The sequence below is a fragment of the Litorivivens sp. genome (assembly GCF_041624475.1).
Lineage (GTDB): Bacteria > Pseudomonadota > Gammaproteobacteria > Pseudomonadales > Spongiibacteraceae > Litorivivens.
In genome coordinates, this window is sequence record NZ_JBFJUX010000011.1 from 1 (window position 1) to 57,671 (window position 57,671).

General features: G+C 56.5%; 49 protein-coding genes and 1 tRNA gene (1 of these 50 running past the window's edge). 28 read left to right on the forward strand and 22 right to left on the reverse strand.

Going from position 1 to position 57,671, the window contains the following annotated elements; all coding sequences use genetic code 11:
- Window positions 1–25 precede the first annotated feature (25 nt).
- Genes pheT through ABY734_RS11910 form a run of 3 tightly spaced genes read left to right on the forward strand, consistent with a single transcriptional unit; the run spans window position 26 to window position 3,043 of the window.
- Window positions 26–2,398: a phenylalanine--tRNA ligase subunit beta gene (gene pheT, locus ABY734_RS11900; protein WP_372779556.1), complete on the forward strand. Its 2,373-nt coding sequence runs from the start codon at window positions 26–28 to the stop codon at window positions 2,396–2,398.
- Between the two features lie 5 nt (window positions 2,399–2,403).
- Window positions 2,404–2,706 (forward strand): integration host factor subunit alpha, encoded by a 303-nt coding sequence (gene ihfA, locus ABY734_RS11905; protein ID WP_183409419.1) that lies wholly within the window; start codon window positions 2,404–2,406, stop codon window positions 2,704–2,706.
- Window positions 2,687–3,043, forward strand: a complete 357-nt coding sequence (locus ABY734_RS11910; protein WP_372779391.1) for a MerR family transcriptional regulator — start codon at window positions 2,687–2,689, stop codon at window positions 3,041–3,043. Before ihfA ends, ABY734_RS11910 begins: the two co-directional genes overlap by 20 nt.
- 36 nt (window positions 3,044–3,079) lie before the next feature.
- Here the strand turns inward: ABY734_RS11910 and ABY734_RS11915 are convergent, their stop codons facing one another.
- Both ABY734_RS11915 and ABY734_RS11920 read right to left on the reverse strand, forming a co-directional pair.
- Complete coding sequence (locus tag ABY734_RS11915; RefSeq protein WP_372779392.1) at window positions 3,080–3,826, reverse strand: slipin family protein; 747 nt, start codon at window positions 3,824–3,826, stop codon at window positions 3,080–3,082.
- 3 nt (window positions 3,827–3,829) lie between these two features.
- Complete coding sequence (locus ABY734_RS11920; RefSeq protein ID WP_372779394.1) at window positions 3,830–5,149, reverse strand: nodulation protein NfeD; 1,320 nt, start codon at window positions 5,147–5,149, stop codon at window positions 3,830–3,832.
- Window positions 5,150–5,284: 135 nt separating this feature from the next.
- Between ABY734_RS11920 and ABY734_RS11925 the strand changes: the two genes are divergently transcribed.
- From ABY734_RS11925 to ABY734_RS11975, 11 genes are all read left to right on the forward strand, one after another.
- Complete coding sequence (locus ABY734_RS11925; RefSeq protein ID WP_372779395.1) at window positions 5,285–6,163, forward strand: mechanosensitive ion channel domain-containing protein; 879 nt, start codon at window positions 5,285–5,287, stop codon at window positions 6,161–6,163.
- A gap of 89 nt (window positions 6,164–6,252) precedes the next feature.
- Window positions 6,253–6,329: transfer RNA gene (locus ABY734_RS11930), tRNA-Pro, on the forward strand.
- Between the two features lie 181 nt (window positions 6,330–6,510).
- Window positions 6,511–7,716, forward strand: a complete 1,206-nt coding sequence (locus tag ABY734_RS11935) for a tyrosine-type recombinase/integrase (protein WP_372779396.1) — start codon at window positions 6,511–6,513, stop codon at window positions 7,714–7,716.
- A 186-nt stretch (window positions 7,717–7,902) separates the two neighbouring features.
- A complete protein-coding gene (locus ABY734_RS11940; RefSeq protein WP_372779397.1) occupies window positions 7,903–8,142 on the forward strand; it encodes a helix-turn-helix transcriptional regulator in 240 nt (79 codons plus the stop codon).
- A 75-nt stretch (window positions 8,143–8,217) separates the two neighbouring features.
- Window positions 8,218–9,666 carry a hypothetical protein gene (locus tag ABY734_RS11945; protein ID WP_372779398.1) on the forward strand — a complete coding sequence of 483 codons (1,449 nt, stop codon included), beginning with the start codon at window positions 8,218–8,220 and terminating at the stop codon, window positions 9,664–9,666.
- Between the two features lie 848 nt (window positions 9,667–10,514).
- Complete coding sequence (locus tag ABY734_RS11950) at window positions 10,515–11,000, forward strand: JAB domain-containing protein (protein WP_372779400.1); 486 nt, start codon at window positions 10,515–10,517, stop codon at window positions 10,998–11,000.
- Window positions 11,001–11,527: 527 nt separating this feature from the next.
- Window positions 11,528–13,126: an N-6 DNA methylase gene (locus tag ABY734_RS11955; RefSeq protein WP_372779401.1), complete on the forward strand. Its 1,599-nt coding sequence runs from the start codon at window positions 11,528–11,530 to the stop codon at window positions 13,124–13,126.
- The gene (locus ABY734_RS11960) at window positions 13,116–14,555 is read left to right on the forward strand and encodes a restriction endonuclease subunit S (RefSeq protein ID WP_372779402.1); all 1,440 of its coding nucleotides are present in this window, start codon (window positions 13,116–13,118) and stop codon (window positions 14,553–14,555) included. The genes ABY734_RS11955 and ABY734_RS11960 overlap by 11 nt, the downstream gene beginning before the upstream one ends.
- Before the next feature lie 56 nt (window positions 14,556–14,611).
- Window positions 14,612–15,598, forward strand: a complete 987-nt coding sequence (rhuM, locus tag ABY734_RS11965) for a RhuM family protein (RefSeq protein ID WP_372779404.1) — start codon at window positions 14,612–14,614, stop codon at window positions 15,596–15,598.
- Window positions 15,599–15,644: 46 nt separating this feature from the next.
- Window positions 15,645–18,896: a type I restriction endonuclease subunit R gene (locus ABY734_RS11970; RefSeq protein ID WP_372779406.1), complete on the forward strand. Its 3,252-nt coding sequence runs from the start codon at window positions 15,645–15,647 to the stop codon at window positions 18,894–18,896.
- Window positions 18,897–19,034: 138 nt separating this feature from the next.
- On the forward strand, window positions 19,035–19,289 hold the full coding sequence (locus ABY734_RS11975; protein WP_372779407.1) for a hypothetical protein: 255 nt from the start codon (window positions 19,035–19,037) through the stop codon (window positions 19,287–19,289).
- Between the two features lie 44 nt (window positions 19,290–19,333).
- On the opposite strand, the gene ABY734_RS11980 is transcribed toward ABY734_RS11975, so the two are convergent.
- Window positions 19,334–20,344 (reverse strand): hypothetical protein, encoded by a 1,011-nt coding sequence (locus tag ABY734_RS11980; RefSeq protein WP_372779408.1) that lies wholly within the window; start codon window positions 20,342–20,344, stop codon window positions 19,334–19,336.
- Window positions 20,345–20,773: 429 nt separating this feature from the next.
- On the opposite strand from ABY734_RS11980, the gene ABY734_RS11985 reads away from it, so the two are divergent.
- From ABY734_RS11985 to ABY734_RS12010, 6 genes are all read left to right on the forward strand, one after another.
- Entirely contained in the window at window positions 20,774–22,636 is a 1,863-nt protein-coding gene (locus tag ABY734_RS11985) for an amidase family protein (protein ID WP_372779410.1), read from the forward strand.
- Window positions 22,637–22,757: 121 nt separating this feature from the next.
- Window positions 22,758–23,798, forward strand: a complete 1,041-nt coding sequence (locus tag ABY734_RS11990) for an LLM class F420-dependent oxidoreductase (protein ID WP_372779412.1) — start codon at window positions 22,758–22,760, stop codon at window positions 23,796–23,798.
- Between the two features lie 9 nt (window positions 23,799–23,807).
- The gene (locus ABY734_RS11995; RefSeq protein WP_372779413.1) at window positions 23,808–24,641 is read left to right on the forward strand and encodes an enoyl-CoA hydratase/isomerase family protein; all 834 of its coding nucleotides are present in this window, start codon (window positions 23,808–23,810) and stop codon (window positions 24,639–24,641) included.
- Window positions 24,638–25,627 (forward strand): LLM class flavin-dependent oxidoreductase, encoded by a 990-nt coding sequence (locus tag ABY734_RS12000; RefSeq protein ID WP_372779415.1) that lies wholly within the window; start codon window positions 24,638–24,640, stop codon window positions 25,625–25,627. Before ABY734_RS11995 ends, ABY734_RS12000 begins: the two co-directional genes overlap by 4 nt.
- A gap of 96 nt (window positions 25,628–25,723) precedes the next feature.
- Complete coding sequence (locus tag ABY734_RS12005) at window positions 25,724–26,488, forward strand: SDR family NAD(P)-dependent oxidoreductase (protein WP_372779417.1); 765 nt, start codon at window positions 25,724–25,726, stop codon at window positions 26,486–26,488.
- 120 nt (window positions 26,489–26,608) lie between these two features.
- Window positions 26,609–27,091, forward strand: a complete 483-nt coding sequence (locus tag ABY734_RS12010; protein ID WP_372779418.1) for a hypothetical protein — start codon at window positions 26,609–26,611, stop codon at window positions 27,089–27,091.
- Between the two features lie 153 nt (window positions 27,092–27,244).
- On the opposite strand, the gene ABY734_RS12015 is transcribed toward ABY734_RS12010, so the two are convergent.
- From ABY734_RS12015 to ABY734_RS12065, 11 genes are read right to left on the reverse strand one after another with little or no spacing between them, the layout of a single operon-like run.
- Window positions 27,245–29,038, reverse strand: a complete 1,794-nt coding sequence (locus tag ABY734_RS12015) for a pilus assembly protein TadG-related protein (RefSeq protein WP_372779419.1) — start codon at window positions 29,036–29,038, stop codon at window positions 27,245–27,247.
- 5 nt (window positions 29,039–29,043) lie between these two features.
- Window positions 29,044–29,319 carry a DUF3613 domain-containing protein gene (locus tag ABY734_RS12020; protein ID WP_372779420.1) on the reverse strand — a complete coding sequence of 92 codons (276 nt, stop codon included), beginning with the start codon at window positions 29,317–29,319 and terminating at the stop codon, window positions 29,044–29,046.
- Window positions 29,316–30,077 carry a tetratricopeptide repeat protein gene (locus ABY734_RS12025; protein WP_372779421.1) on the reverse strand — a complete coding sequence of 254 codons (762 nt, stop codon included), beginning with the start codon at window positions 30,075–30,077 and terminating at the stop codon, window positions 29,316–29,318. Before ABY734_RS12025 ends, ABY734_RS12020 begins: the two co-directional genes overlap by 4 nt.
- Window positions 30,078–30,080: 3 nt before the next feature.
- A complete protein-coding gene (locus ABY734_RS12030; RefSeq protein WP_372779422.1) occupies window positions 30,081–31,013 on the reverse strand; it encodes a type II secretion system F family protein in 933 nt (310 codons plus the stop codon).
- Window positions 31,014–31,020: 7 nt separating this feature from the next.
- Complete coding sequence (locus tag ABY734_RS12035) at window positions 31,021–31,893, reverse strand: type II secretion system F family protein (protein ID WP_372779423.1); 873 nt, start codon at window positions 31,891–31,893, stop codon at window positions 31,021–31,023.
- Complete coding sequence (locus ABY734_RS12040; protein WP_372779424.1) at window positions 31,890–33,128, reverse strand: CpaF family protein; 1,239 nt, start codon at window positions 33,126–33,128, stop codon at window positions 31,890–31,892. Before ABY734_RS12040 ends, ABY734_RS12035 begins: the two co-directional genes overlap by 4 nt.
- 36 nt (window positions 33,129–33,164) lie before the next feature.
- A complete protein-coding gene (locus ABY734_RS12045; protein ID WP_372779425.1) occupies window positions 33,165–34,481 on the reverse strand; it encodes a type II and III secretion system protein family protein in 1,317 nt (438 codons plus the stop codon).
- Entirely contained in the window at window positions 34,478–35,302 is an 825-nt protein-coding gene (cpaB, locus tag ABY734_RS12050; RefSeq protein WP_372779426.1) for a Flp pilus assembly protein CpaB, read from the reverse strand. Before cpaB ends, ABY734_RS12045 begins: the two co-directional genes overlap by 4 nt.
- A 28-nt stretch (window positions 35,303–35,330) precedes the next feature.
- Complete coding sequence (locus ABY734_RS12055; RefSeq protein WP_372779428.1) at window positions 35,331–35,807, reverse strand: TadE/TadG family type IV pilus assembly protein; 477 nt, start codon at window positions 35,805–35,807, stop codon at window positions 35,331–35,333.
- An 8-nt stretch (window positions 35,808–35,815) separates the two neighbouring features.
- Entirely contained in the window at window positions 35,816–36,307 is a 492-nt protein-coding gene (locus ABY734_RS12060; RefSeq protein ID WP_372779430.1) for a prepilin peptidase, read from the reverse strand.
- Window positions 36,308–36,338: 31 nt separating this feature from the next.
- Window positions 36,339–36,527: a Flp family type IVb pilin gene (locus ABY734_RS12065; RefSeq protein ID WP_372779432.1), complete on the reverse strand. Its 189-nt coding sequence runs from the start codon at window positions 36,525–36,527 to the stop codon at window positions 36,339–36,341.
- Window positions 36,528–36,686: 159 nt separating this feature from the next.
- Between ABY734_RS12065 and ABY734_RS12070 the strand changes: the two genes are divergently transcribed.
- Window positions 36,687–37,130 carry a regulatory protein RecX gene (locus ABY734_RS12070; protein WP_372779434.1) on the forward strand — a complete coding sequence of 148 codons (444 nt, stop codon included), beginning with the start codon at window positions 36,687–36,689 and terminating at the stop codon, window positions 37,128–37,130.
- Window positions 37,131–37,223: 93 nt separating this feature from the next.
- Entirely contained in the window at window positions 37,224–38,807 is a 1,584-nt protein-coding gene (locus ABY734_RS12075; protein ID WP_372779436.1) for an AMP-binding protein, read from the forward strand.
- 62 nt (window positions 38,808–38,869) lie between these two features.
- On the opposite strand, the gene ABY734_RS12080 is transcribed toward ABY734_RS12075, so the two are convergent.
- Window positions 38,870–40,234, reverse strand: a complete 1,365-nt coding sequence (locus ABY734_RS12080; RefSeq protein WP_372779438.1) for an ATP-binding protein — start codon at window positions 40,232–40,234, stop codon at window positions 38,870–38,872.
- A complete protein-coding gene (locus tag ABY734_RS12085; protein WP_372779439.1) occupies window positions 40,231–40,926 on the reverse strand; it encodes a response regulator transcription factor in 696 nt (231 codons plus the stop codon). Before ABY734_RS12085 ends, ABY734_RS12080 begins: the two co-directional genes overlap by 4 nt.
- 148 nt (window positions 40,927–41,074) lie before the next feature.
- Between ABY734_RS12085 and ABY734_RS12090 the strand changes: the two genes are divergently transcribed.
- Window positions 41,075–41,521 (forward strand): Spy/CpxP family protein refolding chaperone, encoded by a 447-nt coding sequence (locus ABY734_RS12090; protein WP_372779440.1) that lies wholly within the window; start codon window positions 41,075–41,077, stop codon window positions 41,519–41,521.
- Between the two features lie 33 nt (window positions 41,522–41,554).
- On the opposite strand, the gene ABY734_RS12095 is transcribed toward ABY734_RS12090, so the two are convergent.
- Both ABY734_RS12095 and ABY734_RS12100 read right to left on the reverse strand, forming a co-directional pair.
- Entirely contained in the window at window positions 41,555–44,491 is a 2,937-nt protein-coding gene (locus ABY734_RS12095) for an insulinase family protein (RefSeq protein WP_372779442.1), read from the reverse strand.
- A gap of 80 nt (window positions 44,492–44,571) precedes the next feature.
- Entirely contained in the window at window positions 44,572–45,294 is a 723-nt protein-coding gene (locus ABY734_RS12100) for a glutaminyl-peptide cyclotransferase (RefSeq protein WP_372779443.1), read from the reverse strand.
- Between the two features lie 245 nt (window positions 45,295–45,539).
- On the opposite strand from ABY734_RS12100, the gene ABY734_RS12105 reads away from it, so the two are divergent.
- A complete protein-coding gene (locus ABY734_RS12105) occupies window positions 45,540–45,893 on the forward strand; it encodes a TfoX/Sxy family protein (protein WP_372779445.1) in 354 nt (117 codons plus the stop codon).
- Window positions 45,894–45,927: 34 nt separating this feature from the next.
- Here the strand turns inward: ABY734_RS12105 and ABY734_RS12110 are convergent, their stop codons facing one another.
- The 4 genes from ABY734_RS12110 to mnmC form a co-directional block, all read right to left on the reverse strand.
- Window positions 45,928–49,086 carry an efflux RND transporter permease subunit gene (locus ABY734_RS12110; protein ID WP_372779446.1) on the reverse strand — a complete coding sequence of 1,053 codons (3,159 nt, stop codon included), beginning with the start codon at window positions 49,084–49,086 and terminating at the stop codon, window positions 45,928–45,930.
- Window positions 49,087–49,089: 3 nt separating this feature from the next.
- Window positions 49,090–50,268 carry an efflux RND transporter periplasmic adaptor subunit gene (locus tag ABY734_RS12115; RefSeq protein ID WP_372779448.1) on the reverse strand — a complete coding sequence of 393 codons (1,179 nt, stop codon included), beginning with the start codon at window positions 50,266–50,268 and terminating at the stop codon, window positions 49,090–49,092.
- 114 nt (window positions 50,269–50,382) lie between these two features.
- Complete coding sequence (locus ABY734_RS12120; RefSeq protein ID WP_372779450.1) at window positions 50,383–51,138, reverse strand: SDR family oxidoreductase; 756 nt, start codon at window positions 51,136–51,138, stop codon at window positions 50,383–50,385.
- A gap of 76 nt (window positions 51,139–51,214) precedes the next feature.
- On the reverse strand, window positions 51,215–53,242 hold the full coding sequence (mnmC, locus tag ABY734_RS12125) for a bifunctional tRNA (5-methylaminomethyl-2-thiouridine)(34)-methyltransferase MnmD/FAD-dependent 5-carboxymethylaminomethyl-2-thiouridine(34) oxidoreductase MnmC (protein ID WP_372779451.1): 2,028 nt from the start codon (window positions 53,240–53,242) through the stop codon (window positions 51,215–51,217).
- Between the two features lie 120 nt (window positions 53,243–53,362).
- Here mnmC and ABY734_RS12130 point away from each other — a divergent pair, with 120 nt between their 5' ends.
- The 4 genes in view from ABY734_RS12130 to ABY734_RS12145 are tightly spaced (each overlapping or abutting the next) and all read left to right on the forward strand, a layout consistent with a single transcriptional unit that may run on beyond the window.
- Window positions 53,363–54,961, forward strand: a complete 1,599-nt coding sequence (locus ABY734_RS12130; protein ID WP_372779452.1) for a peptide ABC transporter substrate-binding protein — start codon at window positions 53,363–53,365, stop codon at window positions 54,959–54,961.
- Window positions 54,961–55,905 carry an ABC transporter permease gene (locus ABY734_RS12135; protein WP_372779454.1) on the forward strand — a complete coding sequence of 315 codons (945 nt, stop codon included), beginning with the start codon at window positions 54,961–54,963 and terminating at the stop codon, window positions 55,903–55,905. Before ABY734_RS12130 ends, ABY734_RS12135 begins: the two co-directional genes overlap by 1 nt.
- Window positions 55,905–57,209 (forward strand): ABC transporter permease subunit, encoded by a 1,305-nt coding sequence (locus tag ABY734_RS12140; RefSeq protein ID WP_372779456.1) that lies wholly within the window; start codon window positions 55,905–55,907, stop codon window positions 57,207–57,209. The genes ABY734_RS12135 and ABY734_RS12140 overlap by 1 nt, the downstream gene beginning before the upstream one ends.
- A protein-coding gene (locus tag ABY734_RS12145; RefSeq protein ID WP_372779458.1) for an ABC transporter ATP-binding protein crosses the window boundary here: on the forward strand, window positions 57,206–57,671 show its 5' portion. It continues 491 nt past the right edge of the window; the window shows 466 of its 957 coding nt (coding positions 1–466); its start codon is at window positions 57,206–57,208; its stop codon lies off the right edge, out of view. The genes ABY734_RS12140 and ABY734_RS12145 overlap by 4 nt, the downstream gene beginning before the upstream one ends.

Sequence of the window (57,671 nt, forward strand, 5' to 3'; positions counted from 1 at the left end):
AGCGGGCACAGCGATTGGAATAGCGATGAAATTCAGCGAACAGTGGCTTCGAGAATGGGTAAATCCGGAGCTGAATACACAGCAACTGGCCGACCAGATCACGATGGCCGGCTTGGAAGTGGACGCGATTGAAGCGGTCGCCGGTGACTTCAGCGGCGTGATCGTCGGTGAAATTCTCGCCGCCGAGCAGCACCCGGATGCGGACAAGCTCCGGGTGTGCAAGGTCAGCGACGGCAAGGACGAGTACCAGGTAGTCTGCGGCGCTCCCAATGCGCGAGCTGGCATCAAGGTGCCCTTTGCGACCGTGGGCGCGGTGCTGCCGGGCAACTTCAAAATCAAAAAGGCCAAGCTGCGCGGCGTGGAATCCTTCGGCATGCTCTGCGGCCCCGACGAGCTGGAGCTGGGTGAATCCACTGGCGGTTTGATGGAGCTGGCACCCGAGACGCAGGTTGGTCAGGATCTGCGCGATGCGCTGGGCCTGAACGACAAGCTGATCGAGCTCGGGCTTACCCCCAATCGCTCAGACTGTCTCAGCCTGCGCGGTATCGCCCGCGATGTGGCGGTGCTGAATGAGTTGGACATCAATGAACCCGATTGTTCGCCTGTTGCAGCCGTTAACGACGAACAGCGCGAGATCACGATTGAAGCCGAAGAAGATTGCCCTCGCTACTGCGGTCGGGTGATTCGCAATATCGATATCAGTCAGCCATCGCCGCTGTGGCTGCAGGAAAAGCTGCGCCGAGCCGGGTTGCGCTCCATTGATGCGGTGGTGGATGTTACAAACTACATTCTGCTGGAGCTGGGGCAGCCTCTGCACGGCTTTGATCTGGCAAAACTGGATGGTGGCATTCATGTGCGGCTGGCCACGCAGGGCGAGAAAATCACTCTGCTCGATGGTCAGGAGTTGGAACTGCGCAGCGATTCCATGGTCATCGCCGATGATAAAAAGGCGCTGGCACTGGCCGGTATCATGGGCGGCAAGGAAAGCGCTGTCGGTGAAACCACCCGCGATATTTTCCTGGAATCAGCGTTTTTTGCGCCGGAAAAGCTCGCTGGCCGGGCTCGTTCCTATGGTTTACATACGGATTCTTCGCATCGTTTCGAGCGGGGAGTGGACTATGAACTGCCCAAGCAGGCCATTGAACGCGCTACCCGCCTGATTACTGAAATCGTAGGTGGTGAGCCGGGCCCGGTCGTTGAGCGAACCACCGCGCATTTGCCTGAGCCTCAACATATCAGCCTGCGCGAGGCGCGCATTGAAAAGATGCTGGCCATGCCGGTGCCCGCAGCGCGTGTAGAAAGTATTCTGAAAGGTCTCGGCCTTCAGGTGGAGAAAGCCGACGGCGGTTGGGCGGTTACAACACCCAGCTGGCGCTTTGATCTGGCGATAGAAGTGGATCTGCTGGAGGAGCTGGCCCGCATCGTCGGTTACAACAACCTGCCGGTGAAGCCGATCACCGATACCCTGGAAATTATCGCCAAGCCCGAAAGCCAGATTGGCGTGGGCGAAGTGCGTCGCCGGATGACCGCGCTGGGCTATCAGGAGGCTATCACCTACAGTTTTGTTGACCCCGTTTGGCAAAAGGCTCTGTTCCCGGGTGTTGAGACCGTTTCCCTGATCAATCCGATCTCGGCGGATCTCGCGGATATGCGCCTTAGCCACTGGCCGGGTCTGCTCAAAGCCGTTTCGCATAACCTGAATCGTCAGCAGGCGCGGGTGCGCCTGTTTGAAACCGGCCTGTGTTTTGTGCCGAACGCCGATGGCAGCCTGACTCAGGAAGCAACGCTGTCTGCTGTGCTGACTGGCGATCGTCTGCCGGAAAACTGGCATGGCAAAGGGGAGAGGGTGGATTTCTTCGATGCCAAGGGTGATTTGGAGTCAGTACTCAAGCTGGTAGCCGGGCGCGATTTTCGCTTTCAGGCGGGCGAGCATTCAGCGCTGCACCCCGGCCAAACTGCCGAAGTGGTGTTGGATGACCAAGTGGTTGGTTATGTCGGAGCTTTGCACCCCTCGCTGGCCCAGCAGTTCGACCTTGGGAAGGGGGTTTACCTGTTCGAGGTAAAACTGGCCGCCGTGACCGAGCGGCGTGTGCCAAGCTTCCAGACGCCGTCGCGCTACCCGGAGGTGCGCAGGGATCTGGCGCTGGTGATCGACCGCAAAATACCCGCCCAAAGCGTACTGGATGCGGCCAGAGCCGCCGCCGGCGAACATCTCGTCAACCTGAACCTGTTTGATATTTATGAGGGTGAAGGTATTGATCCACAACGAAAAAGTTTAGCGATCGGCTTGACGTATCGGGATTCTTCGCGCACTCTTAACGAAGAAGAAGTGAACGAATCCGTAGGTCACGTAATCCGCGCTCTGGAAGAGGGGTTTGGCGCGACACTGAGGAACTAAGAGTCATGGCAGCGCTTACCAAAGCCGAGATGGCAGAACATCTCTACGAACAGCTGGGCTTCAATAAACGTGAGGCCAAAGAACTGGTAGAGATGTTTTTCGAGCAGATCAGAAATTGTCTTGAGAATAACGAACAGGTCAAACTGTCCGGGTTCGGCAATTTTGATTTGCGCGACAAGAGCCAACGGCCGGGGCGCAACCCCAAGACCGGTGAAGAGATCCCTATTTCTGCGCGCCGGGTGGTTACTTTCCGCCCAGGACAAAAATTAAAAGCACGAGTAGAACAGTATGCTGGAACCGAGTCATAACGACGAATTGCCGGCCATCCCCGGCAAGCGGTACTTCACCATAGGCGAAGTCAGCGATCTGTGTCTGGTCAAGCCACATGTACTGCGTTACTGGGAGCAGGAGTTTCCCCAGCTCAAGCCGGTAAAGCGTCGGGGCAACCGCCGCTATTACCAGCGCCAGGACGTGATCATGATCCGTCAGATCCGCAGCCTGCTGTACGATCAAGGCTATACCATTGGCGGCGCCCGTCAGCGGCTGTCCGGCGATGAGGCCAAAGACGACGAAACCCAATACAAGCAACTGATTCGGCAGATGATTGTCGAATTGGAAGATCTGCTGAAAGAGCTCAAAGCCTGACTTGCTCCCTCTGGGAGGGGGTAAGGACGCTTCCCGCTACTTCCCAAGCTCGCTCCACTTATTCAACAAATCCACCGGCACCGGAAACACAATTGTCGAGTTTTTCTCTCCGGCTATCTCATTGAGAGTCTGCAGATAGCGCAGCTGAATGGCCTGGCTTTGGGTGGCCAGTATCTTGGCGGCTTCTGCCAGCTTTTCAGAGGCCTGCAATTCGCCTTCAGCATGAATCACCTTGGCGCGGCGTTCCCGTTCTGCCTCAGCCTGTTTGGCAATCGCGCGAATCATGTTTTCGTTGAGATCCACATGCTTGATCTCGACATTGGCCACCTTCACGCCCCAGGCATCGGTCTGGTCGTCCAAAATCTCCTGTACGTCGGCGTTGAGTTTGTCGCGCTGAGCGAGCATATCGTCCAATTCGTGCTGGCCTAGCACCGAGCGCAGGGTAGTCTGGGCCAGCTGGCTGGTCGCATCATAGTAGTTCTCAACCTGAATGATGGCCTTTTCCGCATCGACTACCCGGAAATAGACCACTGCATTTACCTGCACGGACACATTGTCCATGGAAATAACGTCCTGAGTGGGAACATCCATTACCAGCGTGCGCAAATCCACCCTGACCATTTGCTGGATAACGGGGATCACAATAATCAGCCCCGGCCCTTTGACCTTCTGAAAGCGGCCTAGCAAGAATATCACCCCGCGCTCGTACTCCCGCAGAACCCGAAACGCCGATAGTAGAAACAGGATGACAATGGCTATAAAAGCAACGGTAAAGTAGTTCATGGTTTAATTCTCCTTTTCAACCTCGAGTACCAGGCCTTCGGCGCGCACCACCCGTACGGTGTCGTTTACCGAGAGCGGCGTGTTACAGCGAACCTGCCACCATTCACCGTCTAGGCGAATCATCGGCCGGCCTTTGTGCAGGTGGTCAATGCGGGCGGTGGCGCCTGTGAGGGTCGATAAGCCGCTTACTGCGGGGCGGCGGTGTGTTTTTCGCAGCAGGTTGAGAATAACCAGCAACAGCAGCGCGCTGCCTATGGCAACCGCTATGATGACCGGCAATGCGATGTCGTAGCCGGGGACGTTGCTGTCCATCAACATGATAGAGCCCACCACAAAAGCGATGATGCCACCCAGCCCGAGGATTCCCACGCTGGGGCTTAAAGCTTCCGCCGCCAGCAGACCCAGCCCCAGTAACATCAGACCGAGTGCCGAATAACTGATGGGCAGCAGTTGCAAGGCGTAGGCGGCGAGCAGTAGGCAGATTCCACCGACAATTCCGCCCACGCCCACGCCGGGGTTGGAAAACTCGAAAATCAGGCCGTAAATGCCCAACATCAACAGCAGATAGGCGATGTTCGGATCGGTGATTACCTGCAGGAACTGATTGCGCCAGTCGGGTTCTACGACTTTTATCGTGGCGTTTTCGGTGGCGAGCTGGCGTTCGCCGCCGCTGGTGGCAACGGTCCGGCCATGCAATTGCTTGAGTAGATCAGCCGGGTTATCCGCTATCAGGTCGATTACCCCGGATTCCAATGCAGCCTGGGCGGTGAGTGTAGCGGCCTCTGTTACCGCCGACTCGGCCCATTCGGCGTTACGACCGCGCTCTTCCGCCAGGCCGCGGATATAGGCCACCGCATCGTTGAGCACTTTTCGCTGTTTGGCATCCGGTTTGGAGTCGCTGGATTTGTCGTCTTGCCCGCCGGGCGGCAGCGGTGTGGCACCGCCAAGCTGCACTGGCGTTGCGGCTCCGAGATTGGTGGCCGGTGCCATGGCGGCAATATGGCTGGCATAGAGAATATAGGTGCCCGCACTGGCGGCGCGGCTACCCTGAGGGGCAACAAAGCCCACGACTGGCACGCGTGATGCCATGATCTGCTTAATAATGTCGCGCATCGCGTGATCCAGGCCGCCAGGCGTGTTCATGCGAACAATTATCAGCTCCGCAGTGCCTGCCTCGGCCTGATTGCCTCGCTCGATCGCACGTACCACGTGATCCGCTACCGCGGGTCCGATTGCGCCATCGATATCAACCAGCCATACCTCGCCGGCCCGCCCTATGCCTGAAGCGGTGATCAGCAGTGCCAGAAGCATTGCTCTCATCATGGTTGAGTCTGCCCTCCATGCTGGAAGTGCCTATTCAGCTTGGCACTCGCGAGCCTGCTTGGCAAATTCACAGCATGGTAATTCCGGTGCTAATGTACAATGTCTACCGAATCGGTAATTGGCGGGAGATATCGGATGCTGGAGCAGGTGGAACTGACGCAGGAACAGGCCGTTCTACTGGCTCCATTTTTGCGTTTGCTGATCAGCACCTTTTTGCTGGTCGTCGCCATACTGATTCTGCGCGCGGTCAGCGCCCGTTTTATCCGCAAAAACGTGTCCACCGCCGATCTTCGAGCCAAGTGGCTGGTTCAGTCACGCAATGCCTTCATTCTCCTGTTGATGCTTGGGCTGGTGCTGATCTGGGGCGAAGAGCTCAGAACGCTCGCCCTGTCCGTGGTTGCCATCGCTGTTGCTCTGGTAGTGGCGACCAAGGAGCTGATCCTCTGTCTGATAGGCGCGATGCTCAGAGCGGGCAGCAGCGCCTTTGATATCGGTGACCGCATTCAGATCAAGGAATACCGCGGTGACGTCATTGACCACAACCCCCTTACCACCACCTTGCTGGAGGTAGGCCCTGGCAAGGTCTCCAATCAGCTGACCGGCCGGGTGCTGACGATACCCAATGCCCTGTTTGTAACAGACGCTGTGGTCAATGAAACCCCAAACGCCAAGTACCTGTTTCATGTGATCATTATTCCCTTTAAGCGGGATCACAACTGGCAAGGTGCCAGAGATGCAATGCTTCAGGCCGCCAAGCGCGAATGCGCCCCCTACGCCGAAGAAGCCCGTCGCTACCTCGTCCGCTTCAGCGCCCAGCGCGGGCTGGAGCCCCCGTCAGTAGAACCCCGCATCACCATCCAGGTGCCAGCCCCGGAAGAGATACACCTGATTATGCGTCTGCCGGTTCCCAGCAGCCGCCGGGTGAGCGTTGAGCAGGCTATCCTGAGCGACGTGATGGAGGGCAACTTTTCGGTGAAAAAAGAGCCTACCGCCAGCGCTCAGGTGGATGTGTAAAACGGTCGAAAATCAAACAGTAAGGCCAGTTTTTCACGTTTCCCTATTTAATTGCCAAAGGGTCTGCTGTATTATGCTCACCCTCAAATCGGGGCGTAGCGCAGTCTGGTAGCGCACCACACTGGGGGTGTGGTGGTCGTAGGTTCAAATCCTGCCGTCCCGACCAAATTCAAGTCCATCCAGTCTGATGGCATCTCTAAAGCCCTGTTATTCAGGGCTTTTTTGTTTATACTCCGTCCAATGGTGTCTACCCCATCTGATGTCATACCCCAACCTATGGGGGTATGAGTGGGGGTAGAACGCCCGGCTTTCCCATTGATACCCCCAGCGATGGAAGGACGGATGATATGCCCCTTACAGCAACCGCAGTAAAGCAATCCAAGCCCCGAGAGAAGGCCTATAAGCTCTTCGACGGAGGTGGCCTGTTTCTCCTGGTAAACCCTAACGGCAGGAAATACTGGCGTTACAAGTACCGGTTTCTCGGTAAAGAAAAGCTACTTGCGCTCGGTACCTTTCCAGCAGTGTCTCTTGCGGAAGCCAGAGGCAAGCACCTCAAGGCCAAAGAACTGTTGGCTGAAGATAAAGACCCAGCTGACGTTCGAAAGCTAGAACAGCTCACACGCCACATAGCAGCGGCAGATACCTTTGAGGCAATCGCCCGAGAGTGGTTCACGATCAGGATGGTCGACAAATCCCCAAGTCATAGGGATAGAACCCTGAGGCTGTTTGAGAATCACCTGTTCCCCGGCCTGCGGGGCCGCCCCATTTCCGCGATTACCGCACCGGAAATCTTGGCCATTCTGAGAAAGATAGATAACCAGGGTAAGGTTGAGACAGCGCACAGGGCCAAGCAGGCGGCCAGTCAAGTTTTCCGCTATGCCATTCAGACCGGGCGAGCGGAGCGAGATCCCTGCGCCGACCTCACAGGTGCATTAAGGTCCCCAAAGAAAACTCATATCGCGGCGATCACTGAGCCAGCTGAGGTCGGTAAGCTGATGGTAGCCATAGATGGTTTTCAGGGCACCGCGGTCGTTCATACGGCGCTAAAGCTCTCGGCGCTGATGTTCCTGCGCCCCGGCGAGATCAGACAGCTGGAATGGTCCGACGTTAATTGGGCGGAACGGCGTATAGAGATTCCCGCTGAGAGGATGAAAATGCGAGTCGCGCATATCGTCCCGCTGAGTACTCAAGCCGAAACTGCCCTAAAAGAACTCCATCGCCTTACCGGTAACGGACGCTACGTATTCCCAAGCCCACGAGGGGCGAGCCGTTGTCTGTCGGACAATGGTGTTCGCACTGCACTGAGAACTATGGGCTATGACAACCAAACCATGTCGCCCCATGGATTCAGGGCAATGGCGCGAACTCTTCTAGATGAAGTCTTGAGATACCGCATCGACTGGATCGAACATCAGCTAGCCCACCAAGTACGCGACCCCAACGGCCGGGCCTATAACCGCACCACCCACTTAGAGGGACGTGCGCAGATGATGCAGGGTTGGGCTGACTACCTCGACTCTCTCAAAGAACAAGCCCTAGCCAAATCCCCCTGAACTCCGGCGCCTTTCGTACGCAGATGTCTACTGCGTGCGGAGGGCTACCATACTGTCCGCAACTTTGCAGAGATTTAGTTTCACTCGAAAGGCCAAATTCTTCAGAAAAAAGACTTTCAGTTGTGCATTGTAGTCATTAGTCCCATCAGACGGTGTGGACATGAGTGAACTGCCGGAGAAATCAACATGGCTCACGCAAACCAATTGCCTTCTCAAATCCAGGCCAGCAAACGCCTACTGCGTATCCGGGATGTCATGCGCATCACCGGGCTTTCGCGCTCGTATATCTACGCCTTGGCGGCGCAAGGAAAGTTTCCGCAGAGCCTCGCTTTGGTGCCGGGTGGTACCAGTCGAGCGTGGTTGGAGTCCGAGGTAGAGGAGTGGTTGGACGAGAGGATCGCTGCGCGTGATCTCGGTGATGAATGAGTGGCTATACCCCGGTTGGCGGGCAGCTAAACCGGGGCTAGCAACAACTCAACGTAACCAGAGGACTTATGTTTTATGAGTGAATTAAAGCAAAATCACGTCACCATATTTTGTAAACCTTCTGTAGGCGACGAGATTGTGCCTATTGAAGTGGATGCCGGCTCTGACGGCAGCATTTTTGGCCTTCTGGAGCGTCGGCTAGAGCAGCAGGCTCAGGGCGGAAATACTCCGCTTTATATTCAGATCGGCTCAGGCGAGCAGATGTTTGTTGCACTATCAGTTGCTGATCTACAGGCGCTCTACTGTTTGCAGCCAAACGACATCGGGCTCATCGCTGTCGTAAATGAAGATGGGCTTGCTGAAGCGTTGAATGCCCTTGCCCTCAGATACCCTGACGGGCTATGGCTGTTTGGCCACCATGCCCGTAAAGAAGAGATACGTCAGGCGCGTTTGCAGTGCGCAGCTGAGCCTCTTTATCCGCCAACCTCCTATCCGACGTGGAGTCAGTATCTGGACGGGGAGGGCGATGAGGCGGTTTCAACGCGGATTGAAGAGACTATTGAGTCGAGACAGGTCCTCAGTAAATTTGCCGTGAAACGGGATCACATTCAGCATCTGGAAAACCAACGGTTTGTTTTTGACAATCTGCTTTATGAAGGGCAGATAACGGTGATCTGCGCTGAACCCAATGGGGGAAAGACCACGGTCATGAACTGGATCTGTAGTCAGGTAGACGAAGGCTACCAGATTACTTATCTGAATGAAGATTGCTCCGGCGCTGAGCTGAAGACCTACCAAGAGTATGCAGAAGTCAGAGGCTTCGAACTCTGTAATCTGGATATCCGTGGGGTGACCCCTGATCAATTCATGGGCAGCCTTGGGTCTCTCTCCAGTCTGAAAGGCCACGTATTTGTTCTCGATACTCTGAAGAAATTTGTCGATGTGATGAACAAGGCCAAGGTCAGCCAGTTCTACAGTCTTCTGCGAAGGCTGTGTAACAAAGGAGCGACTTTCGTCCTGCTGGCGCATACCACGAAGTACAAGGATGCGGAGGGACTGCCAAAATTTGATGGCGTAGGAGACGTCATGAATGACTGTGACACGCTTATCTACTTCCTGCCCGTCAAACACGAGGATGGCTCGATGACGGTCTCGACCTTGCCCGCTAAAACCAGGGGGATTATGGAACCCCTGACCTTCACAATCGATAAGTTCCGGGAGGTCTCGCTGACCGACTATGTCGATACGCGGGAACACCGCCGCCGACAGGTCGATCATGAAGCCATTAAGGTAATCGCGGAGGCGATTTCTTCGGGGTGCTCTAACCAGAGCGAGATACTGAAGTTCTCAGCGGGTCGAGGGGTAGGGAGGCGCGTTGCACTCCGGGTGCTGGCTGACTACGAAGAAGGTGCCGCGCCCCTTTGGAAAAAAGCCCGAGGGCCTAATAATGCCTGCCAGTATACTTTGGTCGAAAACGCCCAGGAGTATGAGGCAGAAGCTGCGGACGCATTCGCCATGACCTAGGGTAATAACTGGGAAAACGTGAAAACCGGGAAAACCGGTATTACGGGAGAGGGGGCTATGCCCGGTTTTCTCGTTTTACCGGTTTTCACGGCTTTCCCGGAGGGTGTCAGTTTTCCCCTATTTTTTCCCTCTGCAACCAGTACTCAAACCGATCCTCTAACCCCAGTTCCAGGCAATACGATATACACCCGATAATCTATCTTTCCCGGAAAAGTTCTCCCCGATATTCTAACTATCTAGATTTGTCGTTTACGACTATATACAGCCGATATACCAACTGCTTGCTGGTATTCAATATGTGATATGGACAAGGGAATATGTGAGTGGAGTAGAGGAGTGAGGCTCGCCTATACCTGAGGAGCGCCTGGCTTCCACTACGTGTACGTCCTTATGATTCCACGCAGCAGCTGTTCTTCAATAGAAATACGGAGTGCGCCAGAGCCCCCAGCCCGCAGGTGGGCTTTTGCCCACCGTCGCGAGGCGAAGGGGGCGATGGCGCAGATGTTAAATATAGAAGTTGTTCCCCACCTCGTTTGAGTTCCTGGGATTGATATACGAGTAATAGGTGTTGGCTTAATTTGGTGGGCTGTGTGTTGTTTGATCAGCGGGTTTTTCAAAAAATGCTCACAGACCTCCGCCTCCAGCACTTCCAGTAAGGTAGCCGCTTTCGCGCCTACCCCCCCCCCCGGGGTCTTCGCCCCGTGTACCACACGAAAAGAAGCCCCACCGCTGCCTACCTGTTCATGGCTCTCTGTTTGCTGCCCGCAGGCGCTGGCGCGCGAGAGCGGGCAAGCGCCGGCTCTGCATGGTGCTGCCTCATCAACTATTGACCGCATGAGGACAACCCCATGACCGAACAAGAAGTCCTACCCTTGAAGTTGTACCCTCAGATCTCACCTGAGCAGCAGGCCACCATCCAAGAAGCCATAGGTATTCTGGAGTCGACTCTGCGAGCTGGTGACGCCTTTACCTCCGCCGTTGAAACCAAGAAGTTCTGTCGCCTCAAATTGGGCACAGCCCGTGATGAATACTTCGGCTGCCTGTTCCTGGATAACCAGCACCGCCTGCTGAGCTTTGAGCGCCTATTCAGAGGCACTGTTGCCGGCGCTGCTGTCTACCCCAGAGTAGTGGTCAGACGTTCTCTGGAGCTCAACGCTGCCGCTGTCATACTCACCCACAATCATCCGTCTGGGGTCACAGAGCCCAGCAAGGCCGACAACGCCATGACCTCACGGCTCATCCATGCCCTTGGTTTGATTGATGTCAGGGTGTTGGATCACGTAATTGTGAGTGCCGAAGGCGAACTCTCCATGGCCGAACAGGGCCTACTATGAAGCTGGGCACCTTTGTGGGGTGCTCAGCGTTTTTTGACCTTGGCTCAGTAAGGAAGTCGCAGAAGTAACATAAAACGGGATTATGCGCAGCGTGGCCGCTGTCCGCCTTCGCCGCATAATCAGTTCTATGTGTAAATCTGCTTGGTTTATTCATTACCGCAGGCTAGACCGCTCCCGTGCTCCCGGCGCTGCGGTTCACCTCCTCTGTCACACTCAGCCTTCACAGCCCGCCTTGCCGGCAGGCGCCGGACGGCGGCTCTGCTCAGGCCTCGTGCTCCGCCGTCGGTTCATCCTCGCTTGGGGCACTGCGCGGCCTGCGCCTGCTGGGGAGGGAGGGTAAGGCTCTCCCTCAGCAGAGAGTCCAGGAGAAGTGGAGCTGATATCTGGTTTACATTTCTGTGCTTCTTGTAACGGTGCAGAATGCAGGCATTCCCCTTGGTCTGGGGGCTGTTAGAATGGCAGCCATAATGAATAATCACCGACTGGCCCTTACTTCTATCCGGCGCCGGTATTGAGAAGGACATCCAATGGCAAAGCAGTCAGCCACCAAAAAGACCAAACCCGCCAAACAACAGAGCTTTGAACAGACCCTCTGGCACACCGCCGACAAGCTGCGTGGCACGGTGGAATCCTCTGAGTACAAGCACGTGGTACTCAGCCTGATCTTCCTCAAGTTCGTCAGCGACACCTTCGAGGAACGCAAGCAGCAGCTCATTGACGAAGGGAAGGGGGACTACGTGGACATGGTGGAGTTCTACACCATGAAGAACGTTTTCTACCTGCCGGAAGAAGCCCGCTGGTCTTACATTCAAAAGCAAGCCAAGCAGGACGATGTCGCGGTCAAGATCGATACCGCTCTGCATACCGTAGAGAAGAACAATCCGGCCCTGAAGGGCGCCTTGCCCGACAACTACTTCTCGCGGCTGGGTATCGATGTCAGCAAGCTGGCGGCCCTGATTGATGCCATCAACAACATCGACACGATTGTTCAAAAAGAAGGGCAAGACAGCGAGCTGGATATTGTCGGTCGCGTCTACGAATACTTTCTGGGCAACTTCGCCGCCACTGAAGGCAAGGGCGGGGGTGAGTTCTATACCCCCAAGTGTGTGGTCAACCTGCTGGCGGAAATGCTTGAACCCTACCACGGCAAAATCTACGACCCCTGCTGTGGTTCAGGCGGTATGTTCGTTCAGTCGGTAAAGTTTATTGAGAGCCATCACGGCAACACCAAAGACATCTCTATCTACGGGCAGGAGCAGACCAGCACTACCTACAAGCTGGCCAAGATGAATCTGGCCATTCGCGGTATCTCCGCCAACCTGGGTGAGGTGCCCGCCGATACCTTCTTCAAGGATCAGCACCCGGACCTCAAGGCCGATTTCATCATGGCGAACCCGCCCTTTAACCTGGATCAGTGGCGGGGCACCGACGAGCTGACCGACGACCCGCGCTGGGCCGGTTACGAGGTGCCACCGGTGGGTAACGCCAACTACGCCTGGATACTGCATATGGTGTCCAAGCTGTCTGAGCGCGGTGTAGCGGGCTTTGTACTGGCTAACGGTTCCATGAGTACCAACACCAAGGGCGAGGGCGCCATTCGCCAGAAGCTGATCGAGAACGATCTGATCGACTGCATGATTGCCCTGCCGGGGCAGCTGTTCTACACCACCCAGATACCGGTCTGCTTATGGTTTATTACCAAAGACAAAACCGAACAACATTTTACCGATGGTCGTGAGCCCTTCCGCGACCGCCGGGGTGAAACCCTGTTTATCGACGCCCGCAATATTGGCTCCATGATCGACCGTACCCACAAGGAACTGACCGGCGACGACATCGCCGAGATAGCCCGCACCTACCACGCCTGGCGCGGTGAAGCCAAAGATGGTGTTTACGAAGACCACCCCGGCTACTGTAAAGCCGTCACGCTGGCCGACATTAAGGCCAATGACTACGTGCTGACCCCCGGGCGCTACGTAGGTGCTGCCGAGATTGAAGACGATGGGATTCCCTTTGAGGAAAAGATGGCGGAGCTGACCCAGACCCTGTATCGGCAGATGGATGAGGCCGAGAAACTGGATGGGGTGATTCGGGAGAATTTGGCGGGGCTTGGGTATGACCGGTGAACTATACGAATACCCCTTAGAAGAATGCATGGACGCGATTATTGATTACCGGGGAAAGACCCCTAAAAAAACATCTGCTGGTATTCCGCTAGTGACTGCCAAGATCATTAAGGCAGGGGTAATACAGCCAACAACTGAGTATATTGCAGAAGCTGATTATGAATCTTGGATGCGACGCGGTATTCCGAAGCCTGGTGATGTTGTACTGACGACAGAGGCACCGCTGGGCGAGGTAGCCCAACTGGGAGATGAAAAGGTAGCTCTCGCCCAACGAGTGATTACTTTACGAGGCAAAGCTGATCTTCTGGACAACACCTACTTAAAATACCTCTTCCTTACGAAAGAGATGCGAGCCCAACTAGATGGTCGGGCTAGCGGAACTACGGTATCAGGTATCAAACAGTCAGAGTTGCGGAAGGTTATCCTGCGCTTTCCCGGTATCGCTAAACAGAAGAAAATCGCCCATATCCTCGGCGCTATAGACGACAAAATCGAACTCAACCGCCAGATCAACATCACGCTGGAATCTATGGCCCAGGCTCTGTTCAAAAGCTGGTTTGTAGACTTCGACCCCGTGATCGACAACGCCCTGGCGGCGGGTAACGACATCCCCGAGCCCCTGCAGGCCAAAGCCGAAAAGCGCAAAGCCCTCGGCGACAAACGTGCAGGACAGCATGTTTGGACGTCCGACGAGGACGCCCGCAGGGCGAGCGCCACGGAAGGCGCGAGTCACAAGCGCAAGCCCCTACCCGACGGCCTGCAACGGCAGTTCCCGGATCGCTTTGCGTTTACTGAGGAAATGGGATGGGTGCCGGAGGGGTGGGAGGTTCAGCCAGTCAGCATTGCGCTATCAATTAACCCAAGAGTATCTGTGAAGAAAGGCCAGGTCGCGAAGTTCGTTGATATGAAAGCGCTACCAACCTCCGGTTACTCAGTTGATGAGATATCAGAGAAAGCATTTTCCGGTGGAGCGAAGTTTGAAAATGGTGACGTACTGCTAGCTCGGATAACCCCTTGCCTTGAAAATGGCAAAACGGCAGTTGTCGATTTTTTGGAACCCGAAAGCGCGGGCTTTGGCTCTACCGAGTTTATTGTCCTGCGTCCTGTCGGAGATATATCAACACCGTTTGTCGCAGCATTAGCGAGGGACGTAAATTTCCGGCAGCATTGTATTACCAACATGGTTGGTTCGTCTGGTAGACAGCGAGTGCAAAACTCCTGTTTCGATTCCTACTGCCTCGCATTGCCCACTGGGGGCTCTGTATTACAGCTCTTTACACAGCACACGAGACCTTGGTTTTCCAAGATGACCGAGATAAGTAAAGAAATAAAAGCGCTTGGAAAACTCCGCGACACCCTTCTCCCCAAACTCCTCTCCGGTGAACTCCGCATCCCCGAAGCGGAAAAACAGATCGCCGAGGCGGTATAGCGAATGAATATCGGCAGGGTAGCCCTTTACCTAAACCAACATCGCAAGGAGGCGATATGAGCACCGATCAGCAAATCGAAATTTACCAGACCGCAGATGGCCAGACCCAGATAGAGGTGCATCTGGAGGCCGATACCGTCTGGCTATCGCAGGCCCAGATGGTAGATCTGTTTGGGCGTGATGTGTCAGTCATTTCTCGACACATACGTAACGCTTTGAATGAAAAAGAAATTTCTGAAAAAAGCAATTTGCAAAAAATGCAAATTGCAAATTCCGACCGCCCGGTGACCTTCTACGATCTGGATGTGGTGATCTCGGTGGGCTACCGCATTAAGTCTCCGCAGGGCGTGCAGTTCCGTCGCTGGGCGACCCAGCGCCTAAAAGAGCATCTGGTACAGGGCTACACCCTGAACCAGGCCCGCTTCGATAAGAACGCCGCCGCGTTGCAGCAGGCAATCGCGTTGATCCAGAAAACCGCCCAAAGCTCTGAACTGACAGGCGATGCCGGACGTGGGCTGGTGGATATTGTCTCCCGCTATACCCAGACCTTTCTCTGGCTGCAGCGCTACGACGAAGGTCTGCTGGATGAGCCTAGTGGTCAGAGCGGGGGAGCCCTGCCGAACCCCGGTGAGGCCATGGACGCCCTGAATAACCTCAAGGCCCAGCTGATAGAGCGGGGGGAGGCCACGGATCTGTTTGCCCGGCCCCGGGATGCCGGATTGGCCAGTATCTTTGGTAACCTGGATCAGAGTGTTTTTGGTGAGCCAGCCTACCCCACGGTGGAGAGCAAGGCGGCTCACCTGCTGTACTTTGTGGTGAAGAACCACCCGTTTTCCGATGGCAACAAGCGCAGCGGCGCCTTTCTGTTTGTGGATTTTCTGCACCGCAATGGCCGGCTTATCGATTCCAGGGGTAACCCGGTGATCAACGATACCGGACTTGCGGCCCTGACCCTGCTGGTGGCAGAGTCTGATCCAAAGCAGAAAGAGGTGTTGATCCGCCTGATTATGCATATGCTGAGTCAGGGGCAGGCCTCGGGGTAGGCAGAAACGGGTAACCAGAATAAGAACGCGAGGGAGCGGCTGATCTGTGAGTTTTAACGAAGCCAGGCTGGAAGAGGCCATCATTGCGCTGCTGGGAGAGCAGGGCTATCCCTATACCCCCGGCGGCACGATTACCCGAAGCCCTCAGGATGTACTGCTTACCGAAGATCTCACCGAGTACCTGCAGACCCGCTACGCCAGCGACAATATCACCCCCGGTGAAATACAGGCCATTATCAACCGCCTGCAAGCGCTGCCTGCCGCCGACTTGTACGACACCAACAGAGCTGTTCACAAACTGGTAGCCGATGGTTTTCTGCTCAAGCGGGAGCCTGCAGCGGGCCAAGAGCACCAGAGCCAGAAAGACCTCTACATTCAACTGATCGATTACGCGGGCTTACCCGAGGCCCGGATACCGCCAGAGGAAGAGCTGGACACGGTGGTGGCTGATCCCGATGCCGGCTACGCCGTGGGTACCCATACCCACAACCGCTACCGGGTGGTGAACCAGCTGGAAATAGAAGGCCGTGAGAAACGCATTCCCGATGCCATTCTCTACATCAATGGTTTGCCACTGGTGGTGTTTGAATTCAAGAGTGCGGTTCGGGAAGAGGCGACCATCCATGATGCCTACGTGCAGCTGACAACGCGGTATGCCCGAGATATACCGGAGCTGATGAAGTACAACTCCTTGTGTGTGATCAGTGACGGCGTGAACTCCCGGTTGGGCTCACTCTTTGCTCCCTACGACTTCTACTACACCTGGCGTAAGGTCACTGGCGACGAATCCATTGAGCAGGATGGCATCAATGCCCTGCACACCATGATCGAGGGGCTGTTCAATCAGGATCGGCTGCGGCAGGTGTTGCGGCACTTTATCTACTTTCCGGATGTGTCCAAGAAGGAAGAGAAAATCGTCTGCCGCTACCCTCAGTTCTATGCGGCCACGAAGCTGTACCAGAACATTCTGACCCATCGTAAACCGCTAGGGGACGGCAAGGGCGGTACCTACTTCGGGGCCACTGGCTGCGGCAAGAGTTACACCATGTTGTTCCTGTCCCGCCTGCTGATGAAGAGCCTGGAGCTGGAAAGTCCGACCATTGTCTTGATCACCGACCGCACCGATCTGGACGACCAGCTCAGCAAGCAGTTCACCAACGCCAAGACCTATATCGGCGATCAGACCGTGATCAGCGTGGAGAGCCGGGCCCAGTTGCGCGAACTGCTCAAGGGCCGTAACAGTGGCGGTGTGTTCCTGACCACCATCCACAAGTTCACCGAAGATACCGAACTGCTCACCGACCGCGACAACGTGATCTGTATCTCCGATGAGGCGCACCGAAGCCAGGTGAATCTGGACCAGAAGGTGAGGGTGACCAGGGACGGCGTGCGCAAGACCTATGGCTTCGCCAAGTACCTGCATGACTCCCTGCCCAATGCCACCTACGTGGGTTTTACCGGCACCCCCATCGACGCCACCCTGGATGTCTTTGGTGAGGTGGTGGACAGCTACACCATGACCGAGTCCGTGAAGGACGAGATCACCGTGCCGATTGTGTATGAGGGCAGGGCAGCCAAGGTGGTACTGGACAACAGCAAGCTGGAGGAGATCGAGGCCTACTACGACCAGTGCGCCGAGGACGGTGCCAGCGACTACCAGATCGAGGAATCCAAGAAGGCCAGCGCCAATATGATGGCCATCTTGGGTGACCCCGACAGGATCAAGGCACTCGCGGAAGACTTTGTCGCCCACTATGAAAAGCGCCTTTCGGAAGGCGGCACGATCAAGGGCAAGGCCATGTTCGTGTGCAGCAAACGGGAGATTGCCTACGATTTCTGGCAACAGGTGATTGCCCTGCGCCCGGCGTGGAATGACGTGCTGACTTGTGAACCCGGAGCATCACTCACCGAGCAGGAAAAGAAAGAGATAAAGCCCATGGAGCGGGTCAAAATGATCATGACCCGGGGCAAGGACGACGCCAAGCCCCTGTACGAAATGCTGGGTACTCAGGAGTACCGCAAGGAACTGGATCGCCAGTTCAAGAACCCCAAATCCAACTTCAAGATCGCCATCGTGGTGGATATGTGGCTCACCGGTTTTGATGTGCCTTTTCTGGATACCATCTACATCGACAAACCTATCCAGCGCCACAACCTTATCCAGACCATCTCTCGGGTAAACCGCAAGTTTGAGGGCAAGGAGAAGGGGCTGGTGGTGGATTACATCGGCATCAAGAAGCAGATGAATCTGGCCTTGGCCCACTACAACAAAGCCGACCAGCAAAACATCGAAGAGATCGAACAGTCGGTTATTGTGGTGAAAGACCACCTGGATTTACTCAACAAGGCCTTCCACAAGTTTGATGCGACTCCTTACTTTAGCGGGAGCCCGGTAGAGCAGCTCAACTGCCTCAATATGGCGGCTGAGTTTGCGCAAATAACCGAAGCCTTTGAGAAGCGTTTTATGGCACTGGTGAAGCGCCTGAAGGCCGCCTACGACATCTGCAGTGGTTCAGAGCGGATCAGTCAGCAGGAGCGCGACCAGATCCACTTCTACCTGGCTGTTCGCTCCATCGTGTTCAAACTGACCAAGGGCAATGCCCCTGATACCGCGCAGATGAACGCCCGGGTGCGGGAGATGATTACCGAAGCCCTGAAAGCCGATGGTGTTGAGGAGATCTTCAAAATGGGCGAGCAGAGTACTGGCATCACCGACCTGTTCGATCCGGATTACCTCGCCAAGATCGAGAAGATCAAACTACCCAATACCAAGATCAAGTTATTGCAGCAGCTACTGGCTCGGGCCATTGAGGAGTTCAAGAAGACCAACAAGACCAAGGGGCTGGATTTCTCCCAGCGGTTTAAGGCGCTGGTTGATGCCTACAACGAGCGTAAGGAAGACAATGTACTGGTCAGCGACGTACTGGAGGACTTCTCCTCCGAGATCATGACCTTGATCGACGCCATCCGTATGGAACAACAAGACCTGCCCGAGGGTATCGATACCATTGAGGAAAAGGCTTTCTACGACATCCTCAAAGCTCTCGCCATCAAATATGACTTTACCTACCCGGAGGACAAGCTGGGACCCTTAGCCAAGGCGGTGAAGGCGGTGGTGGATGACAAGGTGAAGTACACAGATTGGAGCCAGCGAGCCGACATCAAAGCGGAGCTCAAGGTCGACCTGATATTGGTGCTGGCCGACCATGGCTACCCTCCTGTGGACCGGGATGAGGTGTACAAAGAGATATTCGAGCAGGCGGAGAACTTCAAGAAGTACCAGAGCGCCACATCCTAGCGTCACCTATAAAAATATCCTCATCGAAGATGGCTTTTGTCGGGGGCGCCACTACCGGACTTCTCGTTACAGATGAATTTACTAGAGAACAGGTACGCGCAACAGATGACGTAGATCTGATAGTTCACGCAATAAGTTATGTTGAGTTCGTTGAATTACAATGCCGGCTTACTGAGCGTGGGTTCAAATACCCCTCGGCCAACCTGGATGATGACATTCCAATCTGCGCCTATGGATGTCAGAGATTATCTGGCGGAGGAGCTCGGAATTTTCTTATCTGAAGAGCGCTTTGAAGATGCGATCAACAGCCATGCCCGTGGCGACTCGGAGCGAGTCAGCATTATTTTTGATCGATTATATTTATTAGCAGGAATGGTCCAGCCAAACAGCTAGACACCTTATTGCCGAGATAGCTATGGCGGCGTAAGTTTCCAGCGCTACTCATTCTGCAACCGCTCCAAAGCCTTATTACCCGCAACCCGCTCCTTGATAAGCTCCAGCGACTCCACAAGAATATCCTCTGCCACCTGGTCCAGCCCTGACGACTCTTTCATCAGCATTTCCATAACCGCTTCGACAACCGTTCCCGCCAGTTGCTTGTTGTCGACGTGGGTCAGGTCGTCGGCAGACTGTTTGAAGATGTTGTAGACGATGTCGCTGATGGTACGTTCCAGCAGTTCCAGTGTGTAGTCGCCGACGAGGGGTACCTTTTCCAATTTGCCGATATCTTCGCTGGCCTCCATGGCTTCCCGAATACGGTTTTGAAGATAGCTGCGAATTGCGCTGTGATGACGCGCCAGCTGATGTTCAAGACCTTGGGTCATTGGGTCGGCCAGCGCTGTGGCAATGGCCTGTTTGCGGGGCAGAATAACTCGCTGGATCAGGTCGCGCATGACTGGTCTGCCGTGCTGAACCTCGTCTGTCATTCCATCGAGTACGTTAATCACCACGCGGTCGGCTATATGCTCCATCAGTACGTCGTAGTTTGACTGTGCGAAGCGCCCGGCGCGGGTTTCCCGCAAATTGATGATGCCCAGTGTCTGCAGGCGGTAGAGCATTGAAATAATACGCAGCAGGCGCAGCAGGCGGAACCCGGTTAGGGGAATACAGCCGAGTACCTCATACCAGTGAATAAAGGGGTACCAGTACCAGCGCGTGTAGCGGCCCCGGCGGACGGCGACCACCCAGCGCACCAGAAATTCAGAAATAAATGCCGCGACAAACATCAGGTCATATTGCAGAAAATTGGGGTGAATCTGATCGGCGTAAAACTGATGAAAGCCGGGAGCCAGACTTTGCAGAACGCTTGCAAAAGACTCCACAGTAAACAGCCAGTCAAATGTGAGCCAGATCAGGTTGACCATGAGCAGGGCAAGCATGATCAGGTCGACCGCAAACCAGGTGGCTTCCTGATTGTCGCGCAATTTTTGCCTATTCAAATTCAGCATAGTGCTGAATCGTACGGGGATGGTTGGAGACGGCAAGGGCTGGGTGGAATACTACCAGAGTGATGCAATGGTCTATCTGCTTGTTTACGCAGGGCAGACTGGGCACAGGTCGCGGTTCCACAGTAAGACTCTGGTGGATTTACTGCATCCAGTGCGACAGTGTCTTCGCCTTAAGCGAAATGGTTTGTTCAATTACACACCAGGATTACTTGACCGACTTAGGGTGTGACATTGCCAGATGGGAGTGCATGCGCTGTTCCATGCCGGTGCGATAAATCACATTTTGTCGCCAGTATGGCTGGTTTTCTGGTGTGGCACTGTTCTTGCTCAATGACTACTCGCAGCAGGCACCTGTTTTACAAAGGGCCAGCAAACAACAGGTTTATCGCTGCTTGGCGATAGGCGGCAAGTAGTCATAGAGGGGTGTGTATGAAGTTTTATTGTCTTGTCCTGATAGCAGCGATGGTTCTGTTGGTCGGGTGTAACGACAGTGGCGGTTCCAGTTCGTCGCCGGCAGCGCCTGCTTCCGAATCGGAACCTTTTGTTGATGAGAACGACAATGGCATCAGCGATTTGCGTGAGTTTGAGCTGGTCGAGGCAACCATGGCAGACGTACATGCGGTGCTCGCCGGTGACATGGTAGCTGAGGATGGCGAGCCTCTGACCTGCGTGGAAATCACACAGATGTATATTGATCGTATCCTGGCCTATAACGATACGCCTCAGGAGAGTGGTGGACTGCCCATTCTGGGGGTGCTGGCGATTATGCCTAACGCTCTGGATCAGGCGTCAGTTCTGGATGCGCTTTACGAGCGCGATCGTGGAATTGGCAATCGCTTTCTGCATTGTATGCCGGTGCTTTTGAAGGATAATTACGACACCTTTGATTACCCCACCACCCAGGGCTCTTACTCTATGCTCGGGCATCAGGCCGGTGTTGACGCGCATTCGGTAGATGGCTTGCGTCAGGCGGGCGCCGTCATTCTCGGCAAGGCCAATCAGGATGAATTTGCTTATTTCACTATGGGTTTTTCCGCTAGGGCCATTCAGGTACGCAATCCCTACAATACGGCCGAAAGTCCGGCGGGTTCATCATCGGGTACCGGGGCCTCAATCGCGGCGAATTTTGCGCTGGGGGGAACCGGGTCCGATACCTGTCAGTCCATTCGTCACCCGTCTTCAGTCAACGGTCTGGTGGGTATTCGACCGAGTCTCGGGGTGATTTCCCAGCATGGGATTTACCCGCTGTCGCACGAACGCGACACCGGCGGCCCGATGACACGCACCGTGGAAGATGCCGCGCTGATGCTCAGTGCGATGGCAACCTTTGACGCGCGCGACCCGAAAGCCGCCTGGTTTCCTGCCAATGAACGTCCAGGAGACTACACCCAATTCTTGGACAGGGAGCAGTACGGTGTGGCTGGGCGAAATATAGGGGTACTTAGAAATCTTGGTGGCAGCACCTCGGTGACTGGTACCGGGGCTCAAGGTGAACTGATTGATGCGGCAATTGAACAGCTCAAAGCCATGGGCGCAAACATCTACGATGTCTACCTGCCGGATTTCGCGAATCTGGGCGCGGGCTCACGACACTATGATATGAATCAGTATTTTGCCGGGTTTGAAGCTGAAGGGGGCTCCAGTCCGCGTCGGTGTGTCTCCAGCCTTCGGGCGACAGAAACCCACGACCGTGACGATTGCGCGGGTATCGACGGTATTGTCGAATCCGGTCGGATAGGACCGAGAACCGCAGGCTTGGTTGCATTGACCGCTCTTGATAGTGCAGATCTCGCGCCTTCGGAATCGCAATTACAAGCAATTCGCGATATGCGGGCCTACGTGACTGGCGTCATGGATGCAATCACCGATGACAACGGCGATCTGGTGCGCGACGAGTTTGGCGAAACCATCAGTGTAGATGCGTTGATCCTGTCACCCGGGCCGACCGGCGGCCGTACCTGCGATTTTGGGTCCACCACCCAGATGGGGTCGATCGTTGTGCCGGTAGGCTTTGATGAATCTGTTGGTGTGCCCCGAGGGATGGAGATTTTTGTCCGTCAGTTTGATGAAGGCACCGGCATTGGCATCGCCTACGATTTCGAGCAGGCGACTCTGCATCGCAAACCGCCGGTAATCAGCCCCGCGCCCGGCGGCGAGAATGGCACCATTGCCCAATTCAACGCGCGCCAGCGCGCCGCAATCGCCACCTATGCCGAGCAAGCGCCCGAGAATATCGATCCAGCGCACTACATCGAGGTGCTGGAGGCGCTGGCCGGCCCTACCGGTGACTGAGCCCGGCACCTGACGGTGAAGCTTCGTCGCTGGCCGGCGGCGGGGTTTCACCAAAGTGGGTGAGGAAATAACCCGCAAATACTGCCATGCTGTCCCGGTGACAATAAATACAGGGGCAGACATGAAGCTCGGGCTTTTTATCGACTACGCGGCGTCAAAAATCACTATTCCCCTCAGCTTGGTTCAACGAGCAGAAGCGCTGGGCTTTGACTCGGTTTGGACGGCGGAAGCCTACGGCACCGATGCGATTACCCCTTTAGCCTATATCGCTGCCCATACCTCGCGGATACGGCTTGCTACGGGGATTGCGCAGGTATCTGCGCGAGCGCCGACGATGACGGCCATGCAATTTGGCACACTGGAGCAACTGGCCGGGGAGGGCCGGGTAATCGCAGGCCTGGGCTTGTCCGGGCCTCAGGTTGTCGAAGGCTGGCATGGCCAGAGCTGGGCCCAACCCTATGATCGTATGAAGGACACGGTTGCCATTATGCGGCAGGTTTTTCGTCGCGAGGGCCCTGTCAGCTATCAGGGGAAAGCCCTGTCATTACCACTGCCTGAAGATGAGAGCACCGGGCAGGGCAAGCCTCTGAAACCCATTGCGAAAATGAATCCCGATATACCAATCTGGTTGGGCACCGGCAGCCAGAGTATGGTGACGCTCACCGCGGAAATTGCAGACGGCTGGATTCCCATGGGCTTCTGTCCGGGCATGATGGATGTTTACCGCCCCTGGCTTGACGAGGGCTTTCGACGGGCTGGTGGTGGAAAATCTTTGGCTGATTTTGAGATTCAAGGGCAAGTGCAGGTCGAAATCACTGACGATGTGCAGGCAGCTATCGACGCGCGCAAGCCTCAGGCGGCGCTTTATATTGGTGGTATGGGAAACGCGAAAAACAACTTTCATCGCGATCAGATGATCCGGCGCGGCTACCCTGAAGCAGCGGAAAGGATCCTGACACTATTCACAGAGGGGCGGCGCGATGAGGCGATAGCGGCAGTGCCGGATGAGTATATTGATGAGGGTGGCCTGTTCGGCGATGAAAAGCGCATAGCCGAACGTTTCGAACGTTGGCTGAATTGCGGCGCAACCGGGCTGACCTTGCACACGTCCTCACTTGCAGCATTGGAATTGATTGCTTCATTGAACAAACAGCAGAATTGAGGCGCAAAGATGACCGAAAGTAATGAGTTGATTATTGATCGCCCCGAAGAGGGTGTGCTCCGGCTTACGCTTAACAGGCCTGAAAAGCGCAATGCCATCAGCAACGCCCTGCGCGCTGAGCTTATTGCGGCGCTGCAGTCCGCCGATGGCGATGACAGTGTGCGGGTGAGCATTATTCGGGGCGCCGGTAAGTGTTTTTCGTCGGGCTATGACCTGAAAAGTGACCTCGCCGCAGAGCAGCCTTACTTTACCGCCAATGTGGGTATGCAGTGGGCGCGCCACGTGACCGAGGGGTGGATGGGACTGTGGGATCTGGCTAAACCGGTTATCGCACAGATTCACGGCTACGCTATGGCCGGTGGACTGGAGCTGGCCGGTGCCTGTGATTTGATCTATGCCGCGGAGGATGCGCGCCTGTCACACCCGGTCTTACAGTTCGCCGGGTTGCCGGATTTCGCTTGGTTTCCCGCGTTTATGTCGCCTCGCCACGCGATGGAACTGCACATTGCCGGCCGCGAATTTTGTGGTGAAGAAGCGGTTCATGCAGGGTTGTTGAATCAAGTGTTTCCGGCACAAAATCTCGACGACGAGGTGCTGGCTGTCGCTCGTCGAATTGCCAGCGCGCCGCCGCAGGTGGTCGCGGTCAACAAGCGCTATGTGCACGCGGCGATGGAGGCGCGGGGCACCCGCTCCATGCTGCGTATTGCCGGCGACTTGCAGGCGGGCCCGCATATGCAGGTATTGATGGGTGGCAGTATGAGCGCGGAGTCGCTTTCGGCATCGATCAAAGCCTCGACAGCCGGCGGCTCCGAAACAAACTCTTCTGATAAGGACGCTACATGACACGCTACGCCATGCTCGATGTCTGCTCTGTTCGTGAGGGTGGTTCTGTCGCCGAATCTCTCGCCAATTCGGTCGCGCTGGCTCAGAACGCAGAACAGTGGGGTTACAGTCGGTTCTGGTTGGCGGAACATCACAACTTCACCGGCATCGCCAGTGCGGCTACTTCACTGGTTATCGGCCATGTGGCCGCAGCGACAAAGTCGATCCGGGTTGGCGCTGGGGGCATTATGCTGCCCAACCATGCGCCGCTGGTCATTGCCGAGCAATTCGGCACACTTGAGGCGCTGTATCCCGGGCGCATCGATCTGGGGCTGGGCCGGGCGCCCGGCACCGATCAGCTTACGGTGAATGCACTGCGCCGCAATCTGGACGGTGATGTAAATCAGTTTCCCCGTGATGTGGTGGAATTGATTCAATTTCTCGACGACCCCGAGCCGGGGCAAACGGTTGTTGCTACGCCCGGCGCAGGCAGTAAGGTGCCGGTGTGGATTCTCGGTTCCAGTCTGTTTGGCGCGCAGTTGGCGGCCGCGCTGGGATTGCCCTTTGGTTTCGCCTCGCATTTTGCGCCGGCCCAGCTGAGCGAGGCTATTCAGTTGTATCGCCAGCGTTTTTCTCCGTCGAAATGGCTTGATGTGCCATACGTTCTGGCGGGTTTTAATGTCATTGCGGCAGACAGCAACGATGAGGCTGAATTTCTTGCTAGCTCGATGCGGCGCGCCTTTGTCAATCTGACAATGGGCAAACCCGGCAAGTTGCAGCCCCCCAGTGCTGATTTGCAGCACTCCTTGAATGCGCGAGATCAAATGATGCTGTCACAGATCATGGCCTGCTCGGCGGTCGGCGATCGCGACACCGTAGCGCAAAAGCTGAGCACGTTTATCGACGATACGGGTGTCGATGAGATTATTTTTTCCGGTCAGGTATACGATCTTCAGGCACGTTTACGCTCGTTCGAATTGGCGGCAGAGGTGATGCAGTCTCTTTGAGTGCTGTTGAATAATAAGACGGTAAGTTTTTCTTCTTTGGCGCGGCGCCCTGAACATAAAGTCGGGCGTATTCGGGCAGAAAAGTGAGAGGTGATTATGAATTTCAGCGAGTTAGTAGGAAAGGTGGCGATTGTCACGGGTGGCAGTCGCGGTCTTGGCCGTGCGATGTCTCTGGGGCTGGCAAAGGAAGGTGTCAAGGTTGTCGTTGCCAGCCGCAAAATGGAAAACTGCGAAGCGGTGTGTGCGCAGATAGTGCAGGATGGTGGCGAAGCATTTGCAGTGAGTGCTCATGCGGGTCAGACGGAAAGCCTCGACAACTTGATAAACCAAACTCTTGAGCACTTTGGCGCAATTGATATTGTTATCAACAATGCCGGCATTAATCCTGCAGTTGGTGGCTTGTCCGATCTGGAATCCTCGCTGTTTCAGAAAATGTTTGAGGTGGATTTAATGGGGCCCTGGTATCTGGCTTCGCGAGCTGCGCCCCATATGGCCAAGCAAGGTGGCGGGAACGTAATCAATGTGATTTCTGTATCGGGCTTGAAGCCGCCGGCCTATCAGGGCTTTTATGCGTCATTAAAGGCTGGGTTGAACGCCATGACCAAGGTCATGGCGGCGGAATGGGCAGGGGACAATATTCGCGTTAACGCGCTGGCCCTCGGTAGCTATCACTCTGACCTGTTTGACAATAGCGCCGCAGTGATTCCCGGCTTTGAAGAAGGCGCCAAGGCCGCCAGCCTACAAAAGCGCATCGCCGAGACCGACGAAGTAGTCGGCCCCGTGCTGTATCTGCTCAGTGATATGTCGAAGTATACGACCGGCTCAACCCTTCTGTCCGACGGAGGCTACTGCGTACTCTAGGGATAGTAAGTGACAGGTGACACGGGGCCACTATTGGAATCTTGATTACTATCCAGCACCCTTGACATCGCATTCTTTATCGCAAATGATAACCATTATCATTTAATGCGAGGGGCAATCATGTCTTGGCAATTTCTTTGTAGCAAGCATCGATCACTGCTTAATGAGCGGCTGGAGGCGACCGCGCCAATCTGGGCGAGCTGGATGCGCAAGGGCGAGGTTTGCTGTTCAGCGTCCAACTTTGAGGTAGGTATTCAGTATTTTGGCTGTGCCCTAGACCTTTCGCTGCTGTTGATAGAGCGCTATACCGCGCACGGAGAGCTTGATGGGCAGCGCCATATGGAACGGCTTCTGGCTTCAGGGCTAGCCCTGGCCTCGGCACTGGCACGGTGCGGGCATCTCTCATTGCGGCGACAATTCCTGGATTCGATCAGCGAGCTTCACTATCGCGAACAATTGCGTACACCACTTTTGGCTGATCGATTACCTGCCTGGGACAGCCATAGCGCATTGGCCCTGAGCGGGTATTCAGGACAAGGCTTAGCCACGGGGGTATCTGGCGAGCCAGGGCGATCTGACAGGCTTGGGGCGAGTATCAACTGATGGCGGAGGAAACCGTACATTTGGCGATTGCCACAGATGTTCTTGAGCGGTTAATCGCCAGTGGGGCCCTGTGTGCGGCGGAGGTGTGCTGCGACAGTGCTCAGGATACGTCCCGACTGTCATCCATATGCAAGCGATGCTGCATGAGACGGATTACAGCATCAACTCGCTGCGACCTTCCTCAACATCGAGAATCTGAACCCTCACTTCACCCACGGCCAGACCGAGGGCCTCCAGTACTGGATCAAGGGCCAGCTCTGCGACACCGCCAAGGATAGGTGCCAGTGCAGTGAGCAGATTGTTGGTCAGGGTGGCTTGGTCGCCGGTCGACAGCGTGATGGGCAGGCCCAGCAACCTCGCTGAAATATTGCTGACCAACGAACTGCCTGCTGTGCTGATGCCATTGCTGACAGCGCCGGAGATTGTGGTGCTTGCTGAACCCTCTTCACTGGGGAGGGCATCGGGCTGCGAAAGATCCATACTGAACGCAATGGTGCTGTCGCTGCCATTGGCGATCGGCAAGGTGCCGGCGACGTCCAGATCGGTTTCAACGAGGCCCAGACCACCGAGGGTCAGGTCAACGGACAGATTGGCTGGGTCGCCGGGGTTAGCGCCGCGTATTTCCGCACTGACTGCCCCGGGTGAGGTGCCCACGGTAAAGTCGAATTGGCGGGATAGCAGGCGTGGACACTGACTTATCTGATCGAGCCAGGCTTCATTCTCGGCGGTTGATGTGGCAACCGTTATATTGCCGTTCACCGTTAGCAGCGTACCGAGCAGGGCGTTCAGGGCGCCACTGCTGCCGGGGCCGAAATTGAGATTCACGCTGGTGGCCAGGTCCAGTGCCGCGGTCCGTGCGCTGGTTCGAGGCAGGCCAAGGGAGTCGTAGCCAAAGCGCCCCACGGCTATGGTGGGTACGCTGTTGATCGTGAGCTCAACGGTCTGATTCAGGGTGCTGCCGAAAAGGTCCTGAATGATGGGTAGAGAGCTGGTAGGGGTCGTTATATTGACGCTAATAGTATCCCCTAAATTGATATCCATCAGCGATGCGGTGATTAGCTGCAGAGGCGTTACTTCACTGTCGTCTGATTGATCGTTTCCCACATAGTCGTCGTCGACTTGCAGAATATTGCCCAGATCGATTGTTTCGGCGGAGCTGCCGGCTGCAATGGCAGCATTCAAAATATCGTTAATGGCAGCGCTGCTGCCGCCGCTGAGGGTAATCGCGTTACTCAGTGCGCTTAGCAGTTCGCTCAAACTCAAATTGAGATTACTCAGGTCGTCCAGCCCGGCGCCTGCTGACAGCAGGCCGGCGCTGGTCAATTCAGCGGTTAGCTCGCCAAAGGTAATGGCGCCATCAATGAGCCCTTGATAGCTGGCGGCGGAAAGGTTGATCGAACTGCCCAACAGTCCACCTAAAACCGAATTCAACACAGTGGATTGATCGCTGTCGACGGAGAGCAATGCATTGCCGGCGGAGAGGGTGGCGATCAGGTCGCGCTCGGCAACACCGGTCGCGGTGAGGGTAATGTTGTTGAAGACACTGCCGGCAAACAATGACGATGCTACCGTGCGCGACAGAACGACCTGTACCGATTGAAACTCGGCACTGCTGGTGAATTCTCGTCGGTTGTTGTTGACCGCCAGCGTACCGAGGTTCACCGAGAGCGAATTTTCTGTAGCGTCGGGGTTAAAACCGTGGTCGACCAGAGTGTCGCGGATGCCGGCTGCCACCGTGTCTGCGCTTTCAAAGCCGCTGCAATAGAGTTGTGCTGCCTGAATGGCTGCCAGATCGGCCTGTTGCTGCAACATACGTTTTTCGTAGTAAAGCCTGCCGGTGTCGACAGCCAGTGCGACGAAAATCAATATGGCGCCCATCAGTACGGCGGTACTGATAACGATGGCGCCGTACTGCTGACTTATGCGAACAGGACTGGCGTCACGCATACGCTTTACTCGGAAAAGCTTTCGTTGATATAGGTCTCGGCAATGGGGTGCCCGAAACTGTTGATATAGCGCTCATAGATTTTGCTCTGGGCCTTGCCCGGCAGCTGTTGCTCGTTACGAGACGCAATTTTCCCGGAGCGCTGTAACTCCAGCAGCTGGGCTGTCGGCGTGGCCTGCTGGCCCTTGAGCAGGGCCTGGGTTGAATCTGCTTTTGCTTCCTCGGCATAACCAGGAAGGCTTGTCAGCAGTACGAATGAGGCGGCGATAACAAGCGTTTTCACAGTGTTTCTCCTGTGCGAATAAGGATGGGTTGCTCCAGGCCGGAATCCGGAATTTGAACCGGGACCCTGGCAACCGCGTCTTTTTGTGGGCTAAGCGAGACTTTTTTGAATTGCGCGGCGCGAACCATCAGATCCTGGAAGGCTTCAGGCGTCATACGGTGGTGTTCTGCAACCGCCCAGGCAGTCTTTGTGTCCTGGTCAAGAATCAGCGCCAAGACGAGGTTCTTAATGGCGATGCGGTGTTCATTGTGCAGCTGTATGGCCGTCAGAAACTCCTGCTGGGCGCGCTTGAACTGGCCGCTGGCCAGCAGGGCAAAACCGTAGTCGTTGCGTATGTTGGCATCTGTCGGTAACAGGTCGCGAGCAACTTTCAACTCCTCCAGCGCCTCGTGGAGTTTGCCATTGACCGCGTAGATCTTGCCCGCACCGAGATAGCCAAGGGCGTGAAGACAGCCATCCTTGAGTTTGTGATACTCGGCCAGGGCGGCCTCGGGCTGGCCACTTTTGCGCAGCGATTCAGCCATCAGAAAGCTGGCTCCGTCAGAGGCAAAGGGCTCTCTCTCAAGATGGGCGATGGCCGAGAAATATTGTCCTTCAGAGACCAGCTGCCGGATAAGATCAAGTCGCACACTCATCTCGCGGCTGGCTTCCTGATAGCATTGCTGGCCGCTGTCGACCGGCACCTTGCTCAGTTTCGGCTGGCTGCTGCAGGCGCTAAGCAGCGCGCTGGTGAGCAGTATTGCCAGTTGGATACGCATGGTTTAACCCCCGTTGAGTGATCCAAGTGCACGCGAAATAGCGATAAAACCGGGACCGCCAATGACAATGATCAGTGCCGGGAACATCATCAGCATCATAACCACCGACATATTCGCCGAGGTTTTGCTGACCTTTTCCTGCAGATTGGTTTTGCGACGACTCTGCAGTACTTCATAGAGTTCCTGCAGTGATTTATCGACACCGCCACCGGTACTGGATTCCTGTCGCAGAATAATCAGATACTCGCGAAAGCCCTCGGCGGTGGTGTTGTTGCACAGTTCCTGCAACGCTTCGTCCTGCGCCTGACCGGCATCGATACGTTTCACGGCTATTTTCAGTTCGGTCGCGGTGCTGGGTGTCAGGTGTCGCAGCTCGTCACAGAGAATACCGAGGGTTTTCGGCAGTGACAGACCTACGCGCCAGAGCATTCGGGTGGTTTGGATCAGCATCAACGCCTCTTCCTCCAGACATTTCTGGCGCTTTTCTGCCCGTGTCTGCAGGCCCCGCTTCATCATCAGTAGGGCGACAATCAGGGCTATAATGGCGTAAGCAAAAGATTCCACCGCGTTGTAGCGGCCCACTGCCATGGCGATGCCCAGCAGCAGGCTGAAAGCTACTGCAGCGGCTATGGCGTAAACCAGATAACGCATTTGATCTGCGGCTGAACTTACACCGCACTGCCGAAACAGTTGGGCTATTTCGTTGATGGCTTTGTAGCGATTGCGCAGTTGGCGCCAGGGCTCCAGTTTATACCCGCGCAAAGCGTTTTTTCGCTGCTCGCGTTTCGCGCGTACATCCACCACGGTAGTCTTTTTATGCGGGGCTTGTGGTGCGGTGCGTGGCTGAGCTTCAAAGCGCGCCAGAACCAGCAGGGCCGGCGCCGCTAACAACAGCACGATACAGGCGAGAAACAGCAGGTGATAAGCTTCCATCATTGCCTCGTCAAATGGCCCGGACCATACGCCACAGGGTTACGGCGCCGAGCACTTGCAGCGCCGCCGCGATCATCAGCAAATTCTTGCCCAGACTGTCATGCCACATCTGCAGGATGAAATCCGGGTTCATGGTGGTCAGTAGCGTGATCATGGCAAGTGGGAGTACGGTTAAAACCAGCGCGGTTATCCGGGTTTCACCGGTTTGCGCTTTCAATTCCCGTTTGCCCAGATCTTCCATTCGCAGTATGTGCACAATGTCATCCAGAATCGCGCGAATACTGCCGCCAAACTGCTCGTTGATATGCAAAGCCGTTGAAATGATCAGCAATTCTTTCAGACCGCTGGTGCGTGCTTCGCGTTCAAAGGCCTGATGAAGTTCCAGGCCAAGGCCTACCCGTTGCATTACTCGCCGCATGGCCAGTTCAAGAGGGCCATCGATATTTTCCATGGAGTCGGTGAAGGCGTGTTCTACCGACACACCGGCGGACAGGCGGCGTGAAACCTGATTGAGAAACGAGGGCAGCGTTTGCAGTAAGCGTTGTTTTTGTCTTGCGCCCAGCGCCTGAAGAGCCAAGTGGGTAATCAGCAGTAAACCGCCGGCGGCCAGCAGTGCTACCGAAAACTCCAGGGCAAGCCAAAGCATCACAGCCAATACCAGCTCCGCCACCAACAAGGTCATAACGACAGAAGGTTTAAGGTTCAAGCCTAGACGGTTCAGGTAGCGAATCAGAATTTCCGGCGTCCAGGAGGCCTTTCTGGCAGCCAGAGGGTCGAAGTCCTCTTCTTTTTTAACGGAAGTCGGACGTGACTCATTCTTGCCTGCCAGCAATAGCACGGCGCCAGCGCCGGCGATTAATATGCTGACCAGAACCCAAATCACGCCAGCCCTTCCTGCACACGGGCTTGAGCCGTGCCATTTTGATCAACCCGTTCAAGTGCTCTGGTATGCTCATTAAACTGGAATATGGGGTTTAACTCAGCCAGTTTTCCACTGACCTTAACGATTTCTTTCACGACGCGTTGGCCGTCGTCTAATCTGCCCACGTGGACAATATAATCCAGCGCACTGCCAATCATTTTCTGGCACAGGCTATCCGAGCCCTTGAAGTCAGACAGGCCAATCATCATTTCCAGGCGCGTGATAGCATCCTCCGCCGAGTTGGCGTGGACGGTGCTCATCGAGCCGCTGTGACCGGTATTCATTGCCTGCAACATATCAAGAACTTCGCCGCCGCGACTTTCACCAACGATGATTCGGTCAGGTCGCATTCGCAAAGCGTTGCGCAAAAGTTCGCGAGCAGAGACTCTGCCGATGCCTTCATTGTTGGGCGGTCGGGTTTCGAGCCTGACAACGTGACTGTGCTGCAGTTGCAGTTCGGCCGCATCTTCGATGGTGACAACCCGCTGACCATCAAAAATATACTGACTAAGTGCGTTGAGCATGGTGGTTTTACCGGCGCCGGTGGCGCCGCTCACCAGTATGTTGGCTCTTGCGTGGACGGCCTGTTTCAGAAACTCCATGGCCTCTGTGTTTATTGAACCACTATTGATCAGGTCCTCTTCGGTCAGGGCCTTCTGGCGAAATTTTCGAATCGACAGACAGGGGCCTTCCAGTGACAGCGGCGGCACAATGGCGTTGATCCGGCTGCCGTCGGGCAGGCGGCCGTCGACCAGTGGGCTGGATTCATCGATGCGCCGCCCCAGCGGAGAAATCATGCGACGGATAACCCGCAGTACATGGCGATCATCGAGAAAGCGCAGTCGGGTTTTCTCCAGCACGCCATTGCGCTCGATAAAGATCGACGTGGGGCCGTTGATCAGAATGTCGTTGACGTCCGGATCTTCCAGCAGGCTTTGTAGCGGGCCGTAGCCTGCGATCTCATCAAACAGCTCCTTTTCCAGCGCGGCCTGCTCTTCCTCGGGAATGGGCGTTTCGTATATGCGACAGTACTGACTGATATAGCCGGAAATAGAGCGTGCAAGACGGTTGGTGTCGCCATCGTAAAAGGCTTCTTCGTCTTCAATACGCTCTATAACAAAGCGGTGCAGTGCGGCCTTTAAGCGCTCATACTCGTCGCTGATATTGATCAGGTCATCGTTACTGAGTTCGGACACAGTCATCTCCTGTCATCCACGGTTCCGTTGTGGCCTTCAATCCGAGAAGCCAACGCCTGGAGAGCTCCAGGTTTTACCGCTGTATTCCGGTTGCGGGTCACCAAACAGGATGTCGCCAAAGCTCGGTTGATGGCGGCGGTAGATCTCGCCGGGCAATTCAGGCAGCCGGGCCTGAGCGGCCAGCGGCCGCACCAGATGCGGCGTAACAATCATGATCAACTCCTTGTCTTCGCGTTCAAAACGGGTCGAGCGGAAGAAGGCGCCGAGAATGGGAATGTCGCCAAGACCGGGGAATTTGTCGGCACTGTTCGCGGTGCGGGTACTGATCAGTCCACTGATAATAAAACTTTCGCCTGAGGCCAGTTGCACTGCGGTGTCAGTGCGGCGCACGCGCAGCGACGGCACCGCAACGCCACCGGTTTGAATGCCGCTGACGAAATCCAGTTCACTGACTTCCGGTGCAACTTTCAACATGATGTTCTTGTCGTCGAGTACGGTAGGGGTGAGCTTGAGGCGCACACCAAACTCGCGATATTCAATTTCTACATCACCATTGTCATTGCTGGCCGGGTAGGGGAATTCACCACCCGCCAGAAAGCTTGCGGTGTGGCCGGACAAGGCCACCAGCGAGGGCTCGGCCAGGGTGTAGGCATAACCGTTGTTTTGCAGGGCGCTGATGACGCCGAGCAGTCCGCGCTGCGCTTTGCCGATGAGTAGCGAGTATCCATCGGCGTTTGGCAGAAATCCTGTGCTGGTCAGCAGGTTGAAGCCGCCGCTGCCGCCTTCAACACCGCCGAAGCTGCCGGGAGAGCCGATGGCGGCGGTTGTATTCAAGGTGTTTTTGGCCAGCAGGGAGCCGACTGTCTTCAGTTCGTTACGGCTGATTTCGACAATGCGAATATCGGTCTGCACCTGTATCGGCCCGGTCGAGTGCGTACTGTCGACGGCACTTTTACCAGCTGCGGCCACTGCCTTGTCATGCTCCGCCAGCGAGGCGACCGCACCGCTTACCATAATGCCGCCCTGGATGGCCTGTACGCTAGTCGATGGAGCCAGCTTTCCAATCTCCGGCGTCACATCGACCTTGTAGCGCAGTGGGTTGCGATAACCTTTCTTCCAGACCATAAGCGAAGTTTTACCATCGCCTTTGGCGGTCAACAGAATTTCGCGACTGTTGATGACTTTGACACTGAGCACGTCGGGATTACCCACGGCGGTGCGCACAATGGCCTCCGGTGCGCGCATCTGATACTGCTCGCCGCTGATCATTTTCAAATCGGTATTGTCGAGGGCAAAGACTGACGCGGAAAACAGCAGGCCCAGTCCAAGCAAAATCATTTTCACTTTTTTCATGGGGAAGTCCTCACTGTTTCAACGCTGTCGCCATGGTAGACATAGACCTTCGGCCGGGGTTTGTAGACCTGCTTCGGCTTGCCGATAACATCACCCATATCCGCTTTAATCTCGGCTCGTTCCGTTGGCGTTGCTTCAAGTTTTATCTGTTCAAGTTCGCGCTCACCGACGGCAGCCAGTCGCAGTGAGCCAGCAGTTTCTGCCAGTAACAGCTTGCTGATATCGGCTTCCGGGACTTCCAGCACGGCAGTGCGGCTGCGTTTGCCGGATGCCTCTTCGCCTTTAGGGGTAGAGCCCTGCAGGACATTGCCGAAGGCCAGCACCTTGATGTCTGTGAGTATGCGCCGGGAAATACTGGCGTTGCCGGACTCGCGATTGGCTCGGGTAGCAAACAGCACGTCGACTTTGTCGCCGGGCATCAGATAGCCACCGGTACCGATGGTTTCGTCAACGGCAACCGCCAGAGCGCGAAAGCCCGGGTTTACCTGTTCGGCCAGGACGCTGGAGACTTCGAAGTGCTGTTGGCGCAAAACTTCACCCTGGGGCAGGGCGACGTAGATTTCCTTGCCGACCACCGCGGAGGTCTCGCTGAACGTACCGCCTGCACTGAGCGGGTAGGGGATGCTCTGCACATCATCGGCGGTCAAAACTGTGTTAGGCGCAATGGCGCGCTTGGTGACCACGACCTTATAGGCAGATTCCGGCGCCAGTGCTACCGAGTTTACTTTCGGCTGAGAGCTCAGGCGAAGCCCGATAATGGCGAGAATCACCGAGAAACCGATCAGGCCGAAGGCGAGTATCTTGAGTGTTTTTGGCTGCATGGTCGCTTCCTTGTGCAATCTTGCCTGCTTAGACCCGCAGGCTTGCCCGTCCGATTAAATGCTGTGGTACACGCGGTATCGTGCCAATGGCCGGCAGGGTTACTGCGGGAATCAGCGGATTGGTGGCGTAATTGTCGTAGCGTACTTCGACGGTACAGGTGTCGCTCGCGCAATTGACCACGACTTCTTCACCCGCGCTGCCGAGAACAATGTTTTTCACCGAAGGGGGTAACCAGTCGAGGGATGTGACTACCTGTGCGCGAACTGCCGGAGTGATTCGGTTGTCGATACATTGCTGGGTTGTCAGGCCATCGCAATCCACTGCAACTGCAGCGCGCAGCGCGTCTTCCGAGGCGTAGGTAAAACTTTGTATCAAGAGAAAGACAGTGGAGTAACTCACCACGGCGTACATTAAGGCCAAAAAGACCGGCAGCACGAGTGAAAACTCAATCGCTGAGGCGCCCCATTGCTTTTTGCTGTTACCTTTTCTATTGCGCGTGGACATCGTTGTCCTCACAGTAGGGTAGTGAGCCAGCCGAGTGACAGGGCGGTTCCCAGAGGGATGCCTCGTTCACGCAACTGGTACATGGATTGGTCGCGACGATCGACTGTAGTATTGCTGCCGCACATGGCCGGTCTCATTCGACTTCTGAACAGATCAGCCGCCAGACATAGGGTGAGCAAGATCACCAGACCAAAGCTGAATGCCTGGAAATAGGTGTCTGTTGTCCAGAGCGGCGCAAGCGCAAACAGCAGTTTGACATCGCCGGCACCCAATGCCGCTTTCATTAGTCCTGGCACGGAAATCACCAGTGCGATAATCACGTTAAACATCAACTCTGATGCGCTTGGAGCGGTCAGGCTCCAGCGCAGGGCCGCGCAGCCGAAAAGCACCAGTACTGCCCAGTTGGCTATTCGGCGTTGTGTCCAGTCCTGCCAGGCAATGACTGCCATGCAGACTGCGACAACGAGCAGGGCTACGTCCGTGACAGCACTGACATCCATGCCGGCCTACTCCGCTAGCGGTGTCTGCCCGTTAGGCGCAGGTACCGCCCAGCGCGTTACAGATCGAAGTAAAGTAGGTCGATACGCTGCCACCGATGCCGGTGACTGCGACAATAATCAGTGCACCGATCAGGCCGGCAATCAGCCCGTACTCAATAGCACTGGCACCTTCTTCATTACTTGCGAATCGAATGATTTTGGACTTAAGGTTGGAGTACATCTTTAAATTCTCCTAAGAGTTCAGTCGACGAAGTCGGACAGGGTTGTGACTTCTTGGGTATGATTGTCACGCCCAAGGATGAATTGAGAAATAAGTACTTACCGAGGGGGTCGTTAGAATGTTGGCCGACGGGTTAACATTTTGATAAAGCAGAGAAACATGCGGGATAAAACCGGATTGATCGAGGTGCGGGTGGCGGCGATGGATTTGCTTGCCAGACGGGAGCACAGCCAGCGCGAATTGCGCACCAAACTGGAGCGTCGTTTTCCCCCGTCGCAGGTAGAAGAAACCCTGCAAGCCCTTGCTGCAGATGGTCTGCAGAGCGACAGCCGCTTTGCCGAGGCCTTTGTTCGTCAGCGCAGCCAGCGCGGCTATGGCCCGCTACGCATTCGTCAGGAGCTGCGCCAGCGCGGTATCGGCGATGAGCTGGCAGCGGCCGCAATGGAGGGCGCCGAGGTGGATTGGTTTGCCACATTGGCATACGTACTTGAGCGCAAATACGGTGATGCACCTGCTGCCGACCTCAAGGAAAAGGCCCGTCGCACCCGCTTTCTTCTTTATCGGGGCTTCACCGGCGATCAGATTCGCGAATTGCTCGACTAGGTGGGGCGATTAACCAGTTGGTAAGACACAGTTTTTCCAATCCCGGTAGAATTCACCGCCACAATAACGACTGAACTCGATTTAGGAGGCCATGTGTCTGCCAGTGATACGTTTCAGCAAGCCTGTGCGGCTGCTCCCCAGGGCATGGAAATTTCTGCCATTGCCAGATTGGCGCCCACGCGTCGAGCCATTTGTTCTGAGCATGGAAACCGCGATTTTCAGACCCTGAACCAACGGGCCAACCAGATTGCCCGCTGTCTGCGCGAGGCGGGGCTGAAGGCGGGTGATCCGATCGCGCTGGTTTGCGGCAACCGCCCGGAGTTTGTCGAGGTGGTCATGGCAAGTCATCGCCTGGGGCTGCGTTTGACCCCCGTGAACTGGCATCTCAAGCCCGAAGAAATAGCTTATATCGTCGATGATTGCGAAGCGCGGGCCCTGTTTGCCGATATCCGAATCAGTGAGGCGGCCACGGCGGCCGCCAAGCTGAGCAGCCGTCTGGTGATGCAGCTGTCTATTGGCGGGGTGATCAGTGGGTTTGATGCCCTGGAGAGTGCTATAGCTGATTTCTCGGGCGAGGATATCGATGAACCCGCGCGCGGCAGTGTCATGCAGTACACCTCCGGCACCACTGGTCGACCAAAAGGGGTGTTGCGCAAGCAGGCCGATCCGGCCAAAGCGGCGGAAATGCAGCAATTGATCACTGCCGTGTTCCAGTATCAGCCGGAGAGCGGCACGGATTGCAGTCTGGCGACCGGGCCGCTGTACCACGCGGGCCCTTTTAATCTGTGCATGCTGACGCCCTTGTCGGCAGGCATTGGCATTGTGCTGATGGATAAGTGGGAGCCGGAGCAGACGCTCAAGTTGATTGCCGAGCACCGCGTTACCCACAGTTTTTTTGTGCCCACTATGTTCAATCGTTTGCTGCAGCTGCCGGAGTCTGTGCGCAAGGCCTATGATATTTCGTCTTTACGTTTTGTGATTCACGGCGCCGCACCGTGCCCTCCCAGTGTCAAACAGCAGATGCTGGACTGGTTTGGCCCGATTATCTGGGAACTGTTTGCGGGCACCGAAGGCCCCGGTACCTTTGTAAGCCCCCAGGAGTGGCTGGCCAAACCGGGTACTGTTGGAAAGCCGGGCCCGGATCAGGTGCGCATACTCGACGAATCCGGCAAGCCAGTCGAGGCCGGAGAGGAAGGGCAGATCTGGATGATCAATCCGCCTGACAGTAAGTTTGAATATTTCAAAGCGCCGGAGAAAACCGCCTCAGCCCAGCGTGACGGCTACTACACGGCCGGTGATATCGGTTATCTGGATACGGATGGCTACCTGTTTCTCACCGGGCGCAGTGCTGAAACCATTATCAGTGGTGGGGTGAATATCTATCCTCAGGAAATCGATGATGTACTGGCCAAACACCCGGCGGTGGCCGATGTCGCCTGTGTCGGCGTACCGAATGAGGAGTGGGGTGAAGAGGTCAAGGCGCTGGTCCAATTGGTGCCGGGTGCGACCGGTGATGCGGCGCTGGCGAAAGAATTACAGACCTTCTGTTCAGAGCATCTGTCGAGTCAGAAAGTACCTCGCAGCGTAGAGTATCTGGACGAAATTCCCCGCAGTGAAGCCGGCAAGGTCTATCGCAAGGCATTGCGTGATCGCTACTGGGGCGAGCGCAAGATCTAAAGTATGTTCGTCTGACCGCGGCGCTAACTGCTTCGCACTGGTGTTGTTTCAGTGGCAAGGTTTTATTCGGAGGGGGGAGTGACCTTCAGTGTGGCAGGCAGCCTCAGCTTTACTGCCAGCCCGGGCTTGCAGTTGTGAGCGCTGACTCTGCCACCGTGGCTCTCGACAATGCGGCGGCAGATGGCAAGGCCTAGTCCGAAGCCGCCGCTGTTGCGAGAGCGAGAGTCGTCCAGCCGAAAAAAAGGCTGAAACAGTTTGTCGAGGGCCTCCTCGGGTACACCGGGCCCCCGGTCGCGAATTTCCAGTTGTAGGTCGCCATTACTCAGTTCGCCCGAGACTATTTCGATGGTCTCGCCTTTGGGACTGTGACGAATGGCGTTACGCAAGACATTTTCGATGGCGCTGTGAAGGGCGCCAGCGGCAACCTGCAGCCAGATTTCCCGGGGCGCATTGTCAACTAGCCGCAGCTTTAACTGACGACTCTCGGCCTCCAGTTGATTCTGTTCGACCAGTCGCTGCAGAAAAGGCTGCAATGCAATGGTGTCGTTAAGCGCTTCCGACTGTGCGGGTTCGTCAAGTAATTGAGCAATGAGAGCATTTAGCGCATCGCATTCGCGACGAATATGACTGAGCTCTTCGGCACTGCCCTCACGGCGCTCAGCGAGGGCCAGCGCCGCTTGTATACGCGCCAGCGGTGTGCGCAACTCGTGGGATATGTCGTGAATCAAGCTGCGCTGCCGCTGCCGCGCCTCGTCCAGTCGCGCGGCCATTTCGTTAAAATCCCGGCGCAGCGCGCTCAGATCATCCTTACCTTCGGTATCGCTTAAGCGCAGGCTGAGGTCACCGCCCGCCAGCACCTGCGTTGCTTCGCGCAGCTGTCGTATGGGCAGTGTATAGCGACGAACCATCCAGTAGCTGACGGCACCAGTCGCCAGCAGTGCGAGCAACAGGCGCAGCCACAAATGTTCATAGAGCCACTCCACAACCAGTGGGTGAGGGTGTTTGACTTTGGCTACCAGGTAACCGTCCAAACCATTTTTGCTTACCAGGGGCCGAATAATCAGCACGCCGTCGTTCAGCGGGATGGGCTTGCGAAAATTGCGCAGCGGCCGCGAATTGATCTTGGTTTCGAGCTCGGGGCTCCAGCTGAGTCCGTGTGACAGGTCCGCGCCATCCAGACGCCGCAGCATCCAATCAAAGGGTTGGTCTTTCCGGTCGAGCCATCGCAGCCATTCGACAGGATCATCCCAGCGATAGCGGCGGGCGGCGCGATGCAAAAATTGGCGCGCAGCCTCGTGTTGTTCCCGTACCTGATTGACTCGCGGGCCTTCGCGCTGCAGCAGGTGGCTGAGTTGCTGGCCGGCCACCAGGGTTATCAGGGTGGTAAGCCAGAAGGCTATAAAAATGCGTAGAAAAAGGCGGTTCATTCATTGTCGCCTTGGGTATTCAGACAGTAGCCAATACCGCGGATGGTAGTGATGTATTCCTCCTGACTGTAGTCGACCAGTTTTTTTCGCAGATGGCTTACATGCATGTCGAGGCTGCGATCAAAGGGCTCAAGCGGTCGCTGCAGGACACGCTCACTGAGTGCCTCCTTGCTGAGCACTTCGTTGGGCTTTTCCAACAACGCACATAACAAATCAAATTCGCGAGCAGTGAGTTTAATGTCATCGTTCCTACAGCTCAGGCGTCGTCGTTTTGTATCCAGCGAAAACGGGCCGAACCTCTGTGGCGTCTGCTCTTCGCCGGGCCGGGCACTTCCGCGCCGCAGCACGGCGCGTATTCGCGCTGACAGTTCACGTGGGTTACAGGGTTTTGGCAGGTAGTCGTCGGCGCCCAGTTCCAAACCGAGAATACGATCCATATCGTCGCCGCGAGCGGTAAGCATGATGATCGGCAGATTGGTTCCAGCCTGACGCAGCTGCTTGAGCACATCCAGGCCCTGCAGCCCCGGCAGCATAATATCGAGGATCAGAAGATCATAGTGCTTGTTCTGCAGCTGCGCGGCTACGGCGTCGCCCCGGTGAACACAGTCACAGGTGTAGCCATCCAGCTCGAGGTATTCGCTCAGCAATTGGCACAGGGCTTCATCGTCATCTGCCAGCAGCAGCGTGGGCATGGTGGATATCCGGTGTTGAGACGTTTGTATTGTGTTGCGGCTGGCGGCGTTGGGGAACCGCTTTTACAGAAAATTTACAGTAGCCCGACAGTATTTTACAGCGCATGGCGCTAATCTGAGGCTGTTCTTAACGTGTGGAGTAACGACGATGAAAGCATTGAAATGGTTTGCAATTGTTCTGCTGGGTAGCACGACGCTGCTTGCTCTGGCCAAACCCTACCACCATGAGGGCCGCGGTGGGGACCATTTTCGGGAGCAGCTGCAGACCCTGAATCTGGACGGGGCCCAGCAGGCCTCAGTGGATGACATTTTAAATACAGCAAAAAAAGACAGAAAGGCGCTGCGAAAGTCTCAGCGGGATCTGTTCAAGCGCATGCACGCGCTGGATATGGCATCTGTGACGGAAGCGGAAATCAATGAGCTGAGTGAGGCGGTTGGCCGCAACGCCGCAGAAAAATTCCGACACCGCCTGCAAACCCGTGCGGCCATTGCCGCAGTGCTTACACCGGAGCAGCGGGAGCAATTACAGCAGGCAAAACAGGCGCGGAAAGCGGAGCTGCGCGAGCGCATGAAGCATCACCGGGACGCCAATTGAGGTGCGGCGGTGCATTGCACCGCATTTTCCTGGTCACACTTTGTTGACGGACATTTGCAGTTCGTCGTAGCGACTCTGGTCTTGTTTGTAACGGGCCTGACCGGTCAGTACCGCAATGCTGGCCTGTTCCGGTTTCAGGTAGGTGTCGGCGACCCGGCGCAGATCGTCCAGCGTGACGCGAATAATCGCTTCGCGCAGGGCATCGCGCATTTCCTTGCTACGACCAAACAGGCGATTCTGGAAATCGCGTTTGGCTTCCCCCGCCGGTGATCCCGGCTTATCCAGACTGCTGATGACGCCGAGTATGGCCTGCTCTAACTGTTCTTCGGAGTGAGAGTTGGACTGCAACCAGTGCAGGGCCTGATCAAAATCATCCAGCGTACCCAGTGTTCGCGGGTCGCGATAAGAGTAGAAGCGGAAGGCCGCGATATTGGAATCCTGTGAGGCGCCGCCGCCATAGGCGCCGCCCTGTTCGCGAATGGCACGATGCAGATAGCCGTTGCGCAGGAAGCCACCCAGTACCGTCAATGGGGCCGCATCGGGATGGGTGAGTGGCACTGTGGCATAGGCCTTGGCGCAGAAGTTGACCTCGGCCGAGGTGATCCAGACCTGTCGCACACTCTCGCGCAGACTGGGGAGCTGCAGGACAGCATTTTCTCCACGCGCCACGTCGGCCCAGACTTCGCTGTTACTGGCGAGTAGTTCGTCCTTGAGCTCTTCTTCACCAATGCACAGCAGTTGTTTGTCGGCTTGCTGAAACAGTTCGTGAAGGCGTTTGAGCTGCTGTGCGTGGGCTTGGATGCCGTCTTCACTCTGCGCCGTATCGTGGCGTTGCTTCAGTGCCTGAATACCCGCCAGGCCCGAGAGTCGGTGGGAAAGCGCGGCCACCGGGCTCATAGCGCTGGAAGCGGCATGCATGGCAAACATATGGCCATTGCCGGTAATGCTGTTCTCGGCATGGGCGCGCTGCTGTGCCAGCAATTCGCCCAGGCGTGCGTGCTCGTCAAAGCGGGCACTCTGCTGGGTTTCAAACATCAGCTCGCTCTGCTGGCGGTGGAAGCGCTGCAATGCCTTGCTGCTGAGTATGCTGTAGCCCATAAAGTGCTGTTCATTATCAGCCGCTGCCCGGTAGCTGTTGAAGGCCGCGATTGAGCCGCACACGGCGGCCTGGCGTGCCTGAGTCTCCAGATAACTTTCATCGCCCACGCCCACTTCGGTCAGGGCTGTGTGGTAATTGTTCAGCAGGGGCAGAAGGTCATCGGGCAAGGGGGGCAGCGCGGTGATCAGCTGCTGATACACCAGCCCGTTGGTGCCGCGGCTGTACCAGGTGGCAGGCAGCTGGGCACAGGTCGTGTCGTCGTGAGGAATATCGGGCAAACCGTCCGAAATATCATCCAGTCCAACCTTGGGCAGAATGGATTCGTCTTCCTCCGCTCGCTGGCGGGCCTCCAGCTCGGCGGCCTGTTCAATAATGGCGGCGCGCTCGCTGTCGCTGAGGCTGTTCTTGATTGCCGCCAGGCGGGCTCTCTCGGCTTCCTGACGTTTAAGGGGCAACTCGGTGTCGGGCGCCATATGCAGGGTGACCCGGTGCGGGTTGTCGAGCAGAAGTTCACGGGTGAGCCGTTTGATGTAATCCGGGTCGTTGATTTTTTCCCGGATGGCGGCAATGGCCGGTTCCATATCGAGCAAGGCAATAGGGTCACCGCGATGAGTGGCGCTGCCCAGTGCATTGAGCAGTAATTGCAGGCCGTAGGGGTAGCTGTCGCCGGAGATTTCACGTTGATGCAGTTCCAGCTGGTTGAGCATGGCTTCCAGTTGCTCGACCGGCACGCCGTCTGTCGCTACGCCTTCCAGTGTAGTCAGAATCAGTGCTTCAACCTCAGCGACGCTATCGGCGTGGCAGCCTTCCAGACCGCAAACGAAGACCATCTCCTTCAAGGAGTCTTCCAGTCCACACAGGGGCGAGGGCGCTGTGCCTAGCTTGCTGGTTTCCAGCGCGTGCAAAAGGGGCGACGCGCTGTTGTCGAGCAGCACATTGTTCAACAGTTGGGCTTCGAGCGCCGCTTCCAGATCTGTAGAATGCCCCAGCAGCCAGCCAACCACGAGGTGATGGCGTTTGTCTTTTTCGCTGGCGTCCTGTTCCGTGAAGGGGTAAAGCTCTTTGACCCGCTGCGGTGTGCTGTAGCGCTGCTCGTCGGGAACATGGATTTCCTCGGGCAGAGCCTCGAATTCCTTCAGCGCCAGATTTTCAAAATTGTGCTGGTGCTCGGCGGCTGGAATGTCGCCAAAGGTCATAAAGATGGCGTTACTGGGATGATAGTGGGTCTCGTAAAAGGCCTTGAGCTGCTCGTAAGTGAGGTCGGGGATGTTTTCCGGTTCGCCGCCGCTGTTGTAGTGATAGGTGACGGAGGGGAAAAGGTGGTGACACAGGGCCTGCCACAGCTGGCTGGGCACCGAACTCATGGCGCCTTTCATTTCATTGAACACCACACCCTTGAACTGGAGCTCACTGTCGGGGTTGTCCGGTTCGGTAAATTCCAGGCGATGACCTTCCTGGGCGAAATCGAGGGGATCCAGCCGGGAGAAAAACACGGCGTCGAGGTAAACCTCGATCAGATTCTGGAAGTCTTTGCGGTTCTGGCTGGCAAAGGGGTAGGCGGTCCAGTCGGAGCTGGTCAGCGCATTCATAAAGGTATTCAGCGAGCGCCGAATCATCATGAAAAACGGGTCGCGAACCGGGAAGCGGCGACTGCCGCACAGAGCGGTGTGCTCCAGTATATGGGCAACCCCCGTTGAATCCTCCGGTACTGTGCGCAGCGCGACCATAAACACGTTCTCGGGGTGGTCGGCGGCCAGATGGTAGTGAATGGCGCCGGTGCGCTGGTGGCGGTATTCCTCAACGGTCAGGTTCAGGGCGTTGATGGTCTGCTGGCGCTGGAGGGTAAAAGCCGGGTGCGCAGGTTGTGGCATAAAGCGGAAAAACTCCTGTTAAAAATGCGGGTTGGTAGCCGCTGGGAGGAATAAAAACAAGGGGCCAAGCTTAGCGGAAATCAGGGCGGCTGGCGAACGGTGGATGGCGAGGGCAGCGCGAGACGAACCCGGTAAATGCGCGGCCAGTATTTGCCGGTCACCAGCCAGCTGTCGCTGTCTTTGTCGTAGGCAATGCCGTTGAGTACGTCGGTGTGTGGGGCTCGTATGGCCGGGGGGTAAAGCCCGGTCATGTCTAGAATCTTGAGCACTTCGCCGCTCGCCTCGTCGATGACCAGGATGCAGTTGGTCTGCCATTGATTGGCCAGTACCAGGCCATTGTGCCACTCCAGTTCATTGAGGAACTTCATGGGCTTGTTTTGATAGTGAACTGCAACACGCCGGCGTTCGGAGAAGTCGGATGGATTGATGAAGCGCAGCTCGGCGCTGCCGTCGCTCATAATCAATTCGCGGCCATTGTGGGTCAGCCCCCAGCCCTCGCCGGGGTAGAGGTGGCGTTTCTGAAAGGCCAGGGTCAGCGGGTCAAACACCAGCGCAGTCCCTTGTTTCCAGGTCAAGACATAGAGCCTGTCGCCGAACACGGTCATACCTTCGGCGAAATAGTTGCCAGGCAAGGCCAGCTGGCGGTGTCCACCGCGCAGATCGCCGTAGATCAGAAAGGATTTGCCGTAACCGCCGCTGCTTTCATAGAGCTGTTTGTTGTGCAGCACCAGCCCCTGAGTAAAGCCTCGGCTGTAGTGCGGATAGCTGTCGATCAGTTCAAAGTCTGCAGCAGTTGCCAGCATGCTGCTGAGCAGCAGACTCCATAGCAGAGTGGTTCGCTGTAAGAGAGTTCTCAGAAAACTGTCTCCATTTGCGGTGTAAAGTGACAGTCCAGTCTAGCGCAGAGCCACTCCATCCTGAAGCTGGAGCGACGACTGGCAGAATGTCGAGCTGTTAACACAAAGGTTGAGACGTCCTTCCTTGTGAGGGGGGGGCGTATGGGGTTTGATGAGCGGTAAAAGCGGTGGCACGTTTTAGGGGGTATTAAATGCTGCACAGCTTGAACCAGGTCAGTTTTACCGACCGTGTATTGCAGTTGATTCCCGGTGCAGATCGGGTGCAACTGAGACGTATGTTTGGCGGCGTCGGCTTGTTTGAGCACAATACGATGTTTGCCATTGCTGTGAATGAGCGGCTGTTTCTGAAGGCCGATGCCAAAACCCGTGGCGATTTTGAACGACGCGGCCTGGAGCGATTTCACTACGATCACAACGATCAATCTCTGACCCTGGACTTCTATCTGGCGCCAGCCGAAGTCTTCCGGCATGACCGCGATATGGCGCTGTGGGTTAATCGGGCCCGGGCCGCCGCATTTCGCGGCAAAACTGCGGCCAACAGCTAGTCACGTTCACCAAGCCAGTAGCTGCCCGTCAGCTTCAGGTTGTAAGTTCTTCGGCTTCCGGCTCGTCATTCACCTGCGCCTTGTCGCGACTGAACAGGCGCAGAATATCCTCCAGAATCAGGTAGCTTGCGGGCACCATCATCAGGTTAACAAATGATGCAATCAATACCCCGAAGGCCAGCGAAACCGCCAGTGGAACAAACATGAAGATGGCGAGGTTGTGGTTGGTAATCAGGGGGATTAGACCGACAAAGGTGGTGAGGCTGGTCAGAATAATCGGCCGAAAACGCACGACGCCGGCTTCCAGCGCGGCCTTTTCCACGGGCATTCCCTCGCTGCGGCGCTGATTGATGTAGTCGACCAGTACCAGCCCCGAGTTCACCACGACCCCGGCCATGGCCACGATGCCGAGCAGTGACCAGATAATCAAGTCGAGTCCCAGCAGGTAATGTCCGACCAGCGAACCGATCATCCCAAAAGGTATAACGCCCATGATCACAAAGGGCTGGAAGTAGGATTTCAAAGGAATAGCCAGCAGACTGTAGATTACGAACATAGCGATCACCATATTGCGCAGCAGTCCGGCCAGGGCGCCGGCCCGCTCTTCCGCTTCGCCGGCCAGCGAATACTCGATCGAAGGATAACGCTGGGTAATCTGCGGCATGATCTCGCTGATGGCGTGATTGATGATAGCTTCGGGCGTGGTGACGTCGCGATCGATATTGGCTTGAACCGATACGACCTGTTTGCCATCAACCCGCTGAATGGTCGAGTACCCCCGCCCGGTGGATACCCGAGCGACGCTGTTGAAGGGCACCTCGGCTCCGGTTTCTGTGCGGATCATCATATCTTCCACATCACCCAGCGAGCGCCGTTCGCTTTCCGGAAAACGGACCATCACCCGCACATCGTCCTGACCGCGCTGAATGCGCTGTACCTCTAGGCCGTAGAAGGCTTCCCGCACCTGATTGGCCAGCGCTGATGTAGTGAGCCCAAGCGTGCGCGCTTCCGGTTTCAGGTCGAGCTGTATTTCCAGTTTGCCCGGGCGAAAGGTGTCGGTGATATCCAGCACACCGGGTAGTTCCGCCAGTGCTTCCTTGAGTAGAGCTGCACTCTGCTTCAGGTCCTCCGTCGATTCGCCGCGCAATTGCAGATCCAGCGCTTTGCCCACAGAAAAGGCCGATGCGGTAAAGGTCAGCTCCAGTGCTCCCGGTATGGCACCCGTTAGTTCTCGCCAGCGCTCGACGATGGCGTTGGGGTCCAGACCGTAGTCGTCGGGGTTGAGTGTCTCCAGTGCCACCTCTGCGAAGTGGCCGCCCACAGCACTGCCATCGCCGATAGATCCTTTTATTAGCGGGGCGCCAATGGAAGACAGAATATGCTTCACCCGACTGGGTTCACCCTCGGCCAGCTTGGCATCCAATTCCCGCTGCAGCTGGTTGGCGGCCTTCTCTATCTGCTGGACTCGGGTCAGCATGGTGGTCTGGTCGGTGCCTGCCGGCATGGTCAGCGTGGCATAAAGGCGCTCGCCAACCACATCGGGTATGAATTGCAGGGACAGACGTCCACTGGCGACCAGCCCGAAGGCCGCGATCAGCAGGGCGAGGCCCGAGGCCAGAGCCAGGTAGCGCCAGCGCAGGGTGATGACCAATAGAGGCTGGTAGACATTCTCCGCCAGTGACTGCAATTGCCGGGGCAGCCAGGATTCGCGGTTCTGGCGGCGGCCGCTGGTCAGAATACGGTGGGAGAGGTGCACGGGCAGAATCAGCTGGGATTCAATAATGCTGAAAAACAGTGCGGCAATAACCACAATGCCCAGCACCGCAAACCACTCGCCAATTGCGACCGGAATGACGACAAAGGGCATAAACGCAACCATGCTGGTCAGGACACCAAAAATGACCGGGATGGATACTTCCTGGGTGCCGGCAATAGCCGCCTCTTTGGGGCCAAGCCCTTTGAGTTGATGGGCGTAGATGCGTTCTGCCACAACTACCGCATCGTCCACCAGAATACCTAACACCAGAATAAAGGCGAGTATCGACATGGTAGAGATAGCGATATCGGCGACCGGGAAAATAATCAGGCTGCCTGCCAGCGCCACAGGAATGCCCACTGCCACCCAGAACGCGAGGTTGGGTTTGAGAAACAGTGACAGCAGCAGGACCACCAGCAGTAGCCCCGACCCGGCATTGGTGCGCAGTAGGTTCAGTCGGTCGACCAGATCCTGGGATTCGTCTTTCCACAGGGTCATGCTAATACCTTCGGGCAGATCCGCTTCGGCCTGCTCCAGATAGGTTTTGACCCGCTCGGCAAGATCGATAACGTCTTCCTTGCCAATGCGTTTGACCTGAATCATGACCGCCGGGTTGCCGTCAAAACGCACGCGCAGATCCTGGTCCATGAATCCATCCACGACATTGGCGATATCGCCTAGCGTAATGACACTGCCGTCTTCGCGGGTCAGGACGATGATCTCTTCAAAATCTCGCCGGCTATAGGCCTGGGCCTTGGTGCGCAGCAGTACTTCACCGCTTTCGGTTTTGATTGCGCCGCCGGGCAGGTCCAGCGAGCTGTTTCTGATGGCGGCGGCGACCTGTTCCAGCGTCAGCCCATAGCGACGGAGGGTGTGCTCGGACACCTCAATCGACATTTCATAGGGGCGAACGTAGGTGACCTGTGCTTGGGAGACACCCGGCAGCTCCACGATATCGTCGCGAATTTTGTAGGCGAGTTCTTTCAGGCTGCGCTCGTCGGCTTTGCCGGCAAGCATGATGTGCAGCACGTGGGTGAGGATGTCTTCCTCTTTGACCTGAGGTTCTTCCGCGTCCGTCGGAAAGGAGTCAATGCCATCCACCCGGCTTTTAATATCGTCGACCACCTTGCCCTTGTCGACGCCGATTTCCATTTCAACCCGGGTGACGCAGGCGCCTTCCTGGGCCGTTGTCAGAATCTTTTTGATATTGGGCGTGCCTTCGATGGCTTCTTCAACCCGTACGCAAACCGATTCTTCCACTTCGGCCGGGGATGCGCCGAGGTAGGGAACGGTGACGCGAACCACATCGGTAGCGAGGTTGGGAAACTCTTCCCGGTAGGTGGAGGTCAGTGTCAGGCCGCCGACAATCAGCAGCACCCACATCATCAGGTTGGCGGCAACCGGGTTGTAGACAAACCAGCGAATCAGGGAATGCACGCGCTACGCTCCCTTGGCGGGGCTGGTGTTTACGCGCATGCCTTCAACCGCAACTGTCAGCGGAGAGATGCAGACTGCTTCGCCGGCTTTGAGACCGGACTGCACCAGTATTTCCTCGCCCTGCACGCGCAGTATTTTCACATGACGAAAGTGCAGCCGGTTGTCTTCATCCACCACCAGTACCTGCTGGTTGTCGCGCAGTGCACTGCGGGGCAGGGTAATTACGTCCGGGTAGACTTTGCCCTGAATGGCGGCTTTGACAAACATGCCCACCAGCAGTGGGGCGTGACCTGGCTCAACAATATTCTCAACGGTGACCACGCCGTAGACCAGTCGCGTTGCCGCATCGATTTCGCCTTCGGTGCGCTGCAGTTCGCCGCTCCAGAAGTATTCGTTTTCGCCGATATTGCCGGCGATAGTGACCGGCAGAGTGTTATCCGGCGCCAGCACGCCCTGGGTGCCGGGCGGGATGTCCAGATAAACGAATTGCTCAATGCCGATGGGCAGGTGCACTTCGTAAAAATCGGTGGCATAGAGGGTGGCTATATTTTCGCCCTGGGTCAGATACTGGCCAAAATCCACCGATTCCTTGCGCACCCGGCCGGCGAAGGGGGCCTTGATGATGGTCCGCTCCAGATTGGTTTTTGCCTGCTGCTGCTGAATCCGGGCTTCGTTAAGAGACGCTTCCGCAAGGCGGAAACTGCGCCGGGCCTGATCGACCTGTGTTTCACTGGCGAGATTGCGGCGAATCAGCGACTCGATGCGTTTTAATTCGCGTCGCGCGTGGTCAAATTCCACCTCGGCGCGCACCAGCCGGGTTTTGCTCGAGGCCAGCGCCGTGCGGTAGTCGGTATCGTCAATTTCCAGCAGTTTTTCGCCCGCCGCAAACAACCCGCCATTGACGAGCTGCGGCGAGATCCAGACAACCTTGCCCGACACTTCCGGTTTAAGCACCGTTTCACTGCGGGGCCGCACGGTTCCCTGAGAATAAACTTCGACCTCGGTATCCTGAGGTTGCGCGATAACGACTTCTACCGTCGGATAGTGAGGTTCAAGCGCTTTTTTCTGGATCTGCGGCGGGTTATTAACCTGATATTGGTAGGCGGCAATCCCCAGGCTAAGGGCGACAAGAGGCAGCAGGATCTTGAAAAACAGCGAGCGGTGCTTTCTGGGTTCAGACATTGTCGAAAATTCTTTTCTGGAAGGGCGGCGAGCCTGACGGCGGGCAGCTGCAACTATACGCAAGCCTGGCACGCCACGCCATTACGCGGCTTTAATCGCTCGTATTCATGCGGTCTATTTCGGGTGCATTGAGGGCTGGCTGTTGACCAGCTTGAACACCCAACCCGGCGGCAGCAGGTTCATCAACCAGCGCACAATTCGCCCTTCTCCTATCCAGATTTCATCCCGGTTCTGTTCAAGGCCTTTCAGAATGGCTTTTACGCAGCTGTGAACGCCCACTTTGGCGCGGTGGATGTCGCTTGTCATAGCGGTTTCAACAGTTGGCGGAAAGACTTCGACCACTCGAACGCTGCCTTTTAGATGTAGGCGAAGCACCTGAGTAAAGGCGTGCAAACCGGCTTTGCTGGCGCTGTACATTGGCGAGGTGGATACCGCGACAATGCCGCCGGGGGAGCCGACATTGATGATGCAGGGTGACGGCTGTTGCTGGAGGAGGGGCAGCAGGGCCATTGAGAGCTCCACCGGCGCCTGCAGGTTGGCGCGTATTTCGGTGTCGGCCACGGCCCGATCAAAGCGCTCCGGTTTGCCCAAATGGTAGTGGTTGAGAATAGCGGCATTGTTGATCAGCACATTGACCGCATGTCCGTCATAACTCAGCTGTCGCACCAGATGGTCGATCTCATCGGATTTGCTGAGGTCACAGCGGTAACTGTGGATGGTGCTGTTCAGCGCCACGGTTTCATCCAGCGCTGCCTGTCGTCGTCCACATATGATCACCGTGTTGTCACGCTCGGCCAGCGCTACCGCCAGGCCCTGGCCAATACCGCTGCCGCCGCCGGTTATCAGTATGGTGTTGCCGCTCAACTGCATGCGAATTCCCCCAATGGTTTGACTGTATTGAAACAGAGCCTGCCAGTAGCCGCGCTTAATTTCTCTTCATGAGCATCTATTCGCTAGACGAGGGGGCTACTCGACCGCGAATCAGGTCGCGAATCAGAAATCGACTGGGTGACAAAGCCTTTACCAGATCGGCGGGCAGCGGTGCAAGCTCGCCGCAGATCTGACTGGCCAGCAGTTCCGCGCAGAGCGGCGTAGAGGTGAGCCCCCTTGAACCGTGGGCCAGATTAACAAACAGGCCGGGGAAGTTGGCGGGGGTGGCGTGAATCGGCGTTTTGGCATTTTTCGCCAGCGCGGCAAAGCGCTCCAGTGTGTCCGCTCGGTGGGCCAGAGGGCCCACCAGAGGCAGGTAATCCGGGCTGGCGCAGCGCAGTGCTGCTCTCCCGCCAGTGACCTGCACCGCATCGACGGCACTAAAGGCTTCGGGCAGTGCGGCCTGTATGCGCCTGAGATTGTCCTGATGTTCACTGTCGCGAAGGGTGGTATCGCTGCAATCAACTTCATAGCTGGCGCCGAGTATGGTGTTGCCGTTTACCGCGGGCGCGACATAGCCCTCATGGCAGACGACGGTTTTCAGCGGCGGTTCGATGGCGTCCGCAGGCAGGTAGCTCAGCTGACCTCGAATACTGCGCAGCGGCAAATAGTTCGCACAGTCAAAGTTGCTGGCGGACTGCCCGCTGGCAATGACAACTGCATCTGCCCGATAGCTTTGCCGTTCGCCTGAAAGCAGCCACTGGTTTTGTTCGCGCTCAAGCGCCGTAATTGGCTGGTTCAGGTGTAGGCTGATCAGCGGGTGGTCCAGCAGCTGCTGGCAGACCTTGGCCGGTTCTAGCCAGCCCGCTGTGGGATAGAGCACCCCCTGTGAGGCTACCTTCGCTCCGCTTGCCTCACTGGCTTGTTCGCGCGACAGAAACTGACACCAGTCACCCTGATCGGCAAAGGTGCTGCGCAGTTGCTGCCATTGCTCAGGGGGCAACAATTGAAAGACGCCGCACATATCGCCTGGCAGGGGTGACAGGGAGCGATAACTGCGCAGGGCGTGCAGAAAGCTGCTCAGGGCAAAACGATTAAGCTGGCCGTCGCGATGGGAGAGTTTGGTAAAGAGTATGCCCTGAGGGTTGCCCGAAGCATCGGGCGCGATGCTGCTGCCGCGCTCGAAAACCTGCACCCTCACACCGCGCTCGGCCAGCGCGCGCGCGGTGTGGCTGCCGGCTAAACCGGCGCCTATTACCGCGACCTCTTTCGGGCGCTCAGGCAGTGCAGTGGCAATATGCCAGGCGGCAGTATCGGCTTTTGCATCCAGCGCCATTGATGCAGGCGGATGCTGCATTTTGCCGCGCAGCATCTCACGCTTGCGCCCATAACCGCGCACCTTTTCTACAACAAAGCCACGCTCCTTGAGCGCGCGCTTGACGAAGCCTGCGGCGGTAAACGTGGCGAAGCTGGTGCCGGGTCGGCTGTGCGCTGCGATAAGGTCAAACAGTGGTTCATTCCACATGCCGGGGTTGGTGCCAGGCGCAAAACCGTCGAGAAACCAGGCGTCGACACAGGGGCCATAACGGTATAACTCGGGGTGGGTGGTGCTAAGTGCAGCGCGCAAGCCGGCTTCCGCTTCGTCGAATACCAGGTCGAGAATGATAGTGTGAATGCCGGCTTTGAAATGCAGGCGATGATGGCCGCGCAGCAGGGGCGGGTAGTGTTCGATCAGCGCGTCAGCTTGTGATTTGAGCTGCGGCCAGTTGCCCAGCGCACGTTGCAGATCGGCGCGGGTCAGCGGGTGTTTTTCCACACTCAAAAATTGCAGCGTGTGGGCCTCGGTTCGGTCCTGCACACAGGCTTGCCACTGCTGCCAGCAGGCCAGAAAATTCAGACCGGTGCCAAAACCGGTTTCTGCAACGCGAAACTGCGGTCCTGTCAGGTTCTGCCAGCGATGGGATAAATGATTGTTATCGAGAAAAACGTAACGAGTTTCTTCAAGGCCGTGATCCCGTGAATAGTAGACATCGCCGTAGTCGGACGATACTGGTACATTATCGTCTCCCCACTCGATGCGGGCTGCGCTTACTTGATAGGGCACGGTTTCAGAGCTCGGTTAATAACACACGGTGGCGCTGGCTGTTGCTTGGTGGGTGGGCTTGCCAATGGGCGCATTGTAGCAACGCTGAGACGATAATCGAAGGAAGTGACTGTTAACCTCATGCGAAAACTAGTTGTCGCTGCCAGTCTTTTTGCTCTCCTGTTTCATTCTATGCCACTGCTGGCCCGTGCCGTCGATGCCGAGCGGCAGCGTATTACCCTGAGCCTGGCCACCGAACCGCCTAGCCTCGACAGTGCCCTGGCAACTGACCAGATTAGCAGTTTCCTGCTGGCGCATTTGATGGACGGGTTGGTGCAATACGGCCCGGACGGCTCTCTGGTACCTGGAATTGCCCGGCGTTGGGAGGCCAGGGAAGATGGCGCTACTTTCTGGCTGAGAGAGGATGCCACCTGGAGCGATGGCAAGCCGGTGACCGCCGAACAGTTTGTCTATGCCTGGCGTCGGGCGGTGGATCCGGCTACGGCCTCCCAATACGCTTTTATTCTGTTTCCCATCAAAAACGCTGAAGCAGTCAATCGCGGTGATATGGCGCCTGAAAGGCTGGGCGTTCGGGCTTCGGGCTCTCATAAGCTGGAAGTCAGTTTTGATAAACCGTGCCCCTATTTTGCCAAGCTCACCGCGTTTATGACCTTTTTTCCGGCGCGGCAGGATGTGGTTGAGCGCTGGGGACGGGCCTATGCTGCAGACGCCGATAAGATGATTTTCAATGGTCCCTTTGTGCTCGAGCGCTGGGTACACGGTGCGCGTTTGACCCTGAAGAAAAACCCGCGCTACTGGAATCAGGCAGCCATCAAGCTGCAGGAAATTGACCTGCCCTATATCACGTCCGACCCGAGCACCCACTACAACCTGTATAAAGACAACCGCATTGCTCTGTCGCCACTCGATTCCAGTACGCTCAGTGATGCGCTGGCTAGGGGCTATGAAACCCATTTGTTTGATTTTGGTACCCTGTTCTTTCTGGAGTTCAATTTCCGGGAAGACCGGGCGACCCGCAATCTGGCTTTGCGCCGCGCCATTCAATCAGTGCTGAATCCCTCATTACTGGTCTACAAGGTGCTGGGCCTGCCAGGCATCAAACCCGCGTACAGTCTTTTCCCGTCGAGCATGCGCGCGGGAGGAGGGGTGTTTTCCCAGCAGTATCCGCCTCCCCGCATTGACTATGATATTGAACAGGCCCAGCGCTATCTGGCGCAGGCAAAACAGGAACTGGGCACGATTCCTCCGCTGACTTTGCTGGTGGGCGATAGTCCCCGAGCGGTTAACGAGGCGGAGTTTTATCAGTACGTGCTCAAGCAATCCCTTGGGCTGGAAACCCGGCTCGATCAGCAAACCTTTAAACAGCGCATTTCAAAAATGCGGCGCGGGGAATTTGATATTGCGGCGGCAGGCTGGGGGCCGGATTTCGACGACCCGATCACCTTTGGCGATCTGTTCGCCTCCTGGAATGAAAACAACCGCGGCCGCTTTATTCACGCCGGCTACGATGCGGCGGTAAGACAGGCTCAGCAATCCCTCGACCCGGAAGTGCGGCTACAGGCCTTTGATCGCATGCAGCACATTGTCAGCGAGGAAGTTGTCATTATTCCAACCTACGAGAATGTGGGGCTTTATGTGCAGCATCCACAGCTCGCCGGAGTTCGGCGTTCCATTTTCGGTGGTGACCCCAATTTCCGCTATGCCTGGGTAGAGCCCTGATGCTGCGTTATGTTCTCAAACGGATTGCTTACGGCGCGCTGACGATCTGGTTTATTGCCACTGCGACCTTTTTCGCCATGCATGCGGTGCCGGGTGACCCCTTTAACAGCGCCAAGGCGGCGACGCCTCAGCTGCGGGAAAACCTGCGCGCCCGCTACGGTCTGGACAAGCCCGTCGGCGAACAGTACGTGCTGTATCTGAAAAACATGTTACGCGGTGATTTTGGTATTTCCTTCACCCAGGAAAATCGCCGGGTAAACGATATTATCCGCGAGCATTTTCCGGTATCCGCCATTCTCGGTGTGGTGGCCCTGCTGATAGCCACCGCAGGCGGTATTGCCGGCGGCGCGGTGGCTGCTTACTGGCATAACCGCTTGCCTGACCGTCTGTTGATGATGGCGGTGGTGCTGGCGATTTCGATACCCAGTTTTGTGATCGCCGCGCTGGCTCAATTGCTCATTGTGCAAGCCAATGATCTGACCGGGCGCAGCCTGCTGCCGGTGGCCGGCTGGGGCACCCTGTCACATTTGTGGATTCCGGCGCTGGTGCTGGGGCTCGGCACGATGGCTTACCTGGCACGTCTGATGCGCTCGTCGATGCTTGATGTCATGAATACCGATTATATTCTCACCGCCCGAGCCAAAGGTTTGGGCAATTGGCAGATTTTCTGGCGCCATCAGTTGCGCAATGCCCTGTTGCCGGTGGTGACGGAACTGGGGCCCACGATCGCCGCAATCACAACCGGCGGTTTTGTGGTGGAGTTGATCTTCGCCATACCTGGGCTCGGACGCTATTTTGTGCAGGCGGTGCAGCAGCTCGATTACACCGTCATTATGGGGACGACCGTGTTTTACGGCGCCTTTCTGGTGCTGATCGTGGTGATTGTGGATTTGCTCTATGGCGTTATCGATCCTCGCATTCGCCTGCACGGGGGGCGGCGTTGATGAGCTATCTGGCTACCGATTTTGAGCCCCTGCCGCCGCAGGCTCCCGAAACTGCCGAAACTCTTATACCGAGTCCGCCGCTGTGGCGCTTGTTGCTCGGTGATGTTCGCGCCTGTATTGCTGCCCTTACTGTCGTCGCGATGCTGTTGCTGGCGGCGGTGGGCCCCTGGATCTGGCCGCAAAGCCCGGCGACCCAGTGGCTGTCTCAGGTATCCGTAGGGCCGAGCGGGGCGCGGACGGTAGATGTGGTGCCGGACGATCCCTGGCAGGGCCCTGACCGGGCGGTCGATTCACTGACGGCACTGCAGGCTACGACCACTGCAGTAAAACTCGCCTGGCCGAGCCTGCCCACGGCGGTAAGCTACCGGGTGTATCGCAATACCGGCGGTGTCGGACTGGGTATGCCATTGACGGAAACGGTGAATACCTACTACGCCGATCATTTGCAGCTGTCGGAGCAGACTTATCGCTACAGTGTGGTGCCGGTAAAAGTCGATGGCACGACCGCTGAGCCGCTCTGGATTGAGGTCAATCCGCGCCTGACGCTGGGAGCGTTTGAGGCAAAGCTGTTGGGGCTGGTGCCTCATGAGGGGCAGGTGTCACTGCCGGCCCACCCGCTGGGTACCGACGCCCTGGGCCGGGATATGCTCAGCCGCATTCTGCACGGGGCCCGCACTTCGATGCTGGTCGGGTTAAGCGCTCCTCTGTTATTTATCACTCTGGGCGCGTTCTACGGTGCGCTGGCGGGTTTGTTGGGCGGCTGGGTCGACAACCTGCTGATGCGCTTCGCGGACTTCGTGGTTGCTCTGCCGTTTCTGTTATTCATGATTTTGTTTCGGGTGGCTCTGGGCATCGAATCGGGTGAAAGCGGCCTGTTTCCCATGGTGCTGGCGATGGTGCTGTTAAGCTGGCCCTCGGCCGCGCGGTTGGTGCGGGGCCAGGTGCTGCAGTTGCGCGAAAGCGCGTTTGTCATGTCGGCGCGATTGGCCGGTGCGAGCAATTTCTATCTGATTCGTCGCCACCTTTTACCCAATGTACTGCCCCTGCTGCTGGTGTCTCTCAGTTTTGCCATTCCCCAGGCCATTTTCACCGAGGCCCTGCTGTCGTTTATCGGCATGGGTGTGGTGCCGCCCACGCCGTCCTGGGGCACCCTGTGCAATGAGGGTATTCGCAGCATGCTGACCCATCCTCACGAGCTGGTGATTCCGGCGCTGGCCATCAGTGCCACGGTGCTGGCCTTTAACGTGCTGGGTGACGCCTTGCGCGATGCGATGGATGTAAAAGTGCGCAGGGGGGTGAGATGAGTCTGTTGCAGGTTCGCGACCTTCACCTTCATATTGGCGACCAGCATCTGGTGCGCGGCGTCGATCTCTCAATCGATGCTGGTGAGTGTCTGGCGCTGGTTGGCGAGTCCGGTTCCGGTAAAAGTCTGACCGCGCTGTCGCTGATGCAGTTATTACCCTCCAATGCCCGGCTTGAGCACAGAGAATGGCTGTTTGCCGGGCAGGATATGCGATTTGTTGATGAGGCGGGTTGGCGCAAGCTGCGGGCCCGGCGCATTGCCATGGTGTTCCAGAACCCAATGACCGCTTTGAACCCGACCATGACCATCGGGCGCCAGATTGCAGAAGTGATCAATCTGCATACCGGTAAAAGTCGCCGCTCCGCTTTGGCGCGCGCCGTCGAGTTGCTGGACCGGCTGGGTATCGTCAATGCCCCCCGCCGGGCCAGACAGTACCCCTTTGAGCTGTCCGGCGGCATGCTGC

What these genes read in the sequence shown, in the direction of transcription:
- pheT (WP_372779556.1), top strand. Translation starts at nt 26, where the DNA reads ATGAAATTCAGCGAACAGTGGCTTCGAGAATGGGTAAATCCGGAGCTG.
- ihfA (WP_183409419.1), top strand. Translation starts at nt 2,404, where the DNA reads ATGGCAGCGCTTACCAAAGCCGAGATGGCAGAACATCTCTACGAACAG.
- ABY734_RS11910 (WP_372779391.1), top strand. Translation starts at nt 2,687, where the DNA reads ATGCTGGAACCGAGTCATAACGACGAATTGCCGGCCATCCCCGGCAAG.
- ABY734_RS11915 (WP_372779392.1), bottom strand. Translation starts at nt 3,826, where the DNA reads ATGAACTACTTTACCGTTGCTTTTATAGCCATTGTCATCCTGTTTCTA.
- ABY734_RS11920 (WP_372779394.1), bottom strand. Translation starts at nt 5,149, where the DNA reads ATGATGAGAGCAATGCTTCTGGCACTGCTGATCACCGCTTCAGGCATA.
- ABY734_RS11925 (WP_372779395.1), top strand. Translation starts at nt 5,285, where the DNA reads ATGCTGGAGCAGGTGGAACTGACGCAGGAACAGGCCGTTCTACTGGCT.
- ABY734_RS11935 (WP_372779396.1), top strand. Translation starts at nt 6,511, where the DNA reads ATGCCCCTTACAGCAACCGCAGTAAAGCAATCCAAGCCCCGAGAGAAG.
- ABY734_RS11940 (WP_372779397.1), top strand. Translation starts at nt 7,903, where the DNA reads ATGGCTCACGCAAACCAATTGCCTTCTCAAATCCAGGCCAGCAAACGC.
- ABY734_RS11945 (WP_372779398.1), top strand. Translation starts at nt 8,218, where the DNA reads ATGAGTGAATTAAAGCAAAATCACGTCACCATATTTTGTAAACCTTCT.
- ABY734_RS11950 (WP_372779400.1), top strand. Translation starts at nt 10,515, where the DNA reads ATGACCGAACAAGAAGTCCTACCCTTGAAGTTGTACCCTCAGATCTCA.
- ABY734_RS11955 (WP_372779401.1), top strand. Translation starts at nt 11,528, where the DNA reads ATGGCAAAGCAGTCAGCCACCAAAAAGACCAAACCCGCCAAACAACAG.
- ABY734_RS11960 (WP_372779402.1), top strand. Translation starts at nt 13,116, where the DNA reads ATGACCGGTGAACTATACGAATACCCCTTAGAAGAATGCATGGACGCG.
- rhuM (WP_372779404.1), top strand. Translation starts at nt 14,612, where the DNA reads ATGAGCACCGATCAGCAAATCGAAATTTACCAGACCGCAGATGGCCAG.
- ABY734_RS11975 (WP_372779407.1), top strand. Translation starts at nt 19,035, where the DNA reads ATGTTGAGTTCGTTGAATTACAATGCCGGCTTACTGAGCGTGGGTTCA.
- ABY734_RS11980 (WP_372779408.1), bottom strand. Translation starts at nt 20,344, where the DNA reads ATGCTGAATTTGAATAGGCAAAAATTGCGCGACAATCAGGAAGCCACC.
- ABY734_RS11985 (WP_372779410.1), top strand. Translation starts at nt 20,774, where the DNA reads ATGAAGTTTTATTGTCTTGTCCTGATAGCAGCGATGGTTCTGTTGGTC.
- ABY734_RS11990 (WP_372779412.1), top strand. Translation starts at nt 22,758, where the DNA reads ATGAAGCTCGGGCTTTTTATCGACTACGCGGCGTCAAAAATCACTATT.
- ABY734_RS11995 (WP_372779413.1), top strand. Translation starts at nt 23,808, where the DNA reads ATGACCGAAAGTAATGAGTTGATTATTGATCGCCCCGAAGAGGGTGTG.
- ABY734_RS12000 (WP_372779415.1), top strand. Translation starts at nt 24,638, where the DNA reads ATGACACGCTACGCCATGCTCGATGTCTGCTCTGTTCGTGAGGGTGGT.
- ABY734_RS12005 (WP_372779417.1), top strand. Translation starts at nt 25,724, where the DNA reads ATGAATTTCAGCGAGTTAGTAGGAAAGGTGGCGATTGTCACGGGTGGC.
- ABY734_RS12010 (WP_372779418.1), top strand. Translation starts at nt 26,609, where the DNA reads ATGTCTTGGCAATTTCTTTGTAGCAAGCATCGATCACTGCTTAATGAG.
- ABY734_RS12015 (WP_372779419.1), bottom strand. Translation starts at nt 29,038, where the DNA reads ATGCGTGACGCCAGTCCTGTTCGCATAAGTCAGCAGTACGGCGCCATC.
- ABY734_RS12025 (WP_372779421.1), bottom strand. Translation starts at nt 30,077, where the DNA reads ATGCGTATCCAACTGGCAATACTGCTCACCAGCGCGCTGCTTAGCGCC.
- ABY734_RS12030 (WP_372779422.1), bottom strand. Translation starts at nt 31,013, where the DNA reads ATGATGGAAGCTTATCACCTGCTGTTTCTCGCCTGTATCGTGCTGTTG.
- ABY734_RS12045 (WP_372779425.1), bottom strand. Translation starts at nt 34,481, where the DNA reads ATGAAAAAAGTGAAAATGATTTTGCTTGGACTGGGCCTGCTGTTTTCC.
- cpaB (WP_372779426.1), bottom strand. Translation starts at nt 35,302, where the DNA reads ATGCAGCCAAAAACACTCAAGATACTCGCCTTCGGCCTGATCGGTTTC.
- ABY734_RS12055 (WP_372779428.1), bottom strand. Translation starts at nt 35,807, where the DNA reads ATGTCCACGCGCAATAGAAAAGGTAACAGCAAAAAGCAATGGGGCGCC.
- ABY734_RS12060 (WP_372779430.1), bottom strand. Translation starts at nt 36,307, where the DNA reads ATGGATGTCAGTGCTGTCACGGACGTAGCCCTGCTCGTTGTCGCAGTC.
- ABY734_RS12065 (WP_372779432.1), bottom strand. Translation starts at nt 36,527, where the DNA reads ATGTACTCCAACCTTAAGTCCAAAATCATTCGATTCGCAAGTAATGAA.
- ABY734_RS12070 (WP_372779434.1), top strand. Translation starts at nt 36,687, where the DNA reads ATGCGGGATAAAACCGGATTGATCGAGGTGCGGGTGGCGGCGATGGAT.
- ABY734_RS12080 (WP_372779438.1), bottom strand. Translation starts at nt 40,234, where the DNA reads ATGAACCGCCTTTTTCTACGCATTTTTATAGCCTTCTGGCTTACCACC.
- ABY734_RS12085 (WP_372779439.1), bottom strand. Translation starts at nt 40,926, where the DNA reads ATGCCCACGCTGCTGCTGGCAGATGACGATGAAGCCCTGTGCCAATTG.
- ABY734_RS12090 (WP_372779440.1), top strand. Translation starts at nt 41,075, where the DNA reads ATGAAAGCATTGAAATGGTTTGCAATTGTTCTGCTGGGTAGCACGACG.
- ABY734_RS12095 (WP_372779442.1), bottom strand. Translation starts at nt 44,491, where the DNA reads ATGCCACAACCTGCGCACCCGGCTTTTACCCTCCAGCGCCAGCAGACC.
- ABY734_RS12100 (WP_372779443.1), bottom strand. Translation starts at nt 45,294, where the DNA reads ATGCTGGCAACTGCTGCAGACTTTGAACTGATCGACAGCTATCCGCAC.
- ABY734_RS12105 (WP_372779445.1), top strand. Translation starts at nt 45,540, where the DNA reads ATGCTGCACAGCTTGAACCAGGTCAGTTTTACCGACCGTGTATTGCAG.
- ABY734_RS12115 (WP_372779448.1), bottom strand. Translation starts at nt 50,268, where the DNA reads ATGTCTGAACCCAGAAAGCACCGCTCGCTGTTTTTCAAGATCCTGCTG.
- ABY734_RS12120 (WP_372779450.1), bottom strand. Translation starts at nt 51,138, where the DNA reads ATGCAGTTGAGCGGCAACACCATACTGATAACCGGCGGCGGCAGCGGT.
- ABY734_RS12130 (WP_372779452.1), top strand. Translation starts at nt 53,363, where the DNA reads ATGCGAAAACTAGTTGTCGCTGCCAGTCTTTTTGCTCTCCTGTTTCAT.
- ABY734_RS12135 (WP_372779454.1), top strand. Translation starts at nt 54,961, where the DNA reads ATGCTGCGTTATGTTCTCAAACGGATTGCTTACGGCGCGCTGACGATC.
- ABY734_RS12140 (WP_372779456.1), top strand. Translation starts at nt 55,905, where the DNA reads ATGAGCTATCTGGCTACCGATTTTGAGCCCCTGCCGCCGCAGGCTCCC.